Origin of the sequence: Prescottella agglutinans (assembly GCF_004011865.1) — a bacterium.
Taxonomy (GTDB): Bacteria; Actinomycetota; Actinomycetes; order Mycobacteriales; family Mycobacteriaceae; genus Prescottella; species Prescottella agglutinans.
The window spans coordinates 114,395-172,065 of sequence record NZ_RKLP01000009.1; the positions used below are offsets into that span (position 1 = coordinate 114,395).

36 protein-coding genes (2 of these 36 running past the window's edge) are annotated in these 57,671 nt (G+C 66.1%); 24 read left to right on the top strand and 12 right to left on the bottom strand.

What is annotated here, in order from left to right:
- The 4 genes from EGT67_RS17550 to EGT67_RS17565 all read right to left on the bottom strand — a co-directional run.
- A protein-coding gene (locus tag EGT67_RS17550; RefSeq protein WP_127917373.1) for an SRPBCC family protein crosses the window boundary here: on the bottom strand, positions 1–278 show its start. 415 nt of this gene lie to the left of the window's left edge; the window shows 278 of its 693 coding nt (coding positions 1–278); it begins with the start codon at positions 276–278; the stop codon falls past the left edge of the window.
- A gap of 154 nt (positions 279–432) precedes the next feature.
- Positions 433–1,458, bottom strand: a complete 1,026-nt coding sequence (locus EGT67_RS17555; RefSeq protein ID WP_127917374.1) for a hypothetical protein — start codon at positions 1,456–1,458, stop codon at positions 433–435.
- Between the two features lie 68 nt (positions 1,459–1,526).
- Positions 1,527–2,216 carry an SIMPL domain-containing protein gene (locus EGT67_RS17560; protein WP_127917375.1) on the bottom strand — a complete coding sequence of 230 codons (690 nt, stop codon included), beginning with the start codon at positions 2,214–2,216 and terminating at the stop codon, positions 1,527–1,529.
- Positions 2,217–2,250: 34 nt separating this feature from the next.
- Positions 2,251–3,015: an 8-oxoguanine DNA glycosylase OGG fold protein gene (locus EGT67_RS17565; RefSeq protein WP_127917376.1), complete on the bottom strand. Its 765-nt coding sequence runs from the start codon at positions 3,013–3,015 to the stop codon at positions 2,251–2,253.
- A 142-nt stretch (positions 3,016–3,157) separates the two neighbouring features.
- Between EGT67_RS17565 and EGT67_RS17570 the strand changes: the two genes are divergently transcribed.
- The 3 genes from EGT67_RS17570 (at position 3,158) to EGT67_RS17580 (ending at position 5,494) form a co-directional block, all read left to right on the top strand.
- Entirely contained in the window at positions 3,158–3,625 is a 468-nt protein-coding gene (locus tag EGT67_RS17570; protein ID WP_127917377.1) for an NfeD family protein, read from the top strand.
- Positions 3,622–4,491: a slipin family protein gene (locus EGT67_RS17575; protein ID WP_241566106.1), complete on the top strand. Its 870-nt coding sequence runs from the start codon at positions 3,622–3,624 to the stop codon at positions 4,489–4,491. Before EGT67_RS17570 ends, EGT67_RS17575 begins: the two co-directional genes overlap by 4 nt.
- Before the next feature lie 100 nt (positions 4,492–4,591).
- Positions 4,592–5,494, top strand: a complete 903-nt coding sequence (locus EGT67_RS17580) for a GIY-YIG nuclease family protein (RefSeq protein WP_127917379.1) — start codon at positions 4,592–4,594, stop codon at positions 5,492–5,494.
- 165 nt (positions 5,495–5,659) lie between these two features.
- On the opposite strand, the gene EGT67_RS17585 is transcribed toward EGT67_RS17580, so the two are convergent.
- Positions 5,660–6,241 carry a T3SS (YopN, CesT) and YbjN peptide-binding chaperone 1 gene (locus EGT67_RS17585; RefSeq protein ID WP_127917380.1) on the bottom strand — a complete coding sequence of 194 codons (582 nt, stop codon included), beginning with the start codon at positions 6,239–6,241 and terminating at the stop codon, positions 5,660–5,662.
- 175 nt (positions 6,242–6,416) lie between these two features.
- Between EGT67_RS17585 and EGT67_RS17590 the strand changes: the two genes are divergently transcribed.
- From EGT67_RS17590 to EGT67_RS17630, 9 genes are all read left to right on the top strand, one after another.
- Complete coding sequence (locus tag EGT67_RS17590; protein WP_127917381.1) at positions 6,417–7,514, top strand: DNA cytosine methyltransferase; 1,098 nt, start codon at positions 6,417–6,419, stop codon at positions 7,512–7,514.
- Between the two features lie 329 nt (positions 7,515–7,843).
- Positions 7,844–12,364 (top strand): DEAD/DEAH box helicase, encoded by a 4,521-nt coding sequence (locus EGT67_RS17595; RefSeq protein ID WP_164877595.1) that lies wholly within the window; start codon positions 7,844–7,846, stop codon positions 12,362–12,364.
- A gap of 2 nt (positions 12,365–12,366) precedes the next feature.
- The gene (locus EGT67_RS17600; RefSeq protein WP_164877596.1) at positions 12,367–14,178 is read left to right on the top strand and encodes a UvrD-helicase domain-containing protein; all 1,812 of its coding nucleotides are present in this window, start codon (positions 12,367–12,369) and stop codon (positions 14,176–14,178) included.
- A complete protein-coding gene (locus EGT67_RS17605; protein WP_241566094.1) occupies positions 14,175–17,399 on the top strand; it encodes a helicase-related protein in 3,225 nt (1,074 codons plus the stop codon). Before EGT67_RS17600 ends, EGT67_RS17605 begins: the two co-directional genes overlap by 4 nt.
- Positions 17,399–19,132 (top strand): DUF1998 domain-containing protein, encoded by a 1,734-nt coding sequence (gene drmB, locus EGT67_RS17610; protein WP_127917385.1) that lies wholly within the window; start codon positions 17,399–17,401, stop codon positions 19,130–19,132. Before EGT67_RS17605 ends, drmB begins: the two co-directional genes overlap by 1 nt.
- A gap of 126 nt (positions 19,133–19,258) precedes the next feature.
- Positions 19,259–22,057, top strand: a complete 2,799-nt coding sequence (locus EGT67_RS17615; protein ID WP_127917386.1) for a DEAD/DEAH box helicase — start codon at positions 19,259–19,261, stop codon at positions 22,055–22,057.
- 3 nt (positions 22,058–22,060) lie between these two features.
- Positions 22,061–26,785, top strand: coding sequence for an Eco57I restriction-modification methylase domain-containing protein (locus tag EGT67_RS17620; RefSeq protein WP_127917387.1), 4,725 nt, complete (start codon positions 22,061–22,063; stop codon positions 26,783–26,785).
- Positions 26,778–33,131, top strand: a complete 6,354-nt coding sequence (locus tag EGT67_RS17625) for a DEAD/DEAH box helicase (RefSeq protein ID WP_127917388.1) — start codon at positions 26,778–26,780, stop codon at positions 33,129–33,131. The genes EGT67_RS17620 and EGT67_RS17625 overlap by 8 nt, the downstream gene beginning before the upstream one ends.
- Positions 33,128–35,317: a UvrD-helicase domain-containing protein gene (locus EGT67_RS17630; RefSeq protein ID WP_241566095.1), complete on the top strand. Its 2,190-nt coding sequence runs from the start codon at positions 33,128–33,130 to the stop codon at positions 35,315–35,317. The genes EGT67_RS17625 and EGT67_RS17630 overlap by 4 nt, the downstream gene beginning before the upstream one ends.
- 106 nt (positions 35,318–35,423) lie before the next feature.
- Here EGT67_RS17630 and EGT67_RS17635 read toward each other — a convergent pair whose 3' ends face one another.
- The 6 genes from EGT67_RS17635 to EGT67_RS17660 all read right to left on the bottom strand — a co-directional run bounded on the left by EGT67_RS17635 (position 35,424) and on the right by EGT67_RS17660 (position 47,791).
- Positions 35,424–36,062 (bottom strand): DUF4145 domain-containing protein, encoded by a 639-nt coding sequence (locus tag EGT67_RS17635; protein ID WP_127917389.1) that lies wholly within the window; start codon positions 36,060–36,062, stop codon positions 35,424–35,426.
- A gap of 155 nt (positions 36,063–36,217) precedes the next feature.
- Entirely contained in the window at positions 36,218–37,114 is an 897-nt protein-coding gene (locus EGT67_RS17640; RefSeq protein ID WP_127917390.1) for a DUF6339 family protein, read from the bottom strand.
- Complete coding sequence (locus tag EGT67_RS17645) at positions 37,107–38,066, bottom strand: hypothetical protein (protein ID WP_127917391.1); 960 nt, start codon at positions 38,064–38,066, stop codon at positions 37,107–37,109. Before EGT67_RS17645 ends, EGT67_RS17640 begins: the two co-directional genes overlap by 8 nt.
- Positions 38,063–39,982 carry a hypothetical protein gene (locus EGT67_RS17650; RefSeq protein WP_127917392.1) on the bottom strand — a complete coding sequence of 640 codons (1,920 nt, stop codon included), beginning with the start codon at positions 39,980–39,982 and terminating at the stop codon, positions 38,063–38,065. The genes EGT67_RS17645 and EGT67_RS17650 overlap by 4 nt, the downstream gene beginning before the upstream one ends.
- Before the next feature lie 57 nt (positions 39,983–40,039).
- On the bottom strand, positions 40,040–41,665 hold the full coding sequence (locus EGT67_RS17655; protein WP_241566096.1) for a DUF726 domain-containing protein: 1,626 nt from the start codon (positions 41,663–41,665) through the stop codon (positions 40,040–40,042).
- Positions 41,666–41,809: 144 nt separating this feature from the next.
- Complete coding sequence (locus tag EGT67_RS17660) at positions 41,810–47,791, bottom strand: DUF3320 domain-containing protein (RefSeq protein ID WP_241566097.1); 5,982 nt, start codon at positions 47,789–47,791, stop codon at positions 41,810–41,812.
- Positions 47,792–48,166: 375 nt separating this feature from the next.
- Between EGT67_RS17660 and EGT67_RS25550 the strand changes: the two genes are divergently transcribed.
- From EGT67_RS25550 to EGT67_RS17690, 6 genes are all read left to right on the top strand, one after another.
- The gene (locus EGT67_RS25550) at positions 48,167–48,460 is read left to right on the top strand and encodes an SAV_915 family protein (RefSeq protein ID WP_338324866.1); all 294 of its coding nucleotides are present in this window, start codon (positions 48,167–48,169) and stop codon (positions 48,458–48,460) included.
- Complete coding sequence (locus tag EGT67_RS17670; RefSeq protein WP_127917394.1) at positions 48,457–48,738, top strand: hypothetical protein; 282 nt, start codon at positions 48,457–48,459, stop codon at positions 48,736–48,738. The genes EGT67_RS25550 and EGT67_RS17670 overlap by 4 nt, the downstream gene beginning before the upstream one ends.
- Positions 48,739–48,740: 2 nt before the next feature.
- The gene (locus EGT67_RS17675) at positions 48,741–49,907 is read left to right on the top strand and encodes a WXG100 family type VII secretion target (RefSeq protein ID WP_127917395.1); all 1,167 of its coding nucleotides are present in this window, start codon (positions 48,741–48,743) and stop codon (positions 49,905–49,907) included.
- A 445-nt stretch (positions 49,908–50,352) separates the two neighbouring features.
- On the top strand, positions 50,353–50,721 hold the full coding sequence (locus EGT67_RS25355; RefSeq protein WP_241566098.1) for a hypothetical protein: 369 nt from the start codon (positions 50,353–50,355) through the stop codon (positions 50,719–50,721).
- A 316-nt stretch (positions 50,722–51,037) separates the two neighbouring features.
- A complete protein-coding gene (gene pnuC / locus EGT67_RS17685; RefSeq protein WP_127917397.1) occupies positions 51,038–51,664 on the top strand; it encodes a nicotinamide riboside transporter PnuC in 627 nt (208 codons plus the stop codon).
- 5 nt (positions 51,665–51,669) lie between these two features.
- Positions 51,670–52,749: an AAA family ATPase gene (locus tag EGT67_RS17690; RefSeq protein WP_127917398.1), complete on the top strand. Its 1,080-nt coding sequence runs from the start codon at positions 51,670–51,672 to the stop codon at positions 52,747–52,749.
- 9 nt (positions 52,750–52,758) lie between these two features.
- Here EGT67_RS17690 and EGT67_RS17695 read toward each other — a convergent pair whose 3' ends face one another.
- Complete coding sequence (locus tag EGT67_RS17695; protein ID WP_127917399.1) at positions 52,759–54,138, bottom strand: FAD-binding oxidoreductase; 1,380 nt, start codon at positions 54,136–54,138, stop codon at positions 52,759–52,761.
- A gap of 93 nt (positions 54,139–54,231) precedes the next feature.
- Between EGT67_RS17695 and EGT67_RS17700 the strand changes: the two genes are divergently transcribed.
- The 6 genes from EGT67_RS17700 to EGT67_RS17725 all read left to right on the top strand — a co-directional run.
- The gene (locus EGT67_RS17700; RefSeq protein ID WP_241566099.1) at positions 54,232–54,855 is read left to right on the top strand and encodes a maleylpyruvate isomerase family mycothiol-dependent enzyme; all 624 of its coding nucleotides are present in this window, start codon (positions 54,232–54,234) and stop codon (positions 54,853–54,855) included.
- Between the two features lie 19 nt (positions 54,856–54,874).
- Positions 54,875–55,615 carry a DUF429 domain-containing protein gene (locus EGT67_RS17705; RefSeq protein ID WP_127917400.1) on the top strand — a complete coding sequence of 247 codons (741 nt, stop codon included), beginning with the start codon at positions 54,875–54,877 and terminating at the stop codon, positions 55,613–55,615.
- A 113-nt stretch (positions 55,616–55,728) separates the two neighbouring features.
- Positions 55,729–56,250, top strand: a complete 522-nt coding sequence (locus EGT67_RS17710) for a DUF3558 domain-containing protein (RefSeq protein WP_164877597.1) — start codon at positions 55,729–55,731, stop codon at positions 56,248–56,250.
- A gap of 150 nt (positions 56,251–56,400) precedes the next feature.
- Positions 56,401–56,643 carry a hypothetical protein gene (locus EGT67_RS25360; protein WP_241566100.1) on the top strand — a complete coding sequence of 81 codons (243 nt, stop codon included), beginning with the start codon at positions 56,401–56,403 and terminating at the stop codon, positions 56,641–56,643.
- 165 nt (positions 56,644–56,808) lie between these two features.
- A complete protein-coding gene (locus EGT67_RS17720; protein ID WP_127917403.1) occupies positions 56,809–57,333 on the top strand; it encodes a DUF3558 domain-containing protein in 525 nt (174 codons plus the stop codon).
- A 26-nt stretch (positions 57,334–57,359) separates the two neighbouring features.
- A protein-coding gene (locus tag EGT67_RS17725) for a hypothetical protein (RefSeq protein ID WP_127917404.1) crosses the window boundary here: on the top strand, positions 57,360–57,671 show its 5' portion. It continues 63 nt past the right edge of the window; only the first 312 of its 375 coding nucleotides appear in the window; the start codon lies at positions 57,360–57,362; its stop codon lies off the right edge, out of view.

Consider the following 57,671-nt stretch of genomic DNA (forward strand, 5'->3'; position numbering starts at 1 on the left):
GGCGCGTCGATGGTGACCGGCAGGTCGACGGTCACGGTCTTCAGCGCCGAGCCGGCCAGGCTCTTCTCGAGCTGGTAGGCGGCCCACGAGGTCTCCCATTCCGCATCCACACTGGAGGAGGAACTGGAGGAGGAAGACGACGAACTCGAAACGGATTCGGCCCCTGCAGTTCCCGTGCTCCCCATCAGGATCCCGGTGGCCAGCGCGCAGGCTGCGAGAACCTTGGGTGCCGAGCCCCCGGCCCACCGGCCATCGAGCTGCACAGGACGTTCGATCATTCGCGTTCCTCCCCGTCGAAATCGTTGGCGCCGATCGGCAACCGGGCGAATGATACGCCGCCGGTGGCTTCGATCGACCCCGTATGGGATCAGGTCCGGCCGAGCGGATCTGGGTTGCTCCCGAGACACCGAAGTGACCGCTGCCGCCCCTGGCTCAGCCGCGCACCGGGATCGGCGGCTCGCCAACGACGGCGTCGTTCGGGTGGAGTTGCCGCTGCAGCTCGGCGATCGTGTCCGACGTCAGGCTGCCGTCCTGTAGGTCGAGAGCGCAGGCCCAGTCGAAGTCGGATGTCGACCACGCCCGCCACGCGAGCGGGAAGTTCCGGACGCCGCGGAGCGGGAGATGCCACGGCTCCTGCGAGCGCGGACGCCGATACAGCGTCCCCAGGCCCTTCGCGAACATCGCCTCGAACGCGCCGGTGTCCTCATCCAGTGCGGCGAACTCGCTCGGTGTGAAGTTCACCGTGACCGCCGCCTGCATCGGGGCGCCGGCGACGTGGCTGCGGAACCATTCGTGGCTGGCGCGTTGCCGCTCATCCTCGCGGGCGCGCTGCTCCTTGCCGAGGTCGAGGGGTGTGCGGATCGGTCCCGTCCACGTGAACGGGTCGTCGTCCGAAACGTCGTCGTGGACGGTCACGTCGAGGAAGTGTGCGCCCTCCGCCCCGTCTGCGCTGCGGTGCGCGAGTACGGCTCCGGTCTCGGCGTCGATCACCAGCTGCGTCGCCGGCGCACGGTCGCGGTGTAGCGCCAGCTCCACTTCCCAGCAGCGTCGACCGGCGAACTCGATGTCGCGCACCGGTCCGGTCGGACGCCGTCGGAGGGTGATCCAGTTCTCGAGGGGCGGCGTGAGGAACAGCTCCTTGCCCGGCCCGATGAAGTCAAAGTTCGGAACCCCGGTCCCGACTGGCTCGTCGTGATCGGGAACGAATCGCCAGCCGGTCTCGCCGTCGGAGATGAACAGCGGTGCGCCGGTGGTGGTGTCCTCGATCCGTATCCTGCGGCCGTGACGGAGCACGTGCACGTCGTCAGCCCAGAGACCGATCCGGATAGGGGAGACGCCGTAGTGCGCGGTCCGAACCCGGACGGGTGCGGTCTCGACACGGAACGAACGCACCGTTCCCGAGACGGGAAGCTGCGGGCCGTCCGCCATCGTCGCCAGAACTTCGATCCACTTCGTCACCGCGGCCTCCTGCGATCGCCCGACCACGGACTGTGACGCCCGCCTTTGCGCCGATCGTGGATCGCCGGTCACTTCGCCTCGAACCGCGCCTCGACGTCGGCGCGGATACCGATCGGCTCAGGCTTCAGCTCGATCGCAGGCCGGTCGGCGTGGTTGTCCGGTGCCGGAGCAGAGGCCGCCATCATCCGCGCGGTCGGAGGCCCGAAGTCCGGGCGCTGCCCTGCGTTCAGCATGCCGGGATCGGCGATCGCCACGGCCTCGATCCGGCGGCAGCCCAGGCTGCGGGTGTAGCCCTCGGCCTTCGCGAGCGCGTCGCGGACCGCGAGGCCCCGGATCCGGTCCAGGGCCTCCGCGTGCGCCTTCCGGGTGAGCTTCCACTCCAGGTGCGCGACGTTGACGCCCTCGATCGCGGACACCTGATCGACGAAGGCCGCGACGGCGGCGAGGTCGCGGAACGTCACCGAACCGGACGCCGTCGACTGGTAGTTCCACGGCAGCTTCTTGCCCTGCGGATGGTACGGGCGGAAGCGGGAGTGCTGGACCTGATCGAGCGACCACCGGCGGAGCGGCGTCGACGAATCGCCGTCGAGCGTGCGGATCAGTTTCGTCAGCGCCGCTGCGGACTCGGTCGCGTGATCGGCGGCCTCGGCGCGGGTGGTGCCGTCGAACGCGATGTTCAGATGCACCACACAGCGATTGGGTGCGGACGTGCGCTCGGCGTGACCGGTGACGGTGATGGTGACGGGATTGCTCGGCATGAGGCCAGTGTCCCCGAGAACGCGGGCGGGTGGTTCAGAACAGCGTCGGCTCGGCGCGGGCGCCGCTGCGGGCCTCCTGCACGCGCGCGTTCCAGCGCTGCACCAGCCACATCTCGATCAGCTCCGGCTCGGTGCCCACCCGGGTCGCCCAGTCGCTGAGCAGTTGCAGGTAGCGGTCGTAGCGGCGGATCGTGAAGCCGCTGACCGACGGCTCCTCGAGCCAGCCCTCGTGGATCAGCGTCGAGACGCCGTGCTGGTCGATCAGCTGGGCGCGGATCCCCTCCCGCCGGACACCGGCCGCCCACATGAACAGCGCCATGAGCGGCACGCCGACGCCGGGCATGTCCGGCCATCCCGACCACGCGTCACCCGACGGATCGGGGATCCGCTTGTCCTTGGCGCACCGGTCCAGGACCTGCTTGATCCTGCCGAGCGGGTCCTGGTCCGCGTGCGGGTGGAAGACGTCGGGCAGGCGACGGGTCGCACGGCGGCTGCGGTGGGCGCTGCGCCAGGCCGCGCACAGGAACAGCAGACCGAGCGCGTCGTGGTCGGCGTCGACCAGTTCGCTGCCGAGTTGCAGGTCGTTGCGCTGCACGACGGCGATGCCGCGATCGACCACGTGGCCGTCGAGATCCCGACCGTGCAGGACGATCTCGTGCTTGTGTTCGCGCAGGTGGTGGTTCCACCAGTCGAGGTCGATGTGGGCGCTGTCGTCCAACACGTGCAGCGGGTAGGCCCGTGCCCGGCACCACTGCACGCAGGCCTCCGGAGGCGCGAACCCGTCGTCGAGCAGATGCATGCGGCGATGATCGCACCGATCACGGACAGCGGCGGTGCACGACACGGTGGCACCCCGGCGCGGCCGGGCATACCTTTGACGGTGAGGGCTCGATCGCGGGTGGCTACGCGAGCGACCGGGCCCTCGCCGCAGGTGAATGCAGATGACCGGGTTGGGCGCGTTGGCGCTGGTGATGGGCGTGCTGCTGATCGTGATCGAGGCGCACGTGCCGACCTTCGGTGCCCTGGGCGTGATCGGGACCCTGCTGGCCGGGACCGGGGCGTGGCTGCTGTTCACCGAAGGCGGGCTGGGGATGGAAGTCGCGCTGCCCGTCACCCTCGGCATCGGCGTCGCCGGATTGGGTGCCGCGGCGGTGGCCGGCCGGAAGGTTCTGTCGGCGCGTCGGACGCCGGTACAAACAGGGGTGCAGTCACTGGTCGGCTCCCCGGCCACCGTCCGGAGCTGGGACGGGACCCACGGGCAGGTCGAGGCCGACGGCGGAATTTGGCGCGCACAAATGGAATTCGGCTACACCGAGATCCCTCGGGTGGGGGAGTCGGTGGTCGTCGAGGGCGTGCGCGGGCTCACCCTGAGCGTGCGCCGTCGTGAACCGTGGGAGCTGCCATGTTGACCACCATCGTCCTTGCCGCCATCGTCGTCGCGCTGCTCGTCGTGATCGTGGCCTCGGCCGCGGTGCGGGTGCTGCGCGAGTACGAGCGGGGCGTGCTGTTCCGCCTCGGCCGCCTCGTCGAGTTGCGGGGCCCGGGGCTGGTGCTGCTGATCCCGGCCGTCGACCGGATGGTGCGGGTGAGCCTGCGCACCGTCACGTTGAACGTCCCGATGCAGGAGGTGATCACCCGGGACAACGTGCCGGTGAAGGTGACCGCCGTCGCGTACTTCCGGGTGGTGGACGCGGACCGGGCGATCGTCGGGGTGGAGGACTACTATGCGGCGACCTCGCAGATCGCGCAGACCACGCTGCGGTCGATTCTCGGCAAGGCGGAGTTGGATGCCCTGCTGGCCGAGCGGGAGCGGCTCAACGAGGACCTGCAGAAGGTGATCGACCAGCAGACCGAGCCGTGGGGGGTGAAGGTCACCACCGTGGAGATCAAGGACGTCGAGATCCCGCGGGACATGCAGCGGGCCATCGCGCGGCAGGCGGAGGCCGAGCGCGAACGCCGCGCCAAGATCATCAACGCGGAGGCCGAGTTCCAGGCGTCGGCGCGGCTCGCCGAGGCCGCCGACATCATCAGCCGCAACCCGACCACCCTGCAGCTGCGTTACCTGCAGACGCTGGGGGAGTTGGGCGGGGAGAACAACTCGACGGTGGTGTTCCCCGTACCGATCGACCTCATTCGGCCGTTCCTGGCCGGAGACAAGGTTCCGGCGCCGTCGACGAGCGCGGAGATGCCCGCGCTGCGGGGCCGGAGCGACATGGAGTCGCTCATCGCCGGCTGGACGTCGGTGCGGCCCGACGCCCAGCGGGCGAGCAAGTAGTTGATGTCCTTCTATCCAAGTACCGTGGCAATCCCGACGTGAAAGACGGTCCGGTTTGTCGCGTCGGGTGAACTTTGGAGCAGTCGAATCAGGGGGGAAAGTGGCAAACGAGGCAATCGCACCGGAGATCGCTGACTATTTGGGGCGTTACGTGTACGCGCTCGTCGATCCGCGCGGGGGAGTGCCGTTCTATGTGGGTAAGGGCACTCGGGACCGGGTGCTCCATCACGGCTGGGCTGCGCGGGCGTTGTCGGTTGACGAGGAAACAACCGCGGAGAAGGCGAAGCTTGCCAGGATCAACGAGATCGAGGCGGCAGGCCTCGAGGTCGATATCTGGATCCTTCGCCGCGGGATGTCGATAGCGGAGTACGGGCATGTCGAGGCGACCGTGATCGACCTTCTGCTCACATTTGCGATTGCCCCACTGTCGGAAGGCTCACGCCCGATATCTCTCAGTGGCGGAACGGCGCTCACCAACCGAGTACGTGGGGGGAAGAGTGACAGTGGTATCGCTCGTCTCAGTGACATTGTGGACGCGTTGGCGGCGCCCCAGCTCACTGCGCAGGACCCGCTGCTGCTCATCACACTGAATGGGTGGACCGAGGCCGAGGAAGAGTGCCCAGGCGGTGTCGTGCGCGACGGGCACGGATTTCACCCGGCGTGGAAGGACAAGAAGGTCCTCGAAAAGGAGATTGTTCGGCTGGGGAATTCAGTGCGTTGCTGGTGGACGCTGAACCCCGACAATGTGAAGTCGAAGGGAATCGAGCACCTGGTGGCCGTACATGAGGGCGTCACTCGCGGGCTCTTCCGCATTCTCGAAGGCTCGGCCGAGACTATTCCGACGGTGACGGCCAACGGTGCCCCGACGAGGCGCTCAGGCTTTCGCGTCGAACCCGTGACGTCGGGGAGTTTGTTCGATCGAGTCGTGGGTCCGCACGGTCATCGGGTTCCCCCGAAGAAGCGGGGCGATCAGAGCCAGTTCCGCTACTGGCCCTACAGCTGAGGGGCAGTACCATCCGGGTTGGGGTGCCTCGTCGCAATCGCCAGACGATCAACCCAACGGCGATAACGCCCGCCCTATGCGCGGGTGCTTGCATATAGTGCGGCAAAGCCTGGTCGCGGCGCGCGGTGAGCAGCGCCGAAGCTACTCACCACGCACCGCGAAGGGTCAGTTGTTCGGCTGTCCGACGGGGATGGTCTCCCCGAGGTCGCCGGCGTCGTGGCCGCCGCACGCACAGTCGTCACCGCAGCCGCCGCAGCCGCCGGCGTAGGAGTCGTCGTCGGCGTCGCAGTCGAGGACGCCACCGAACTTGGCGGCGAAGTCGTCGTCGAGGTCGTGGGTGAGCTCGTGGATCTCGTCGACCAGGTTGATCAGGTGCTGCGGCGCGAACGGGTCGGCGTCGACCAGCGTCGAGACCAGCAGGTGCCCGTCCTCGATGGTGAAGCGCAGGCGCGGCCACTCGGCGGTGAGCTCCGGCAGGTTCTGCGTGGCGGCGGCGCCGTCACCGAGCTCCGAGAGGATCGACGCCCACACGTGCAGCTGCGGACCGTCCTCGGCGACGGTGACGTAGAGCCCGAAGCCGTGGACCGGGATCGCGATGTCGCCGTCCTCGTCGACCTCCGGCGCGCTGCCCAGCAGCTCGGTCAGCGTGCGGAGGCTGAGGGCGTGCAGCTGGTCGCGGCTGTCCGTCGCGATCGCGAACGCGCCGTCGAGCTGCAGCGGCTGGTCGGTGGTGTCGTGCTCGGTCATTTGTTCCCCTGTCCGGCGCCGGCCGGATCTACGGTTCGGGCGCTGCTCTGTTGGCGTGCTTGCGTGCTAACCGTATCGCGGCGATGACTGCCCCATTGGAGGAGGCTTCGTGATGCAGGACGCATCAAGTCCTGCTGGCAAAGTGTGACGGATAGAGCCGATAAAATCCCCGTCCATGACCCCTGCTTTGCCGCGATCGGTTGACGCCGCGCGACCCGAGATCGTGGACCTCTTCGCGGGACCTGGTGGGCTTGACGTTGCTGCCCATTGGCTGGGGGTCCCAGCTACCGGGATCGAGTGGGATGCGAACGCCCGCGCGACGCGGGAGGCAGCGGGACTCCGGACGGTGTTCGGGGACGTGCGGGACTACGGGCCATCTGAGTTTCCCAACGCGACGATCCTCGCCGGCGGGCCGCCCTGCCAGACCTACACGGTCGCGGGCTCGGGAAGTGGGCGTCGTGCCCTCGAGCAGGTTCTCGCTTTCGTGAAGCGAATGGGCAACAGGGAAGATGTTCGGGCCGACGTTGCCCAACTCGAAGACGAGCGAACAGGGCTGGTGCTGGAGCCCCTGCGTTGGGCCTTGGAAGCCCACGAGTGCGAACGCCCTTACGAAGCGATAGTGCTCGAGCAGGTGCCGGCGGTTCTTCCAGTCTGGGAGGCCGTTGGTGAGGTGCTCGCTTCAATTGGCTACAAGGTCGACTTCGGCATCTTGCGCACTGAAGAGTTCGGGGTTCCTCAAACGCGGCGCCGGGCAGTTCTGATCGCGCGACGCGAAGAGCCTGCGCGCCTTCCCGGCGCAACTCACCGGCGGTACCGAAAGGACGTGCCACGGGAGGACGGGCACAGAGGTCTGCTGCCGTGGACGACACTCGGCGAGGCGCTTCAACGGCAGTCGTGGGAAACAGTCGATCGCCCCTCTAGGCCGGAGCCGTTCGTCGTGATCTCCAACTATGGTTCGGGCGGCGATCCGAAGGCGCGTGGCCGACGCTGGTCGCATCAGCCCGCAGCCACCGTCACCGGTAAGGTTTCGCGGAACCGCGTGGTTACCCCGGAGGACGTCGAACTCGAGCGGTTCACGCACCGCGAGGCCGGCCGTCTTCAGACCTTTCCGCTCGACTACCCGTGGTCGGGAAACGACCTGGCTCAACAGATTGGCAACGCGATTCCTCCTCGTCTGGGCGCGCACGTACTCGCGGCAGCTCTCGGTAACCCGCTTGATACCCACAAGATTGACAGGGCTGTTCGCGGTCAGTGGAGTTCGCCGGTCGACTAGTCGTCACCGCAGTGAAGGGTCGGTTGTTCGTCCCTGAATCAACCGTTTGTCAGCCAGTCCTTTTCCGCACAGTGAGATTTCGCTCCGACTTGTCGGTGGGTTGTGGCAATGTTTGAGGGCTCGGCGTCGATTGCCCGTTATGCCCGTAACGGTTTGCCCTCGATCGTCGACATTCCGCAGACGGCGCAGGTCGGGGGCGGCTGACGAGAACTGTGCGACCTAAGGGTGGGACGATGGCAACGAAATGGGCTGGAGCTGAAGGCGGGCTGGCGGATCACGTCCGCAGCCAGACCGAACAGTGTCTGGCTGCCTACAGGGTAAAGCCGAACTTGATCGAGCAAGATGCGGGCATCGAGCTCTCGAACGTCGAGGGTGGATACGGGCGCAAGCAGCTGTACGAGCTGGTTCAGAATGCTGCCGATGCGATGGTGCAGACCCGTGGTCGTATCGCGTTGGTTCTCGCGAACGGGAACCTGTACTGCGCGAATGAGGGTGCGCCACTGACGAGTTCGGGTATCGAGACGCTGATGGCGTCCCATATCTCGCGGAAGCGTGACGAGGAGATCGGCCGATTCGGGTTGGGCTTCAAGTCCGTACTCGGGATCTCGGACACACCGGAGATCATCAGTCGCGACGTCTCGATCCGGTTCGACCGAGGCGCCAGCGAAGAGATGGTACGCAGCATCAATCCGGGTGTTCCGCGGACTCCGGTGCTGCGGATCGGGTTTCCCTTCGATCCGAGCGCCGAGGCCGCATCGGATACGGTGCTGAGCGAGCTGATGGAGTGGGCGACCACCGTCGTTCGTCTGCCGTTGAAGGAAGGGATCGACTGGCTCGGGGCGAAACTGCTCGAGTTTCCTGCCGAGTTCCTCTTGTTCGCAGAACATGTCGACGGCCTGGACCTCCGGAACGACGACACTGAGACTGGTAAATCGTGGCGTGCGCAGCGCGACGGCTCCCGCGTCACCCTCGTGGCCGAGGGCGGCAAAGAGGTGTGGAACGTCTTCCGCGTCACCCATCAGCCCAGTCCCGAGGCCCGCAAAGATGCGGGTGAAATCTCGGGCCGGGGGCGGATCGACCTGGCGTGGGCGGTGCCCCAGAAGGGGCGTACTCGGGTTGGTTCCTTCTGGTCCTATTTTCCGACGAACTCGCGGACGAGTCTTGCCGGAATCGTCAACGCGCCGTTCAAGACCAACGAGGATCGGCACGACATCCTCGACGGGCTGTACAACCGTGAGGTCCTGACCAGCGTCCTCCCGGATCTGGTCAGCTCCAATCTCGCTGAGCTCGTCGACGACCAGGATCCCGGTTCGATCCTCGACATCCTGCCGAGCCGTGGACGCGAGCAGCGTTCGTGGGCTGACGATGCGGTCAACGAGCCGATCATGAGGGCTGTGGCCCAGGTCCCCTGTCTCCCGGACATGGACGGACGGCTGGCCCGGCCGAACAAGGTGAAGCTGCAGCCCGGTTTCCTCTCCGAGTTCAGCTCCTGGAAGCCGCGCTGGGCAGCGGTCGACGGTCGACCGTCGGATTGGGTTCACGGATCGGTCGATCGCACGGCGGAACGCCGCGCGAAGGCCGAGCGGCTCTTGGTATTCGCGGACTCGAAGCCCCGCGGTGTCGGGGAATGGCTCCACGACCTCGCCGCCAGCGCCGGCGTCGTCGGCTCGCAAGAGGCCGCGAAGCTCGCGGCACTGATCGACTCGGACGCAGCCGAGCACATGGTCGAAATGCGTAAGGCTGCCTTCGTTCTCGCAGCCGACGGGACCCTGAAGCTGCCACGACCCGGTCTCATCTTCCTCCCCGAAACGGGTGACGAGACCGGCCCCGAGTACGTCCACCCCGCTGTCGCGGCGGACGCGGAGGCAGTCGGGGCGTTGGTTCGCCTCGGGATCGGACGCCTTGACCAACTCGGACGTCTGCGTGCTCAGGTCGCACGGATGCGTCAGTCGACTGTCACCGGAGCGATGGTCGAGCAGCTGTGGAACCTCACCCGCGGACTGCCGGTGAACGATGCCGCCAAGGCGCTCACCGCGGGGTTCGGTCTCGCGGAGATTCCCGTGCGCACTCTCGCCCGACGCGTCGAGCAGCTCGGGCGCGTGCTGCTGCCGGGTGTGCTGGTTCCTGCCGACGGAAGCCGAGACGGCGCGCTCGCGATCGACACCGCGTTCCACGCGGCGGACATCGCACTGCTGCGCCAACTTGGCGCCTCCTCGGAACCTCCCGTCGGGGTGCCCGACAAGGAGGAACAGTGGTTCGCGGACTGGACTGAGGCCGCACGTTCGGCCTACGTCGAGTGGCAGTCAGGGCGCGGCGTGAAGGTCACCGCGTCGAAGATCCGGATCTCGGCCGGCACGACCGTGTGCGGCCTCGACGTTGCGGCGCAGCTAAGTGAGGATGGGCGTGCGGCGCTGACGACGTATGTGCTTCGGACGTCGACGACGCCGTGGAGGCTCGACTCCACCAGCAGTGCAGACGGTTCCGTCATGTCCTTCGCGAACCCCGCGGTGTGGTGGTTGAAGCGGCATGGTGTGCTCGAAACCGCCTACGGCCGTCGTTCGGTGACGGATGCTGTCGCCTCGATCCCTGGGATTCCCGACGACCTGATTCCGGTGGCGCGTGTCACCCCGGAACATGCCAGTGCGCTCGAGCTTGCGGAGGACATCGACGCGCGTCGGTGGGCCCGCATCCTCGTGAACCCGTGGCGGTTCCTCGACCAGGAGCATGTCAATCGGCTGTACGGCTATGCGGCGGAAGCGGGTGCACCCACCCCCGATGAGCTCGGGGTCACGCCGTCGTCCGGAGCGACCTTGGCGGCGCCGTCCGAGACTTACGTGACGTGCACTTCCGCCGACTACGACGCCTTGGTCGACAACGGCTACCCGGCGGTGTTGGTCGAGAACGATCGGCATGTCGTGATGCTCATCGAGCGCTGGGGCTTGATCGACGCGCGCGCCGTCATCAGCCGGAAGGTCCTCACGGCGGCATCGGGTGAGCCTGTCGCACTTGCGGACAAGTTCCCGGGTATCCGTGCCTTCGTCACCTCGCCGCAAGACGTAGATCTCGTTCCCTGTTCGGCGATTTCGGTCGAGCTCGGAACGGGGGACAGCGCTGGGGTCACCGTGACCGACCACGATCTTCTTCGGGACGGTGAGCGGTGCGTGTACTTCCGCGACGACATGTCGGACGAGGTGCTGCTCGAACGTCTGGCTCGCGAGCTCCGGCTCTCGCTGTCCGCGGCAGACCAGACGAAGGTTCATCAGATCGGGGTCCGAGGCGCCGCGAGCCAGCTCCGCCGGAAGGTTCAGGCGGAGAAGGACGAGAACCGCAAGTTCGTAATGTTGGCCGGCGTCGATGCGCTGGAGAAGGAGATTCCGGCCGGTGCCAAGGCGCTGGCGGAACGTCGTCGCGGAAAGAAGCTGACACCCGACGAGATCGCAGGCATGGCCCGCGCCTCCCGCGGTGCTAGCTTGCTCAGTCGCCTCGCCCCGGCGATCGAGGAAAAGGGCGTCGTTCTTCCGAAGCTGTCGGGTGGCGTTCAGGCCTCCACCGCGGTCAAGGAGCTGGGGCTGTCGCCGGACTACGCGGGTGCACGTGTCGCCGCGCCGGCCGCTCGGTTCCAGGTGATCGGTCCGGTCGCGCTGCCGCCGCTGCACGACTATCAGGAACGGGTCGTGACGAACGTTCTCGAGCTGCTGAAGTCGGGTGGCAAGAACCGTGGGATCGTCGCGTTGCCGACGGGTTCGGGCAAGACGCGGGTGGCGGTCGAATCGCTGATCCGTTTCGTGAAGGAGTCCGAGACCGAGCCGCTCATCATCTGGATCGCGCAGTCCGAGGAACTGTGCGAGCAGGCTGTCGACACCTGGTCGTACACGTGGTCGGCGCTGGCGCCTGCCGGTGCGCGTCTGACCATCAGTCGGCTCTGGGGAGCGAACGACGCCGCACCTGCAGAGGACGGTGCTCACCTCGTGGTGGCAACTGACGCCAAGCTGTTGTCGTTGGCGCGCAAGGGCAATCACGAGTGGCTGACCAACGCCGAAGTCGTCCTGGTCGACGAGGCACACACCTCGATCAGCAAGACGTACACCGAGCTGTTCAAGTGGCTCAAGCGGGGCGCCAAGGAACGTGACCGGGCTTTGCTCGGATTGTCGGCCAGCCCGTACCGCGGCCACAACGAGGAGCAGACCAAGGGCCTGATCAACCGCTACGACGCCAATCTGCTGACCGACGGTGTCTTCGACGGGGACCCCCACGAGGTCCTACAGGAGATGGGGATCCTGGCGCGGGTCAAGCACCTCGAGCTCGACGGCATGATGTTGACTCCAGAGAAGGCCCGTAAGACGTCGGAGGCAGAGTCGATGCACCTCGACGACTACCGCATCGACCTCAAGGCAGTCGCGGCAGACCATGACCGGAACAAGGGGATCCTTGATTCCCTGGAGAAGCTGCCGACGGACATGACGGCCCTCGTGTTCTCTGCTTCCGTCCAGCACGCCCAGGTCCTCGCTGCGGTGCTGGCGAACGGGGGCATCCCCGCAGCGTCGATCGACGGCTACACCCCCGCCCCGGAGCGGCGGAGGTTGATCCAGAAGTTCCGGACGGGTGAAATTCGGGTCTTGACGAACTACAACGTTCTGTCGCAGGGCTTCGACGCCCCTAAGGTTGGTGCCGTCTACGTTGCGCGACCGACGTTCAGCCCCAACCGATATCAGCAGATGATCGGCCGCGGGCTGCGCGGCCCCGCGAACGGTGGCTCCGAGGAAGTGCTCATCGTGAACGTGAAAGACAACATCGACGCGTTCGGCACCCAGTTGGCGTTCCATCACTTCGATGGGCTGTGGAGGCGATAACAATGGCAGAACCGTTGGAACTGAACGACGAGCAGCGCGCCGTCGTCGAGGCTCCCATCGACGAGCGCCTCGTGGTGATCGCCGGTGCCGGCCAGGGCAAGACCGAGGTGGTTGCGGCACGGATCGGGTTCCTCGTCGAGGAGGAGCAGCTGTCGGCGTCCACCGAGGTGCTGGTGCTGAGCTTCTCCCGCGCCGCGGTGTCCGCGGTGCGGACGCGCCTGGAGTTGCGTGAGGTCGCCGCCGCGAACGTGCGCACCTTCGACTCGTTCGCCGGCCAGATTCTGCTCGACGCGGACATCGAGCCGATGGGTTCCTACGAGGCGCGGATCCGGCAGGCCACCAAGGTGCTTGACGAATCCGACGAGGTGCCCTTCGAGGTCGAGGACCTTCGTCACATCGTGATGGACGAGGTGCAGGACCTCGTCGGCGACCGGGCGGATTTCGTGCTGGCACTCCTGCGTCGGCTGGAACCGGACGTCGGTATCACCGCGCTGGGCGATCCGCTCCAGGGCATTTACGATTTCCAGCTTGGCGACTCGAAGAGCAAGACTTCCTCGCAGCAGGTCTTCGAGGCTTTGCGGTCGGAGTTCGGCGCGACGACGGTCGGTCTCGGCGAGAACTACCGGGCGCGGGGTGCCGATCCCCAGAAGGTCGTCGAGTTGGGTAACCAGCTGCGCGGTATGTCGGATGCGAGCGAAGCCGCAGACGCACTGGACGAGTTCGAGTCGAGTTTGCTCGAGCTGGGGGAGATCGAGGAATGGGCCGAGATGCTGTCGGTCGACGGTGTGACGACCGCGGTCCTGTGCGCAACGAACGGTGAGGTGCTCAGGGTTTCGAAGTACCTCAACGAGAACGGTATTCGTCATGCGGTCCGGCGTCAGGCGCAGGACTTCGGTGCCGCGAAGTGGGTGGCGCAGGCTCTGGGCTCACTGGACGGCACGGTCGTTCGACGGTCCGAGGTCGAAGAAGCCCTCCAGCGGATCCTCGGCGAGGAGCGCGGTGACGACGCTTGGTACCTGCTCAAGGCGGCGGAGGGTGATGCGCGCCGTTTCGATGCGCTCAACCTTGCTCGGATCAGGTCTTTGGTGAAATCGGGCACCGTTCCACTAACTCTGACCGAGCCCGACTCGAGCAACGTCATCGTCTCCACGGTCCACAGGGCCAAAGGTCTCGAGTTCGACCGGGTCTTCCTCGTCGACCGTGCGTTCACATGGGAGGACGAGGATCCCTGGGCGGTCGTCCGGGCGCGGTACGTGGCGCTGAGCCGCGCCCGGGACACGATCTTCCGGTGCGAGCTGCCGAAGACCTATGCGTTGTACCAGGACATGCACTGGTTGCCCGGTCGCATCCTGGAGCGTGTCAACAAATGGAAGTCGACGAAGAAGCGCACGAAAGCCGTCGAGTTCAAGTGCGGAGACGTCGAGGTCGACGTACCGGTCACGATCGCGAGCGACGCGCACGTCGTGCAGGCGAACCTCTATGCCCCGGATCTCGTGGGCGCACCGCTTGAGGCGGTCCTCGATATAGAGCGCTCGACGCAAGACCTGCCCTCGTACGTTCTCAGCACGGAAGATGGACGGGCGGTCGGGCGGACGAGCGAGGCGTTCAACGAGTCGTTCGTCAAGGCGTTCAGCATGCGGGGCGGATCGTGGCCGGCGTCGTTGTCCGGCTTGTCGCTGGTCTCTGTCGAGACCGTTGCCGGCGATCCGCGACGCTCCCAGGAATTGGATGTCAGCTTTTCCGGACTGTGGCTCGCACCGCGAGTCATAGGTCTGGCACAACCTGATTGGTCGAACATGGAGGAGATTTCGTGAGTTCGCGGGACACATCCCTGGACGAGAAGTACCGGTTCAGGACGGAGATGGTCGAGGAGCTGGCGCGCGACGTCATAGGCCCTGGCGGTGGTGAGCACGAGATCATCTCGGAGGCACCGCTCGACCGGTACATAGTGGGCACGCTGTGGCCGATCGACGATCGGCCACAGGAGGCACCCGACCCGGACGGTGCCGACGCCGACGGTGAGGCGACAGAGGACAGCCCTGTCGCGCAGGCACTGATGCGGTACCCGTCGTCGGTCGGTTTGACCTTTTCGGTCCGGCTCGCCGATGCGACTGAGATCTCGATCGGGCTCAAGGGTGCGAGCTACACCAGAGTTGTGGTCGAAGGTGACGACGACGAAGCGAAGAAGACCCGAACGGATGACTGGCGGCGGATCCCGCTGGCGCTCGATCCGATTCCGGTGTCGGTCGCTGAGCCGGGGGTGTGGGGGCCGACGGAAGAGGTCGTCGACGGGCTCGAGCTGTACGTGTACGTCCGCCCTCCGCGTGATGGCGTCTCGACCGTCTCTGTTGCTTTGCGCAACACGAAGCCAGCGGTCAAAGGTGAGCTCCGGGATGACAAGTCATGGTTCCAGGTTGGAATCAGCGTTTCGACGGTGGTGCCGGCGATTGTCGACCGGAGTAACCACGTTAACGTCGGGCACGACGACGACCTCGACACGTCGGCTCTGCTCTATCGGAACAAACGGACCTTCGCGATTGGTCACGGATGCGCAGCCGAGTGGAACACTTCATCGGTTGGTGAGGCCGTGGACCACGTGGCGACGACGTTCCTTCCAACATACGAGGTGTATCGGGCCAGGCCGGGTCTCCTCGACGATTCCGTCAACTTGCGGATGTCGTTCTTGGCGAACGCTTCCGATGAAGAGGTCGTCGCCGGCCTGCGGGGCCTGGCGGGGCGCTACCGCGAGTGGATCAAGCAGCTCGAGAGCGCCCTGACGTCCGGGGACGCGGATGTCCAAGACAAGTTGCTGGAGACGGCTCAGGATCACGTGAAGGCTGCGCGGACCGCAGCAGATCGCATCGAGGCCGGCATCGACCTGCTGCGCGACGACCCGGTGAGCATGAGGGCGTTCCGACTCTCGAATCAGGCCATGCAGTTGCAGCGTGCCCGTCAGGACTGGGTCCGCAAGGGAGCCAAGGGAACGGTCGGTGACGGCGCCGAGGACCGGTGGTACCCGTTCCAGATCGCCTACATTCTGCTGAACCTGCCCGGTTTGGCCGACCGACATCACCCGGATCGAGGCATCGCGGATCTGTTGTGGTTCCCTACCGGCGGTGGAAAGACTGAAGCGTATTTGGGGTTGGTGGCGTTTTCGATCCTGCACCGCAGGCTGAAGGATCCTGAGGCTCGAGGTGTAGCCGTGATTATGCGCTACACCCTTCGATTGCTGACGATCCAGCAGTTCGAGCGCGCAACAATGCTGATGTGCTCCCTGGAGACGGTCCGCAGGACAAACCAAGATCTTGGTGATCGCCGCTTCTCGATCGGACTGTGGGTTGGAAGTGCGGGTACGCCGAACACTTGGGACGACGCTCGGAAATCGTTGCTCAAACTCAAGGACGGGCAAGAGCTGCAGGAAAAGAATCCAGTTCAGCTCACTCAGTGCCCATGGTGTGGGGCCTTGTTGGATCACCGCAACTACAAGGCCGTGCGACACCCGGAGCGCTACCTTCACATCCAGTGCGGAACAACTGGTTGCGATTTCGCGAACGGTCTCCCAGTGCATGTGGTCGACGACGACATCTACCGGGAGCGACCCGAGCTGATCCTGGGCACAGTTGACAAGTTTGCGAACATGGCGTGGAAGGAAGATGTCGGCAAGCTCTTCGCCCGCGACGGTATCGGCTATCCTCCGAATCTGATCATCCAGGATGAGCTGCACTTGATTTCGGGGCCGCTGGGGTCGATGGTCGGGCTGTACGAAACCGCTGTTGACGCGGCGTGCTCGGTGGATCCGCTCGGGGAGGTTGTAGACCGCGGCCGGCCGAAGGTGATTGCGTCAACTGCGACGATTCGGCGGGCCGAGAAGCAGATCCGCTCGGTGTTCGCGCGGACGGCTGCGCAGTTCCCGCCGCCGGGTATCAATCCTGACGAGTCGTTCTTCGCCGAACCCGCGCCACGCGATACGCACGGCACCCGGCAGTACGTCGGAATCATGTCGCCGGCAACGAGCCACGCGACCCTTCTCGTACGCGTATACGCAGCGCTACTGCAGGCAGCCAAGGACATCGAGGGTGGTGACGAAACCCGTGATCCGTACTGGACGCTTCTCGGCTACTTCAACAGCCTTCGCGTGCTCGGAAGCGCCTACCTTCAGGTGGAGGGTGACGTTCGTGAGCGTTTGCAGGTGGTGTCGAACCGTCAAGGCACGGTGGCGCGCGAGTTGAATTTGGTTAACGAGCTCACCAGCCGTGTGGCGTCTTCGGACATTCCAAACCGTCTGAAGCAATTGGAGACCTCTCTGGAAGCAGGCAGGCCGGACGATGTCGTGTTGGCAACCAACATGATCTCGGTGGGGGTCGACATCGACCGGCTTGGGTTGATGACCGTAATGGGGCAGCCTCAGTCGAGCTCCGAGTACATCCAGGCAACCAGCCGGGTCGGCCGCAAGTTTCCCGGGCTTGTAGTGACGATCTTCAATGCGGCGCGGTCGCGTGACCGTTCGCATTACGAGAGCTTCGTCCCGTACCACCAGGCTCTGTATCGGGCGGTGGAAGCGACGAGCGCGACTCCGTTCGCGGCCCGGGCCCGTGACCGTGGTCTGCACGGGGTGCTGGTGTCGCTCGCTCGGCTTCTCGTCCCAGGCCTCGCGCCGGATACTTCGGCGTACTTGGCGGCGCAGAACTGGGATGACCTCTGCATGATCGGCGATTTGGTTGCGAAGCGTGCTGAAGCGGTGCTCACGGATCCCATCAACGGGCGGGACGACGAAAGCGACCGAGAGTGTGACGCAACAGCGGCGCAGGTAGGTGACCTGCTGGAGGTTTGGTCACAGGCTGGTGAGGTGAAGCCGCACATGCGCTACCAGAACGTCCGGAATCTCGATGCGGCCCTGCTGGTCGACCCAGCCGCGGCCCTGACAGATGACCACATCGAATATTCCCAGAAGGAGGCTCCATGGCCGACGATGCGCAGTATGCGTGAAGTCGACGCCGAGAGCGGCCTGTTCGAGATTGCGATGAAGAGGAAGTAATGACGACCGGAGCGAAGGCCCGTAGGGGTCAACTTCTCAGCACTTACGGGATCGGCGGCCTGTTCCCGTCGGAGACGACCAGCTACATGATCGTTGGCTTGGACGAATGGAACGAGAATCGTGCTCGCCCGGTCAGCGAGCCACGGCTTGCGCGTTCGCTGCATGTGAGCGAGCTCAAGTCACCTCCTGCGGGCACGACACGTGACGTGCCCGTAATCCGGTTCCCTCTGACCCAGGTGTGTCCCAACCCGAAATGTCGCCGGATCGGCTCGTTGTTCGAGCTGTCCAAGGATTGGAACGTCGCCAAATGTGCACAGTGCAAGGAAAAGGCGGAGCTGACGCCGTTCCGACTCATCGTCGCGTGTGCGAAGGGCCACATCGACGAGTTCCCGTACAAGTGGTGGCTCCACAAGGGCACGCCGGTTGTCGAAGGAGTCGAACACGAGATGAAGCTGAAGTCGCTCGGCCGCACGTCGTCGTTGGCGGATCTTGTGCTGACGTGCAGTTGTGGAGTTCCTCCCAAGTCCTTGGACGGGACTTTTGGCCCGAAGGCGCTCGCTGATCACGGGGCCTGCAATGGCGCTCGTATCTGGCTGGGAGCTCAGGCCAGGGAGACCTGTTCGGAGACGCCTCGAGTGCTCCAGCGAGGTGCGTCGAACGTGTGGTTCCCCGCGGTGCGGTCGGCCATCTCTATTCCGCCGTACTCGGAGGCGCTGGCGAAGTTCGTCGACAAGCACTGGATCTCGTTGGCAGACCCGGATGCGGTGACGCCGAGGCTGATCGAGAACATCGCTAAGTCTTCCAACGGCAAGCACTCGGCCGAGGCAATCACAGCGGAGCTTGAGCGTCGCCGCGGCGAGGAGACGGACGCGGACTTGAGTGAGGCCGCACTGCGTCGCGACGAGTTCAGTGCGCTGTTGGCGGGCCGTGAGGAGAACGGCGTCGACTCGGATTTCGTGTGCCTGCCGATGCGCTTGGATTCGTCGCTGCCGAAGCTGGTCACCGAGGTGCGCAAGGTGACGCGCCTGCGTGAGGTACGGGCCTTGTATGGGTTCTCCCGGCTTAGTGGTGTGGCTGAACTTGGCGCCGAGGGCCTGTGCGACTTGTCTCATGCTCGGCAGCACTGGCTGCCTGCAGTCGAGGTGATCGGCGAAGGTGTATTCGTCGCGCTGGACCGGGGTGAACTCACGAACTGGTCCAAGATGCCGTTTGCGCAGCGGCGCCGCAAGCTGCTTCAGGCGGCCGCCGACCGACGGGCGGCCGAGTTCGGCCGGCCGGCGCCGCATGTCGATATCGTGCAGGTGGCCGTACACACTCTCGCGCATGTCCTCATCGATCAGCTGTCGCTGGATGCGGGTTACCCGGCCTCGTCGTTGCGCGAGCGCCTCTACGTCGACGACGACATGGCCGGCATTCTCGTGTACACGGCGAGCTCGGACTCGGCGGGCAGCCTCGGTGGCGTGGCGTCTCAGGCATCACCGGACGGCTTCGCTGGCGCGCTCCGTGAGGGGCTGAGGCGACTCTCATGGTGCTCGTCCGACCCGGTATGTATCGAATCGACGGCGTCCGGCACAGATGCGCTCAACCTGGCAGCCTGCCACGCCTGCGTGCTGGTGCCGGAAACGTCTTGCGAGCTGAACAACACCTTCCTCGACCGGGCACTTCTGTTCGGTACCCATGAGAGGGACGAGGAGTTCGAGGGCCTGTTCAGCACGTTCGTCGCTGCAGGCTGATCCGCATGGGCGGCGGGGCGGAGCAACTCTCGTCCCGCCGCCTCTCCACGGTGGGAGCCTGCGCTGCCGCGGCCCGTCCGGAGACTAATCTGACCCCCGATAGTTCAATGTTCGAAGGAGTCCTGAGTGGCAGACATCGCCGCTGGTGAGCGCGTTGTGGTCCGTGACGAGGAGTGGCTCGTGCGGTCGGTGCGGACCACCGAGCGTGACGGCACGCGCGTCGAGGTGACCGGAATCGGCGAGCTGGTCCGCGACCAGGACGCCGTCTTCTTCGACTCCCTCGACACGATCGACCGGCTCGACCCGCGTGACGGCAAGCTGGTGCTCGACGACTCGGCGGGCTTCCGGCGCTCCCGGCTGTGGCTCGAGTCTGTCCGTCGCAGCAGCCCGGTGCCCGCCGCCGAGACGCGCATCGCGGTCGGCCACCGTGGTCTCCTCGACCGGATGGACTACCAGCTCCGCCCCGCAGCACAGGCACTGCAGAATCTGCGTCCGCGGATCCTGATCGGCGACGCCGTCGGTCTCGGTAAGACGCTGGAGATCGGCATCCTGCTGTCGGAGCTGATTCGACGCGGGCGGGGCGAACGCATCCTGGTGGTCACCCCCCGCGCCGTCCTGGAGCAGTTCCAGCACGAGTTGTGGACGCGGTTCGCGATCCCACTCGTGCGGTTGGACTCGGGCGGCATCCAGAAGGTCAAGCAGACCTTGCCGAGTTCCCGAAACCCGTTCAGCTACTACAAGCGGGTGATCGTCTCGATCGACACCCTCAAGAACCCGGCGAAGTACAAGCACCACCTGAAGAACCACAAGTGGGATGCCGTCGTGATCGACGAGTGCCACAACCTGATCAATCGTGGAACCCAGAACAACGAACTCGCGAAACTGCTTGCCGCGCAGACCGATGCGCTGATTCTCGCCAGCGCCACCCCGCACAATGGCAAGCCCGAGTCGTTCGCCGAGCTCGTGAACCTGCTCGACCCCACCGCCATCGCCGACCGGACCGAATACACCGCCAAGGACATCGAACACCTGTACGTCCGTCGGCACCGGAACTCTCCCGACGTCAAGCTCGACGTCGCGCACAAGTGGAAGCAGCGGCGGACCCCGAAGGTGGTCGAGGTGGTGCCCAATGCCGCGGAGATCGCGGTGCTGCGGGAGCTCGAGGACACCTGGCTGCATCCCGACGGCGATTCGGTTGTGACGGGCCAGGGCCGTCAGCTGTTCCCGTGGACACTGTTCAAGGCTTTCCTGTCCTCGCCGAAGGCGCTGCGGGCGAGTGTCGAGCGCCGCCTCAAGACCCTGGACTCCACGACGTCCGCGGAGGCCCGGGCGCTGCTGCGGCTCGATGAGCTGGCCGAGGAGGCGGACGCGAAGACGCCCTCCAAGCTGGTGAAGTTGATCGACCACCTCGCCGAGGCGGGGGTCGGCAAGGGCTCACCGACCCGCGCGGTCGTCTTCTCCGAGCGAATCGACACCCTCACCTGGCTCGAGGCCGAGGTGGCCAAACGGCTCAAGCTGCCGGTCAAGGCGGTGCAGGTGCTCCACGCTGGACTGCCGGACGAGAAGGTGCAGGCCGTGGTGGAGAGCTTCGGGCAGGCCAGCTCCGACATCCGCATCCTGCTGGCCTCCGACATGGCCTCCGAAGGACTCAACCTGCACAAGGAATGTCACCAACTGGTCCACTATGACCTGCCGTGGTCGTTCATCCGGATCCAGCAGCGCAACGGCCGCATCGATCGGTACGGGCAGATGCACGAGCCGCAGATTGCGGCCCTGGCCCTCGCCAGCGACGCCGACGACGTCCCCAGCGATCTGCGGGTGGTCACCAAGTTGCTGCAGAAGGAGTACGAGGCCAACCAGGCTCTCGGCGACGCGGGTGTTCTTCTCGACGTGCACGACGCGGAGATCGAGGAGAAGACGGTCATGCAGGCCATCCGTGATGGCAAGGATCTCGATGAGGTGGTTCCGGAGGCGACTCCGGCGGCCCTGAAGAACCCGTTTGCCAACCTGATGGCCACGGGCGGCGGACACGAGGGAGACCCGACACCGGAGGAGGTGCCGCGGCGGTCGCTGTTCAAGGACGATGACAACTACCTCGCCGACGCGCTCAAGGACGTCGAGGCCGAGGCCGGCGGCCACGCGCTGGACGTGACCCGCGACGAAGACAAGGACATGATCGCCTTTAACCCGCCGGCCGATCTGGTGCCGCGGTTCCGGGACCTGCCGTCCGAGTACCTCGACGAGCAGAAGATCGCGGACCGGCTGCGGCTGTCCGGGAGCAACGAGTTCTCCGAAGACCGTCTCGACAGGGCGCGTAAGTCGACGGACAGCGCGTGGCCGGATGTGCACTTCCTCGCGCCCATTCATCCCGTGCTGGACTGGGCGGCGGACCGATCGATTTCGCGGTTCGGGCGCAACGAGATTCCCGTCCTGTCCGGCAATGTGAGCGAACCCGTGTTCCTAACCCAGGCGGTGTGGTCGAACTCGCTCGGTCAACCCGCGATCGCGCACTGGGGTGCAGTGCGGGGCCTTCCCGACCACCCCGAGGTCGGGGACTTCGACGAGACCCTCGATCAGGCCGGCATCCGGGAGGGTGCAGAGAACGCCGGGTTCGCGGACGTCGACCTCGACGCACTGCAGTACCGCGTGGGCGCCGCGGTAGGCGCCGCCACCGAACACATCCGGGATCGCCGCGACGACTTCGAGGCCGATCTCCTCCGCCGCATCGACGACTACCGCAGTGGGCTGAAGGGCTGGGAGCAGACAGCACTCGGCATCGTCACCGACAGCGGCCGCCGCACCGGATCAAGACTGGATATCGAGGCGACTGTCGACCGGTCGACCGCCCTCATCGATGCACTCGCCGCCAGCGGCGACCCCTTCGTTCGCGTCGTCGCCGTGATCGTGCCGAAAGCAGGTAGCTGAGCCATGTTCGACTCCATCTCCAACGTCAACGACTACCTGTCGGAGCACTGGCTCGCGGAGGTCTTCCCCGCCAAGCTCAAGGACCTCGGGAAGGACTGGAAGGAACGCGCCACCCAGGGCAAGGACACCCCGCTCAAGGGGCTCGTCTCGGTCAGTGGCAGCTACCTCCGCGCGCTCGGCCAACTGCCCGACCCGGCAAATCCGGACTACGCAGCGGTCGTCACCGAGATGCATCGGGACCTGTTGCGCGCAGCAGGGTTCGAGACGAGCGAGACGACCCTGGAGACCTTCCAGGGGGAGACTCCGATCGCCGTCCCGCTGATCGCGCGATTCACGGGCGCCGCCGACACCGACGCACTGCACATCCTGCAGGCCGTACCGGCCGCCGATGCCGACTCCCTGTTCTCCGACGACGCCGAGCTGCTGCACCCGCTGCGGTTGACGATCACCAGCGAGAAGACCGAGCTGCTCGCGTCGGTGTCCAAGGCGATCACCCAGCTTTTCGTGAGCGACCACGCACCGCGCTACCTCCTGCTCGTCGCCGGCGGCACCGTGCTGCTCACCGACGCCGCCCGCTGGTCGGAGGGCCGCTACCTCGCCTTCGATGTCGCGACGGCACTCGACCGCCGCGACGAGAAGGCTGCGGGCGAGCTCTCTCATCACGCCGGACTGTGGTCCGCGGACGTGCTGCTGCCCAACGACGACGGCAAGGCAGCCCTCGACGCGTTCACCGAGGACTCCGAGAAGCACGCAGTCGGCGTCAGCGAGGATCTCCGCGAGGGCCTGCGTATCTCGATCGAGAAGGTCGCCAACGAGGTACTTGAACAGCGCCGCGTTGCTGGCCTGCCGGTCGAGGGCATCCCGGAACTCCCGAAGGATCTGACGATCCAGTCGCTGCGGTTCCTGTACCGAATCCTGTTCCTGCTCTTCGCCGAAGCCCGCCCGGAGCTGGGCATTCTTCCTGTGGGCGCACCCGAGTACGGGTCCGGCTACGGCCTCGACCGACTGCGGGAGATCATCCAGGTACCCCTCACCGGACGCTCCGCGGACGGGCACCACCTGCACGAATCGCTGGACCTGCTGTTCCGTCTCGTCAACGACGGCCACGGCGCAGGCACCGAGGACGGCGACGGGCTGGTGTTCGAGGCGATGCGCTCGGACCTGTTCGACCCCAAACGCACCCCGCTGATCGACGAGACGCGGATCAGCAACCGGGTGCTGCAGGAGGTGCTCACCCTGCTGCTGCTGTCGAAGCCGTCGAAGAACAAGAACAAGCAGCGCGGCTACATCTCCTACGCACAGCTCGGCATCAACCAGCTCGGCGCCGTGTACGAGGGGTTGATGTCGTACTCCGGTCTGATCGCCGACGACGACATGGTCGAGGTCGCGAAGGACGGCAACGCCGACAAGGGCTCGTGGTTGGTGCCATCCACCAAGTCGGGCGACTACGCCGCCGAGGACATCGTGTGGCGTGAGGACCGGCTGACCGGACGTAAGGACATCGTCCGGCATGCCAAGGGCAGCTTCGTGTTTCGTCTCTCGGGCCGCGACCGCCAGCGCAGCGCCTCCTACTACACGCCCGAGGTCCTCACCAAGACCGTCGTCAAGCACGCGCTCGCGGAACTGATCACCGACGAGACGACTGCCGCCCAGATTCTGGAGTACCGGATCTGCGAGCCGGCGCTCGGCAGCGGCGCCTTCCTCAACGAGGCGATCAATCAGCTCGCCGCCGAGTACCTGGTCCGCAGGCAGAACGAGCTGGGGGAGCGGATCGAGCCGGAGCAGTACACCACCGAGTTGCAGAAGGTGAAGGCCTACCTGGCGCTGCACCGCGCCTACGGTGTCGACCTCAATGCCACGGCTGTGGAGCTCGCGGAGGTGTCATTGTGGCTCAACGTGATGCATCGTGGACTGCAGGCCCCGTGGTTCGGCCTGCACCTGCGCCGCGGCAACTCGTTGATCGGTGCCCGCCGCGCCACCTACGACTTCACCTCGCTCGGCAAGGCGAAGAAGAGCTGGCTCACGACCCCGCCCACCGAGCGGCCGCTGTCCGAGGGGTCGATCGGTGACGGCGAGATCCACCACTTCCTCCTGCCTGCCAGCGGCTGGGCAGCTGTCGCTGATGCGAAGCAGGCCAAGGAGTTGATGCCGGAAGCGGTTGAAGCGCTCAAGAAGTGGCGTAAAGAGGTGACGAAGAAGCCGGACAAGAAGCAGCTCGATCGGCTGAGGGCTCTGTCACGCCGTGTTGAGCGCCTGTGGGACTTGACGCTGCGCCGACTCATGATCAGCGAGCGTGAAGTGTCTCGCCAGATCGATGTGTGGGGTTCAGACCTTCCCGTCGTCGAAACCGCAGTTCCGCGTGAGCAGGTCGAGTCAGAGCTCCTGGACCCCGAGGGTCCCTACATGCGGCTACGGCTCGCGATGGACACCTGGTGCGCCATGTGGTTCTGGTCGCTGACCGGACCGGTCGAGAACTCTGACGACGATGACGACAACCACCCGGGCCCGCCGAATCTCGACGAGTGGATCAAGACCCTCGAAGGACTGCTGGGCTTCGACGGCGTCCGTAAGGGCGAGGCCGACCAGGCGATGTTCCACGAGACCGTCGACAGCTTCGATCAATTGTCGAAGATGGACGACCTCGAACGCGATTTCTATGGCATGAGCCCGGTGTGGAAGCTGGTGTCGAAGCATCAGTGGCTTGGCGCAGCACGAGGCATCGCGGATGAGCAAGGATTCTTCCACTGGGATCTCGACTTTGCGCAGATCTTCCAGCGTGGAGGGTTCGACCTGCAGGTGGGTAATCCACCGTGGGTGCGGCCCGACTGGAAGGATGACATTGCGCTCGCCGAGTACGATCCGTACTTCAGTCTGCAGGAGAAGATCCCGGAGAGGACATTCACCGTACGACGCAACCAGGTTCTCGACGTGGCGCTGGCTCGGCTGCAGTACCTTGACGAACTAACCTCGTGGGCGGGTGGTGTCGAACATTTTGGTTCTTCGGTTGATCACCCGGTGCTCGATGGTGTCCGAACGAACTTGTATATGAATTTCATGGAGTTGGTTTGGAGAAACTCCCAAACCGGCGGGGTGTCGGCGCTCCTTCATCCGGAGACCCACTTCACCGATCCGAAGGCTGGTGCTTTGCGAGCAGCAACCTATTCGAGGCTGCGACGCCATTGGCAGTTTGTGAACGAATTGATGCTATTTGCAGAGATCGGGCACCCGGTTACCTATGGCATTCATGTCTACGGGCGACTGCAGTCGAGTATCCAGTTTGTGCAGATCGCGTCGGTTTTGACGCCCTATACGGTCGATGCGTCCGTGGAGGAATCGGGCACTGGTGAAGTCCCGGGAATTCAGTATCCGTGGGGCGGTTGGGATCTTCGTCCGCACAAGTCGCGAGTCGCCGAAATTGATTCATCGACATTGTCGGATTGGGCATTACTCTTCGATCCTCCAGGCACACCTGGAAGTGAGGCAAGGTTGCTTAGGCCTCTGACCCGAGAGCATGTAGAGATACTAGGGGTTCTGGCGCAGCAGTCAGTGAGGCTCGCAGACCTTGGATATCGGTGGTCTAGCCTATGGAACGAAAAGGTGGCCAAACAAGATGGATATATTGAGTGGCGGACTGAGTGCCCGGACGACTGGCGTGAAGTGGTGTACCAAGGACCGCACTTCACCGTTGCGACGCCGTTCGCGAAGGAGCCCAACGAAAACTGCAAGAGCAAGGGCGATTACACCGCGTGGGATTTTGAGGAGCTCCCGGAAGCGCTGATTCCACGTACAAACTATCAGCGTGCCTGTGATCGTGAAGATTACAGTGCGGGGATCCCGCAGTGGGATGGCGTTCCAGCGGTGGACTACTGGCGTATCGCGTGGCGTCGGATGACTCAGCCGGGATTGGAGCGGTCACTGCACGCCGCGATTGTTCCACCGGGGGTAGCGCACGTTCATACTGTCCATACGTGTGCGGTGTCGACGCGCAGCGCGCTGACCCGTGCGTCATCTGGGCTATCGACTGGGGCCACAGATTCGCTGAATACAGTTTTGGTTGCAGGTCTATGGGCCTCGCTTCCGTTCGACTATCTGGTCAAAGTGAGCGGGAAGTCAGATGTGAACGCCGACTTGATTGACCGCTTCCCGGCCCCGATCGACCATCCTTCGGCGGCGGCGCTCTTGCTGCGTACCCTGCGGCTGAACTGCCTCACCCGCGACTATGCACCGCTGTGGGACGACCTATACCAAGAATCATTCGTGAATGACTCGTGGTCTTCGAACTTCGCGATTTACTCAGAGCTGGGTGTCGCTCAGCGGGAATGGACTATGGATGTCCCCCTGCGTTCTGACTTCGATCGTCGGGCTGCGTTGGTCGAGATTGATGCGCTCGCGGCGCTGATGCTCGGCCTTTCAGCAGATCATTTGGCTCTGATGTTCCGTTCCCAATTCCCGGTACTTCGTAAGTACGAGTACGGCATGTACTTCGACGCGCGCGGTCGGAAGATCACGAAGGACCACCAGGCTCAAGGAGTTAAGCAGCAGAAAGACGACTACAAGCTCCTACAGGCATACCTCGAAGGTGAGGAATGCGGCGACCTGCTCGACCGCTACACGCCGTTCCCGCCTGACGAGAACCACGACGAGCCGTGGTTCTACAAGCCCGACCGTGAGGCCGAGATGCGCACCGCCTATGCAGAGTTCGAGCGGAGGCTCGGTCTGAATGGGTGACATCGCGGCGCCTACCTTCCCGTCCCTGCTGGCCGAGGAAACGAAGGACTCGATCACCGAGTACCTGTCCACCACCTTCGCTCTCGCCGATCCGAACGCAGGATCGGCCCTCAGCGAGTTCCTGCGGCACCCGGAGACCGGGATTTTCCGCGGCCCCTACCTGAAGGTGCGCACGCCCTATCAGCAGGTGCCGGGGAAGTGGACCTCGCCACTGGAATGGATGCCGAAGGGGTTCCGTCCCTTTCGGCATCAGGCGACCGCGTTCGAGCGCCTCTCCACCCGAAGCGGTGCCGCGCAGCCGACGATCGTGACGACCGGAACCGGTTCGGGTAAGACGGAGTCGTTTCTCGTCCCGCTCCTCGACCATGCGCGCAGGGCGGCCGCGCGCGGCGAGGAGGGGATCAAGGCGATCATCCTGTACCCGATGAACGCGCTCGTCACCGACCAGGCGCGGCGTCTCGCGAACTACCTGCACGACGACCCGCAGCTGAGCGAGGTCACCGCCGGCGTCTACATCGGTGGCCAGGGTCGGCGCCGGACCCCCACGCGCAACCAGCTCGTCGACAACCGCGACGAGCTGCGCAAGAACCCGCCCGACATCCTGCTCACGAACTACAAGATGCTCGACCTGCTGCTCCTTCGGGCCGGCGACAACCCGTTGTGGGACAACGCGGCATCCACCCTGCAGTACCTGGTACTCGACGAGTTCCACACCTACGACGGTGCGCAGGGCACCGACGTCGCCATGCTCATCCGGCGGCTCGGCGCGCGCATCGGCGTCTCCGAGGCCGGGCGCCCGCTGGGCCGAGTCACCCCGGTCGCTACCTCCGCGACGCTCGGCGGAGGCAGCCGGTCGAGCGAACTGCGTGACTTCGCCGAGACCATTTTCGGAACCGAGTTCTCACCCGAATCCCTCGTCGCCGAGACGTCGTTGACCGCCGCCGATGTCGTCCCGCACGTCGACTTCGGCCTCGACATTCCGGCGGTCGATGTCATTCTCGAGGCGCCGACCCCCGACGCGGCGGTGGAGGGCTCCTGGGAGCCGCTGGCGCGCGCCGTTCTCGAGCCCGCGACCGAACCCGGCGTCCACGCCGCGGACATCGACTACGCCGACCCGGTCGAGATCGGTGACGCGCTGCGCACCCACTTCCTCACCCGAGCCGTCATCGACGCCCTCAGCGGTGAGCCCCTCACCCCCGCCGAGGCCGTCACCCGCATCACCCAGGCCGGTGTCCTGCCGTGGGGCGTCCACAACGCCAGCCGACCCGCGGAGGTACAGCAGGCCCTGCTGAAGTTCCTCGCACTCCTGTCCGTCGCCCGCGTCCGCGACGACCACGGCTCGCTCCGTCCCCTGCTCAACGTGCAGGTGCAGCTGTGGGTGCGGGAGTTGACCCGGATGCTGCGCCAGGTATCCCAGGATCCGGGTTTCGATTGGTGGCACGACGGCCCGCCCGCCGACGGCACCCACCTGCCCGCGGTGCACTGCCGGGTGTGCGGGCACTCGGGGTGGATGACCTCCACCACCGAGCTCGGGGATTCCTTCGCCCACGAGCCGCAGGCGATCTGGCGCGACAGTGCACGCCTCGCCGATCGGCGAAAGACCCGCACGCTGCTCCTGGCCGACGCCGCCGACCAGGGCGTTACGCTCATCGACGCGGACACCCTCGAGGTCGCCTCCACGCCGAACGAGAACACCATCGCGGTGCACTGCACTCCCGACGAGGAGCAGGCGGTCGAGCAGACGTGCCCGGCGTGCGGTGCGCGAAACGCGATCCGCTTCCTCGGATCCAGCGTCGCCACCCTACTCAGCGTCGGCCTCACTAGTGAGTTCGGTTCTCCGCTTCTCGCCGACGGCGAGAAGAAGACGCTCGTCTTCACCGACTCGGTGCAGGACGCGGCTCACCGAGCTGCGTTCATCGAGGGCCGTGCCTTCCAGTTCAACTTCCGTTCCGCGCTCCTCGCGGCCACAAGCGGCGAACGCACCACGCTCCAGGCCGCGGCGGAAAGGCTGTTCTCCGACACCCCGACAGCACAGCTGTACTCGATCACCCCACCCGACTTCGTGCGGCGCACCGGCGTCGAAGGCGCCTGGCTCGACCACGATTCCGAAGGATGGCTGCGCGATCTGCTGGACGTACGTATCGCATTCCAGGCGCACCTCGAAACCGGCCTGAACGCTCGCATGGGTCGCACGTTGGAACTTACCGGGGCGGTGGCCGTCGACATCGATATCGACCTCGACCACTTTGCTTCCCTGGCCCGCGACATCCACCAGAACCTGCCGCAACTCAGCCTCACCCTGAGCCGAGGCCCCGCCGAGCAGCTGAGCCTCGACGTGCCGGACGATCGAGCAAAGCAGCTCGCGATCGACATCGACGCGTATGCCGGCCCGCGCTACGACATCTGGATCCTCGGACTGGTGGAGCAGCTGCGAACGACGGGTGGCATTCACCACCGGTGGCTCGCGCGATACATCCGCGACGAGGGTAAGCGGTGGTCCATCTGGGGTGGCAGCGCCGAGGGCATGCCGAAGTTCCCCGCCGGGCGTCCCGCCCCCGGCTTCCTCACCACCGGCGCGGCCGGCGACACCGACTTCATCGCGCTGGGCCCGCGCGGCGAATCACGGCTCACCGACTGGACCCGCCGATGCCTCGGCGTCACCGCTTCTGAAGCGCGTGCCCTCCTCGCCGACGTCGTCGACGTCCTCGCGGGCGAAGACGGTCCCCTCGAACGGCGCGCCGGCGAAAAGGGATCCAAGGTCTACGGTCTCACGGCCGACCGCATCATCCTGGATCCCACCGGGATCGCACGCCTTCAGTGCCCGGTCTGCCACCACGTGCAACCCACGACCTCCAACCGGACGGCGCTCTGGGACGGCGCACCCTGCCCGCGGATGCGCTGCCCCGGAACCCTGGCGCCGGTCGAGATCGAACCGGCGAACTTCTACCGGACCATGTACCGGTCCGGCCGCATCCGGCGCATCGTAAGCGAGGAGCACACGGGCCTGCTCGACCGCGAGGAGCGTGAGGAAGTCGAGGCACGCTTCAAGATGGGCGGTTCGCCCGTCGACCCGAACATCCTCGCCTGCACGCCCACCCTCGAACTCGGTATCGACATCGGTGATTTGAGTACGGTCGCGCTCGCGTCGTTGCCGCGGTCCACCGCGAACTACCTCCAGCGGATCGGTCGCGCCGGACGATCCACCGGCAACGCGTTCGTCCTCGCCGCCGTCCCGAGCTCGCCGCGGGACCTCTACTACTTCGCGGAACCGACCCACCTGCTGGCCGGTGAGGTGCTGCCGCCCGGCGCCTACCTCAACGCCACCGAGCTGCTGCACCGCCAGTTCTTCGCCTTCGCGCTCGACCGCCTCGCCGCCGGCGGGCTCGGCACCCTCCCGGCGATGCCGTCGAAACTCGGCGGTGCACTCGGCGGGGGCATGGACGACGGCGCGTGGCTCCGATCCGTGGTCGACGCGGTCACCGCGGACGCGGACGCGCTGAGCACCGATTTCCTCGTGCTGTTCGGGAACAACCTTGTTTCCGAGGCGCAGCAGGCGGTGCGGGCATTCGCTGAGGCCGGCCTGCGGGACGAAGCCGCGCGGGTGGCGCTGGCCTGGCAGACCGAGACCGACGAGATCCGGAAGCGGCTCAACGAACTCGCCCAGACCGTCGCCGAACTCGACAGGCACGGCCACCTCGACGACCAACAGAAGGACGACCGCAAGCGCTGCATGGGGGAGTCGCGGGCGCTCGGTGACCAACTGCGCGAGCGCGGCCGCCAGGAGACCCTGACCGGGCTGAGCGGCGTCGGTCTGCTTCCCAATTACAACCTCCTCGACGACGCGACCACCCTGGACGTGCACCTGTGGTGGACTGCGAACGAGGGGAGCCAGTCGCCCGAACCGCAGGCCCTCGACCTCACGTACGAGCGCAGCAGCAGCACCGCGCTCACCGAACTCGCGCCGGGCGCGTACTTCTACGCCAACGGCAAACGCGTCCAGGTCGACGCCGTCGACGCCGGCCCGCTTTCCCAGCCGCTGTGGTCCCGGACCCGGCTCTGCCCGTCCTGCGGGTGGGGCACCACCAACGCGGATGCGCCGTTGACCGCCTGCCCCCGCTGTCACAGCGGCGCGGTCACCGACTCCGGTGCCGTCCACAAGGTGCTTCCGCTGCAGAAGGTCTCGGCGGTGCACCGGCTCGACGACGTACTCATCGACGACGACGCGGACGACCGCACCCGCACGTTCTTCACGAAGGTCACGGGCGTCGACATCGACCCCGCCGACATCGTCGACGCATGGAAGCTGAAGGCGACGGTGTTCGGGGCGGAGTACGCGCGCTCCGCGGTCATCCGCTCGCTCAACGTCGGGCTCGGCGACGCCCCGGGCAGCGAGGCGATCATCGCGGGGGAGACGGTGGCCGCCGCCGGGTTCACCACCTGCTCGCACTGCGGTGTCGTCGCCACACGGCCGACGGAGAAGGACCGTACCCGGCATCGGGGCTACTGCGCCACCCGCCGCGGCACCGCCGAGAAGTGGGAGCGCCTGCTGCTCTCCCACGAGCTGCGCACCCAGGCCGTCCGGTTGCTGCTGCCAGTGTCGCTGCTGCACTTCGAGACGACGATGACGTCGTTCAAGGGTGCGTTGCTGCTGGGGCTGCGCCGCGACTTCGGCGGCGACCCGCAGCATCTCGCCGTCGTCGCGTCCAGCATGAGCGACGGCTCCGGATCGGTGCGCCGGTTCCTGGTCCTTCACGACACCGTCCCCGGCGGTACCGGATACCTCGATCGGTTCGGTCAGCCCGACCGGTTGCGCGGCATCCTCACCCTCGCCCGCGACGTGCTCGCCACCTGCCCGTGCCGACTCGAGGGACGCGCGGCGTGCCACCGATGCCTCTACGGCGTCCTGTCCTCCCGCGAAATTCCCCACGCCTCCCGCGAGTCCGCGCTCAGGTTGCTGGACGAGTTCCTCGGTGGCTGGGAGGTGGAGACCATCCCGACGGTCAGCACCGTCGACATCGCGAAGGTGCAGCTGAGCGAGCTCGAGCTGCAGTTCCGGGAGGCGATCAAGGATCACATCGCGAGCCGGGACGGATGGTCCGTGGAGGCCGCCGTCGGGTCGAAGGGGGAGGAACTCGACCTTCGGCTCGCGAACCCCAACGGCGAGCCGCGCCGTTGGCGGATGCGTCCCTTGGTGGACCTCAAGGCCGGCTCGATCACCACACAGCCCGACTTCCTGTTCACGCGCAGTGATGCACAGGGATGCGATGTCGCGGTCTACCTCGACGGCCAGAAGTACCACGCCAGTGTCGAGCACAACATCACCGACGACGACGCCCGGAAGCGGGATGCGTTGCGCCGGGACGGTCGCCGCGTGTGGTCGATCGCCTGGGACGACGTCCAGTCGTTCGTGTCGAAGTCGCTCAAGGCGGCGGTGCCTGATCTGCTTCACCAGCAGATGCAGAACACCGCGAGCGCCGGTATCGACGACCCGCGCTTGAAGACATTGTGGGGCAATCCCATCGACTTCCTCATCGAGTATCTGGCCGATCCCGATGCCGACGTGTGGGGCGCCGGTGCGAACGGGACCGTGCTCGCCATCGTCAACCCGGGCAAGCACGGATCCGAGGCGCCGATCATGCTCGCGCCCGGCTCGCTCGTGGCCGGCCTGAACTCCTTCCTGGCCGGGCAGACGCCAGCGTCCGATCCCACCGGGTCGGTGATGGTGGTGCCACGTACCGGCCTGAGCGGTCTGCCGCTCGTGATCGTCGCCGACCCGAACGATCATGTGTCGACCCTCGGTGTGCTGTGCGTCCTCGACGACCGCCCATCCGAGGTCGGCGGCCCGTCACACGTCGCGCACTGGCGTGACTGGCTGCGGTGGTCGAATGTCCTGCAGTTCCTCACTCGCCCCCGATTCGGGCTCGACCTACCGATGCGCATGGTCGAGATATGGACACGGCGTTCGGACGACCCGTTCGCCGGCACGATGATCCCGTTGGCGGGCTCGCTGCCCGGCAAGGCGGAGGATGCAGCGATCGAGCTGACCCCCGAGTGGTCGCTCGTGCGCGACTACACCGACCCCGTTCTCGCGCAGCTCATCGCGATCATGGCGCGGGAGGGCGTCGACGCGCCCGAGGCGGGCGCCGAGGTCGGACCCGACGAGTCCGTCTGGCAGGTCGAGCTGGCGTGGCCGGACACGAAGGTCGCGGTCGTCGTCGACATCGATGCCGACCGTGACGAGTGGCTCGAGAAGCACGGGTGGACGGTGGCCTCCGCGGAGGGAGCGTTCGAGCCGGATACTCTTGCACGCGAGATCGAGGATGCGGTGAAGGGGAGTACGCAGTGAAGGCCGAAGTGCGGATGCACGACCTGTTCGACAGCTCGTACGACCGACTCGAGGGCAGCGTTAAGCAGCGCGTCGTGGACTTCATTATGAAGATCCAGCGGGACCCCGAGGCGCCCGGACTCGACTTCAAGATCCCGAAGCTGGCGCAGAACAACCGGGTGCGCACGGCACGCGTGACGGACCACTATCGCGCCGTGCTGGTCGCGGCGGGCGAGGACGACGGCACCAGCATCCTGTACCTCGTGGCGGTCAAGAAGCACGACGCCGCCTACGACTACGCGAGCAAGCTCACTCTCCAGGTCAACGCCAAGACCGGTGCCGCCGAACTCTTCGACGCCATCGCGCTCGAGGAGGCGGTCGACAAGGCCCGCAATGCGGAGGCCGCCGAGCCGACCGCGAAGCCGATCATGCCGGCGAAGGTCAGGCAGAAGGACCTAGAGCGGTTCGGTGTCGATCCCGAGATCGCCGAGCAGCTCAAGAAGATCGCCGACGACGACGATCTGATGGCGATCGTCGGCGCACTCCCGTCCTCTCAGGGCAATGCTGTCCTCGACCTCGCCTACGGCAAGAGTCCCGACGAGGTGTGGGCCGACCTGGTGATCGAGGATCCGGGCGAGGTCGACGTCGACGACATCGAGGCGGCGCTGCAGCGCCCGCTGTCGCGACTCAGCTTCACCACTTACGAGGGTGAGAACGAGGAAGAGCTCCGCGCCGTCCTCGAGGGTGACTTCGCGAAGTGGCGGGTGTGGCTGCATCCGTTGCAGCGCAAGCTCGCCCAACACTCAGGCTGGAACGGGCCGTTCCGCGTGACCGGTGGTGCGGGCACCGGAAAGACGGTGACCGCGATCCACCGGGCACGTCACCTGGCCCGCCGGCTCGACGCGGACTCGTCCACGCAGAAGGTGCTGTTCACGACCTTCACCAAGAACCTGTCCCGCGCGATCGAGTCTCAGCTGAAGCAGCTGGCGGGACCGAAGATCGTCGAGCGGGTCGACGTCGTCAACATCGACTCGTTGGCCCGGCGCGTGGTCACCGCGTCGGACGCGCGCCGCAAGGCCGTCAGTTCCGTCAAGTTCGTTGCGGCCGACGCCGACGAGGTGCGCGATCTCTGGTCGAGCGCCGCGTTGGTCGCGGTCGGCCAGTGGGACACGGCATTCCTCGCTGACGAGTGGTCGCAGGTGGTTCTCGGCAACGCGATCGTGGACGAGGCTGGCTACCTCCGTGTCACCCGCAGCGGCCGCAGCCAGCGCCTCACCCGGCCGCAGCGTGCGGATGTGTGGCAGGTGATCGAGCAGTTCGAACGCCTGATGCGGTCGCAGGGACTGATGACCTTCACCCAGCTCGCCTCACAGGCGGCCGCGATGCTGGTCGCCGACCCGTCGCTGCGTGATCAGCTCGGATACCGGCACGCGGTGATCGACGAGGCTCAGGATCTGCATCCTGCGCACTGGAAGCTGTTGCGCGCCCTCATCGCGCCCGGGACGGACGATCTCTTCATCGTCGGCGACGCGCACCAGCGGATCTACGGTCGCCCCACCCCGTTGTCCCGCTACGGGATCGAGACGCGCGGCCGCTCCCGGAGGCTCACTGTCAATTACCGGACCTCCAGGGAGATCCTGCAGTGGTGCCTGCAGGTCGTCGATCCCGACGTCGACGACCTCGACCTCTCGGCCGACACTCTCGCCGGCGCGCGATCCGTCTTCGGCGGCCCCGATCCCGAAGCGCGCGAGTTCAAGTCGATCGCCGACGAGGACAAGGGACTTGCCGAGCAGATCAGCACCTGGATCGGTGAGGGCATCGGCGCCTCGGACATCGCTGTCTTCGCGTTCGATCGGAAAGCGGTGAACGACATCGCCGATTCGCTCGGTGACAGTGGAATCGTCACCGTGGTCGTCACCGATCGGTCGGATGAGGACAAGCTCGGCGACGCCGTCCGCGTGATGACGATGCACCGCGCGAAAGGCCTCGAGTTCCGTGCCGTTGCGCTCGCTCGCGTCGGCGCCGAGTCCTTCCCTCCGTACTACGTGCAGAAGATGACTGGGCCCGAGCGGGAACAGGAAGAGCGCAAGATCCGCAACGTCCTGTACGTCGCGGGGTCGAGGGCTCGGGAACGGCTGGCGGTGGTGTGGACGAAGGAGCTGTCCGTGCTCGCCGCGGTGCCTCAGCAGGCCGTCGAACCAGCCTGATCGCTACTTAATTGACTGATGCGCGGGCCCGCCTGAGCACTCCCGATCGGGAGTGCCCAGGCCGCTGAACATCGCCGCCCCGGCCCTACACTTTGGCTTTGAACCGTCATGGCTGCGAGTTTCCCGCAGATGGCTGCTGCCTGGCCTTGAACTGGTCGAACCTCGCCCGTAGGACGTACAAGTGGTCGACAAGGGCTTCAGCGAAGTCAAGAGCATCCTCGGCGTCTTGCGCTGTCACATCCTTTCCGAAATGTGCTCCAGCGTTGCCTGTTATGCGGAGAAGGTTTGCCCATTCAGCCAGGACTCCGTCGATCTTGCCCTGTTCCTTCATTTCCGCGAGGTTAGCTGCCAAGGTCTTTTTCGTCGCGCCCTGATCTAGGCAAGTTCCCTCCAGCGTCCGGCGCACCATGACCACGGTTGCGCGGTAAGCCTTTGCATCGAAGCACCTTCGGGCTTCTGTGAACTCGGCTTGTATGTCTCGCGGAACGACGATGCTGAATCGACGCGGGGACGGGTAGTAAATCCCAGGAGGGTCGGCATCGTAGCCGGCCCCGAAGTCTTCACGCACCTGGACAATCGGTGCTGCACAGGTGTCATGGTCGCACTGCAGGAACACGAACTCGGCTGGTGGACCATCTTCTGGGATGTAATGCTCGATCCGCCCGTGGATGTCACTCTTGGTTGGTTCTCCACACACTGGGCAGAGGAAAGCTCTGGCTTGTCCGGGCTTGCCGTTCGTACTCATTGGTCAGTTCCTATTCAGAGGTGTTGAATGGGTTTGGCGGACACGCGCGAGTCGTAGTTGTGAGATCGGCCTAGGCGCGGGCGACCCGGCGGTTGTGGGTCGTGACGACTGTCGCTAGGTAAGCGTCAGTAAACTGATGCTCGTGACTGAGCAAGCTAGACAACGGATTTTTGCTTAGCTTCATCCTCATGACTAGCCGCCGCTCTGCGTCGGGCAGATCGTGTGTCTAGCCGTTCGGCCGCCGCGTGCGCATACTCCCACCCGCGCTCAGCAAGGACTCGCGCACCGGCTAATGACAAGAGAGATGTGTCTGCACATGGCGGGCCAACCGGTAGTTCGTGCCAGTCGACCGGCGACGTCGCGCCGCCGCGGACCCACGTCTGCAGGTTGCGAAAATCGTCGCGCTGGAAGTTCGTCCGCACCTCCGGTGGCGAGCCGGCTGTGACGAGGTTGAGCACGCGAGCAAGGTCGTTGACGTCGTCGGCCGATAGCGCCGTCTCTCCGTCCTCAGGCGAGATCACGTCGACGAGGGCAAGTGCGAGCGAACGACACCGGACCAGCGGGCGATGGAGATAGCTGTTCGGCAGGTCCTGGCGGATGAACGCGCGTACGACGGGGCCGTAGTCGGCGCCGTTACGGAACAACTCGGCGCCCCACCACAGTCGTGCGAACGCCTGCTTGTGAATCTCTCCGCGCCAACGGTTCTCGACGATTCCCTTGCGACCTTCCCAGCGCCACTCGACGTACCAGTGGAATCGAACCGCCAGCCACGCCCACACGTCGGGATCGGAGGCTTCCGCCCGCGTCAGGCGCAGGGCGTAGTGGAGTCGCGGCGCCAACCATCCGTCACTGGTCGACGGATCACGCCACGTGTCGAGACGCGCAGAGAACTCCTCCATGAGGCCTGCGAGGACATCGATTCCGATCGCCGCTCCGCCGCGCCGGGTGACGTTCTCGGAATCGCTGAGCCACGCGTTGTCCGCGATGAGCTGCGATCGGGTAGCAGGGTCGAGGCGGCGGACGTAGCGCCGCAAGGTTTCGTGGTCAGCCACGGCGGATCTCCTCGGTCACCATCGCCAGTGTGTTCGGTACACCCGCAAGGACGTCGATCGCGACGTCGATGTGGGTCCACAACTCCGCGGATTCGGCACGCTTGCCGTGTGAGTCGTGTAGGCGTTGGTACAGTTCGTCGACGGATGCGAAGTGGGGGATCGTATCGGCGACCGCCTCACACACCTGACGGAACAGCGGGTCGGAGGGCGGCGACGGCTCGTCGTCCTCGCTCGCGATCTCCACTGCCGCGGCACGGAACATCGTCGCCAGGGTGTACCTCGCGATCTGCGAACCGAGAAGCTCCCGGGTCCGCCGGCGCTCCAGTTTCGCCGTCTCCGACGACAGCAGATCCTGGAACCCCGGAATCGCACTGTTCAGCAGCAGCATTGGCCGCGTGCCGGACAGATCCAGCACCGCCGGAGCGTCGGGGCTCTGTCGTGCGACCAGCGGAGAGTCCGACGCACCGAAGTCGATCCACGATTGGGAGATGGGTGGCTGTCCCGGCTTGACGGGCGCGGCCCCCGGTTCGACGACGATCGTCCAAGGGATCGAGCGTCCCACGACCCGGGGAGTGCCGCCGTGGTCCGACGCGACCTCGGCGACGAGCGTCGCGGTGCCCGCCAGGTCGTCGCGGGAGATGTCGACGGTTCCGCGTAGCTCGTTCGGCCTTGCGCCGCTCGGGGCGAGCGGGAACGGTATCCGGACGCTGGTGGAACTGCACGACAGCAGGGCGTAGCCGCTCAGCTCGGCGTCGAGTCCGGTGGGGCGTTTCTCGTCGGTCCGTGCGGTGAGTGTGAAGGACAGCGTCGACCAGTCGCCCACGTCCGCGAGGCTCATCCGGAACGTTTCGGTGTCGACCGACGGCAGGGTGCCGGGCAGGTCGGACTCGACTTCGGTGATCTCGCACAACCATTCGCCGGCGAAGGTCGGCCACGGGTAGCGCACGCTCATGCCGTGCCGCCCTTCGACTGGGTGGTGGTCACGTTTCGAAGCTGGACGTCGACGGCGGCGTCGGCGGCGGGGATGGGCAGGTCTGCGGTCGACACCCCGGTCACCACTGCCTGAACGAATCGGCCCCGTTCCTGGTGCTCCAGGAGCACGGTGCCGTCCTCGACCTTGGCATCCTCCGAGTGGAGATCCTCCCACTCGACTTCCTGCCCGCGACCGTCCAAACCGACGAAGTACAGTGCGGGGCTCAGCGCCCAGCCGCCCGGCTGGTTACGGGCCTTGATGCGGAAGGTCAGGTGCCAGCGGCCGTCGAGGACCTTCCAGTCGGTGATATCCACCGCCGGTTTGCGGGTCGCGGTTCCGGTGGACGCGCCGGCCCCGGGCTCGCCGCGCAGGAAGCTGAGGTGTTTGAACACCGCCGTCGGCGGCTTGCTGTCCGCCGGTGGGGGAGCACCGAACAACTCGATCAGCTTCGCGGCGACGTCCTTCTCGATCGCCTGCAGGTTCGGTACCCACGGGGCGACGTAGTGTGCGCTCAGGCTCGACTGCGAGCTCTTGTTGCGACCGCCCCTCGGGATCCACTGGTCGTGGGCGGGCGGCTCTGCGAACCGCAGGAAGTCGTCCGCCCACCGGTCTTCGGCGGACGACGAATCCGGGCTGACCGCGCCACCGGCAAGCAGAAACGCGTGGTAGGTGTGGTTCTCGAACGTCCGGTCCAGTGTCTGGACGACCATCTCCGGCTGACGCAGCAGGCACACCTTGTTCTCGAGCGGGTCCTTCTGCTTGTCTGACTTGGTGACGACCAGTTTCGCGTTGTGTACGAACTTCGGGTGACCCGATCCTGACTTGCGCTTGGCGATCGCGATCGGGATGTCCCGCGCGACAACCGAATACGTCTTATCGAGCGTCTCGTCGAGGTCACCCTCGTCGAACCGTCGCAGCGCGCGCACGAGTTCCGTGTACGTGTCCTCGGGATCGACGACGGTGTCGAGCTCACGAACCCCGTCGTTGATCACCTCGATCCGCACCTGCAGTCGCCGTCGGGCGAGAAGCGGCCAGAAGCTCTCCTCGATTCCGGCCCGCAGGTCCTCGGCCATCTTGACCAGGCCGTCGACGGTGTGACCGCGCTCGGGCTCGTCGGGGTCGTAGAAGCCCACGATCATCGCCGAGGTACCTGGTCGGCTTCCGTCGCGGCGCAGGTGGAGCGTCTCGACGAGGTCCTCGGTCGCCCACGTCGAGGTGACGTTGCCCTTCGTCCCGGCGACGCCGAAATAGCCTCGCCCCTGGTACGACTGCTCGCCCAGCCGGTGCACCACGCCCTGATTGACACCGAACAACCGGTTGCGGGTCTGACCGTCGACCGCGTCGCTCTCTGCGACAACCGAATTGAACAGCACGGTCTGGATACGCGAGAACCGCCAGTAGACCGCCTTGCCGAGACCGAAGCTGCCACCGGAGGTCTCGTTCTTCCCGCTGAACAGGTCGAGCCGACACAACTTGATGAAGTTGCCGAAGTCCGCCGAGTCGATGTCGGAGAACTCCGGTCCGGTGAGCCCTCGGCATCCGTAGTCGGAGACCTTCAACAGCACGAGTGGGTCCGGGTGCGACAGGGCCTCGAGGCCGGTCTTGATGTGGCCGGCGGTGACGGCGCCGGTCGACTCGCTGCTCATCGCGCGCAGGTGCGGCTCGAGCTCCTCGGACCAGTTCAGGGCGCGCAGGAAGTCTGCGCGTGCCTGCCCGCTGAGCCGGATGAACGAGTAGACGAGGCTTGGGTTCTCCTCCGAGCGAGCATCGTTGGTGTTCTGCGTGCTCTCCCGGGCGAGGGAGGCCAGCCCGGCATTCACCGTCCACTGGTTGGCGTTGCCGTAATTGCCGTAGGTACTGCTCTGCTTGTCCCATTGCCAGGCCAACTCGGCCACGATGCTCCCTCGGGTCAACTCGTCTAAGTTCGGAATGTCGTCGTATGTGTCGGTCGACTAGACCAGCTTCACGTTGTCGAAATACTCCGAATGGCCGGCGACCTTCGCAGAGACATCCCGGTCCTTGACGTTCGGGTACTTGCAGTCGAATCCGCGCAGGCCGACGGCGACGCTTCCGGCCTGCGCCGCGGCGTACATGTACTTGAGGACTCCGTCGTTGGTCGAGTAGTAGTTGTTCACCGTTCCTGTCACCGCCTCGCTGAGTGGTCGCCAGTCGGCCTTCTTGCCCTCTGCGGCGCCGAGGAGGTGCATTGCCTCGATCTTCGGGGCATCCTTGCTCGTCCCCAGGGTCTCCGCTGCTGTGATCATCGCGCGGGCGCCGAGGCTGTGGCCGACGAGTATGTAGCGCGCAACCTTGGTACGGGCCAGGATCCCGGCGAGTGCGACGCCGGTGCGGTCCGCGCGGACCACCGCCGTGTGCCAGGGATTCTTGGCGAGGTCGCCGATCAACAGCGCGGGTGCGATCGGCGCGAGCTTCTTCGCGGCCATCTTGCCTGCCTTCGCTGCCGCGCCGCCCACGGCGGCCAGAGCCTGATTCGCGCCCACGTTCTTCACGGCCAGGGCCGCGAGATTGCCGAGCTCCTTGCTACCCCAGCGCAGCCGATAGATCGGTGAATCCGGGTACCGTTCCTCGACCATCTGCATGGCCGATTTCCAGTTCTGGTCCTTCTCCGTCGTGAACCCCCGCGCCACGATGACCGGTGTACCGGGCCCGTCCCGGAACTTCTCGATGGCGAACGATTTGTCCTCGCTGACATAGGCGTTGGTGATGTTGGCTCCCAGCGCGCCTCCCAGCGCGGCTCCGGCCGCGGCGACGACATAGGTACCGCCGACCATGCCGAGCCCGCCGGCAGCCACCGAGCCGCCACCGAGCAAGGCCAGCCCATAGCTGGTGGCGGCAGCGCCCGTGTAGCCGCCGACCAGGGTGCCGATAGCGCCGCCGACCGCCGGTGCGGCCATCAGACCACCCGTCCCGACCACGCCGGCGGCGAACACACCGGCCAGCGCGTACTTCGAACCACGACTCAGGTTGCTCTTGTCGAACACGCGGAGCTGCTCGTAATCGTCGACCGTGTCGATCTTGGCGGTAGCACGCTCGAAGCTGGGAAGCTCGTGGCGATGCTCAGCGCAGAACCTTGGGATTCGCACCGACCCGGAACCACGTGTCGCCATGTTGTCGCACTGCGGAGCCGCGCAAGTGAGCGTCGGCGCGCCGCACGTTGCACACAGGTAGGCAGGGACAGAAATCCGTCCGGTCTTCACCTTGCGGTGATCGGTGTGGGCGTAACACGCCGAGCACCAGCCAGTTCGAGTGTCGTCACCGATCCCGTCGATCAGCTTTGCGATCTCCGCCGCGACGTCCGCGTGCGCATCGGCCTGCTTGCGGTGACTTTCCTTCTTCTTCTCATCCTTGAAGCGGCGAAAGAGCTTCTCGTTCTTCGCGTACGCCCAGGCGTTGTGGATCAGCGCCGGGTTCGAAGTCATCGGGCTGTCGCCCTCGACCGTCGGTTCGACAGCCGTGATGGTCCCGGTGAGCCGCAGAAGAAGCCCCAGCGGCGAGCGCACCTCGCAGATCATACCGTCGTGTGATACCGGCGTGAAGCTCACGGCATCGCTTGTCACTGGGTCCCCCTGTCCGTTTCGTTGCAGATGCATCAGAATGCCCGGTGCGGGCGCACGTCACCTTCAATTTGCCCAGTTGTGCAGAGCTGCAACGATATTCGAGATCGTCTGCCTGGGGCTTGAAGGGCGGATATATGTCTCCGGCTACGCTCCAGCGCGAATCCACTCACCGTTCCGAATCAGTAGCCCGTTCTTCAGCGCGAGGTCGAGGCACGCTTCGAGGCGGTCTCGGCTCGGCCCGGTCAGCCGAGTCTGATTGAAGACAGCCATCGTCTCGCGCATCAGTGGTTCGACCTCGAGTTCGCGCCCCCGGCACACCGCGTTCATCGCGTTGACGATCTCCTCCGACGCGATGTCGCCCAGCGAGCGGGTGACGCTTTCGGGAGTGGTGCGGTATCCGCGCCACTCGGCCCGGTCGATCTCACGCGGCCACACGAAGCTCCCCAGCGGAGTGGCGTGCACCAGCTCGGCCGGCACGCACTCGATGACGAAACTCTTGCGGGCCGCCGGAACACGGTCGAATCCGAAGCGGCGTCCCACATCTCGCGCGAGGCGATCTAGTTCGATCGGGCCCTCGATCTCCACCGTCTCACGAACGGCCGCAGTGATCCGCGACCGTACGGACGGGGACGTCAGGCGGTCGAGATCCTCGCGGTCACCGATCGCGGTGGTCGGTGCGCACTGGTACTCGACTCCTCGGCCGTGCCAGTCCCGTCCCGTCGCTGTGGGGGCGTTCATACTTGCGACGTCGACGGCCGAGACCGGAACCGGCGTCGTGGTAGAAGCGATCAGCGCGGGGAATGCATCATCGTCAGTCTCGTCCGACTCGGCCGAGGCAGATCCCCAGGACAGTTCAACGTCCTCCGAGGTCTCCTCCTCGTCGTCTTCGATGATGCCTCGTGCCTCGAGCTCGGCGATTTCGGCGGCCCGCTTCGCGGCTGCCGCGTCCAGTTGAGCCTGGAAGCGCTCCTGCCTCTCGCGTGCAACGGCGACCGCCGCATCGACGCGCTCGAGCACCTTCTCGGGTGTGTCGATCCAGTCCGGAAGCCACACCCGCAGTGACGATCCCCAGTTCATGATCGCCTCGAGGAGTTGCGGGGTGGAGTCCCGGTCGGCAACCGTCGCGCGGTCGGCCCAACGTGGTCCGTCCAGCAGCAGGGCGACCTGCCAGCGCTCGCAACCCGGCTCGCGCACGACGATGTCGAGGACGAACTCGGAGAGGCCGTAGTTCGCCTCCACCTCGTAGCCGCGATTGCGGAGCGCGGCACACACGGAATCCTGGATGGCATCTGTGTCGTCAGTGGTCGCGGCCCGATCGGAGGCCGCACCGTCGGCGGCAAGCTCGAGATAGCCGCGCAGGTGCTTCAAGCCGACCGAGTTGGTGCGGTCCAGGTCGATATCGGCCGGATCGAACGACGTGATGATCACGACCTTCCGGCGGGCCCGGGTGATCGCGACGTTGAATCGCTTCTCCCCGCCGGACCGGCCCAGCGGCCCGAAATTCAACGGCAGCTTCGGGTCTCCCGGCTTCTTCGAGAACGCCGTGCTGAACAGGATCACGTCACGCTCGTCGCCCTGCACGTTCTCGAGGTTCTTGACGAAGATGCCTTCCTCCGCGTCCGGCCGAAGCTGTTCGCGAACCAGCGGGTCGTCGCATTCGTCGAGCAGATCCTGCACCAGCGTGCGCTGCTGGGTGTTGAACGTGACGACACCGATGCTCTGCCCGGCGAGGTGCGGAGTCGCCAACCGCGAGCGGATCTCGGCGACGATCGCCTCCGCCTCCACGCGGTTGGTGCGGAACTCGCGTTTCTTGTTCTCGCGGTTGAAGTGCCCCTCGACGCGCCGCCATTCGACGCCGGCAGTGACATCCCCGCCGGGGGAGGGCAGGCTCGCAAGACGGCCCTCGTAGTAGTGCCGGTTGGAGAAGTTGATCAGCGACTCGTCCTGGCTGCGGTAGTGCCACGACAGCCAGAGCCGCGGGACGCCCGAATCGACGCACTCGGTGAGGATGCTCTCCGCATCCTCGGGAGCGAGCAAGCCGTCCTCGTCCTCCTCATCGTCGTCAGAGGTGGAGGTCTGGCCGAACGATGTGGGAGGCATCTGTTGCGAATCGCCGACGATCACGGCCGATCGGCCGCGTCCGAGCGCACCGATCGCCTGGGCGACGGTGACCTGGGACGCCTCGTCGAAGACGACGAGGTCGAAGGTGGCGGAACCGGGTGGAATGAACTGCGCCAGCGAGCCGGGGCTGACGAACACACACGGCGCCGCGGCAAGGATGTGCTCCCCATAGCGGGCCATCAATTGACGGAACGTGGCGCCGCCGCGCTTACGGTCGAGCAGTCGGCGCAGTTCACCGACGTCGCCGCGCAGAGCGCCGGCCTGGAACGGGCGTCGTGCCAGCAGTGCTGCCGGCAGGGCACGGACCTGCTCAGCGCGCAGGACGTCCGCGGCCGCGATGAAGTCGTCCACCTCGCCGTCGCGCAATGCGGTGTCGAAATCGGCGAGACCGGTGGCACGGCGTCGCTCGTGGATCGATGCGTGTGCCACGCCGCGGATGAAGGCATTCGGCGCGTCCATCGCTGAGATGCGTCCGGTCAGCAGATCGTCGACGAACTCGGTGAGCCCGGCCTGACGCAGCGGATCGAGGAAGCCCGACAGGCGAGACCACGTCAGGAACCTGCGGGAAGCGCCGTTCCTGGCCTCGTCGACCCACGCGGCGCTGTCGCGTTCCCCGGCGTCGAGCCAATGCGCACCGTTGCGCCACCGGGTCGACGACTCGTCGTCGGCGCCGAGGCTGTCGTTCCAGCCCTCCCACGCTGCCGAGACTTCGTCGAGCAGGGCGATCTCGTCGGCAGTGGGGAAGCCGTTCGATTCGAGCAGCTGCCACACGGCCGGGTTGGAGTCGACGAACGCGACGGTCGCAGTGAGGTACTCGAGCACCGGCGCCAGCTCGGCGGCACTGTTCGGCGCCAACGGGTTCCAGGCCGCGGGCGCGAACGGGCCGATGAGGTGCCGGACCAGGTCACGGATGCGGGCCACATGCTCGCGGGCTCCCGGAATCGCGCGCAGCAACGGCAGCACGCGGTCCGGCGACAGATCCGCGCCCGGAACGGCGAACGGTTCGATGCTCCGCTGGAACTGCTCGGCCTTCTTCTTCTTGCCGAAGATGCCCTTGCCGGCGTTCTCCGCCTCGGCCACGAAGGCCGTGATGTCGCCGGCCTCGACGAACATCGGATTGAACGTCGACAACAGAGGTGCGCAGTACTCGTGGAGGCGTCGAATCTCCGCCTGGAGGGCGTCGCGTTCCTCGGCGAACTGTTGCCCGCGCACCCACGCGAGGATCTGCGCGTCCGGGACCGGCCGTCCGAGTTGCCGCGCCGCGGGCTCACGAACGACGGCGATGTCAGCGGGGTCGTCGAGACGTTCGAGTAGCGACCGCACTCGCGGATGTGCCCGGACGGCGTTCAGGGCTGCGGCCAGGCGGTCCGCGATGGAAACCAGGTGCGCTTCATCTGCGGTCTCGGACAGACGGCCGACGATCGACCACGGACTGCCCTCCTGGATCGGCAGAGACCGACCCAGCCGCGAGAACTGGGTGAGAGCCTCCTCCAGCACCTTGCGGGCAACCGGAGGTGACGCGACGAACGCGGTCGGGATGGGCGCCGTGACGCCGTCGCCGACGTTGAGCAGATCGTCGTACGACACCCACAGCGACTGGTCGAAGCCGTTGCGGCCGTGGATCTTCGCGGGGTAGTCCTCCAACGGGGCGTGGCGGGTCCGGAAGTCGGCGTGCTTCGCGGTCCAGCTGTGCTCGTTGTAGCGAACAGTATGGTCGATCGCGGTGCGGAGTTGCTCGCGGATCGCGTTGGGGCTCTGATTCTTCCCGTGCAGGTCGAGGGTGAACTCGCCCAGCCCCACGCGGCCCAGCCGCTTCTTCACGACGTCGAGTGCCGCCTGCTTCTCGGCGACGAACAGCACCGTCTTGCCGATGTCGAGGGCATGCGCGATCAGGTTCGTGATCGTCTGCGACTTGCCGGTGCCGGGCGGCCCCTCGAGGACGAACGTGCGGCCCTGCGCCGCGGCCACGACCGCATGCAACTGGGATCCGTCGGCCGGGATCGGGACGGCCACATCCGCTTCGTTCACGACGATGTCGCCGAGCTCGAGCCCGTCGGCGGCCTGCGGGTCGACGAACGACTGCCCGGCGTGATGGGTCAGGTGTCGGACGATGGGACTCTGCTCGAGGACATCCCAGTGCTCGCTGAGGTCCTTCCACATCCCGAAGGTGCCGAACTGGCAGATCGAGACCGTCGCGACCTCGTCGATACGCAGGTCGATCTTGTTGTCGACCAGTGCCGCTCGAATGCCCTGCAGGGCATGGTCGATGTCAAGACCGCTGTCGTCGAGCTTCGGAGTCTCGAGGGCGTCGATCGACACGTTGTGCTTGAGCCGAAGCCATTCGACCAGACAGTAGTTCGGGGTCGCGACTTCCGTTGCATCGACGACAATCTGGTACGGGCTGCGTCCGGTTCCGCCGACGATCTTCACCGGCAGCAGGAACAGCGGGGCTCTCGCCTCCGCTCCACTCGACGTGTGATGGATCAGTGCGCCCAGCGTCAGGTAGAGATTGGAGCTGCCGGTCTCCTCGAACAGGGTCCGTGCGGTGCGGGCCAGCTCTTTGAATCGTCGAACGTAGAGGTCGCGGGACACGGCCGCATACACCGTGTGATCGGCGGACAGGCCGTCGCGCAGCAGCTCTGCGTCGAGCTCGGCGGCGAGCCGTGCGCCCTGCAACTGGTGAATCGACGACAGCTCGTCGTGAGGGAGCATCGTGATCGACTTGCCGGCATGGATGATGTCGTCGAGCACCGGCAGCCCCGACTTCGGGATGTGCAGGTCGACCACCTGCGCCGAGCGCCGCAGATTCAGCAGACGGTTCCTGGTGCTGAGATCGAGCAGCGACCTCTTCCACTTGCGTACCCGGGCGGGAGCATTGTCGGCGGTGTCGAGGACGGTATCGGCATCGGTATCACGCGCCTTGAGATGATCCGGCAGTTCAAGCACGCTGTCGGCGAGCGGGATCGGCTCGTCCGAACGCTCGAACACAACTTCGTCGGAACTGGGAAGCGGTGTGAGGCCGTCCCGTCGGGCGCCACTGATACTCACGACGCCGCGCAGGTTCTCCGGCTGTGCGAAGTGGCGGCGGCCCGCGGCCACGGCGGCGGCAAAGTTTCCGTCGGGTGTGTCGCGGTAGTAGATGGCCTCGACCGGGACGGCAATGCCGGACTCGACGAGGTTCACGAGGGCGTTCTGCTCTGTCAGTGTGGCTCGGACGATCTTGGCGTTGTCGTCGCGAAGGAAGCCCGCGAACGCGTGGCCCTTCACGAGCCAGACGAGGGGATGAAGCCCGGCAGCTTCCATGCATGCCGCATAGGCGACTGCGAGGTCGATGCAGGTGCCGAACCGGTCCTCGAGGACCTGGGAGGTGGTCCGCACCTTTTGGCCGGTGCGTTCGAACGACGCGGGCGGCTCGATGTATCGGATGCGCCGCGACCGAAGCGACTCGTACACGGCCGCTGCGATCTGCGCGGCACGCTCGGGTCCACCCTGGTAGCCGTCGATCGCTGCGCTATCGGTGTTGCGGCCCAGGATCTCCGACGCCCCGTCGAGGACGGACAGGACGGCCCGCGTGTTGGGTTGGACGAAGGCTCCGAGGGCCTCGTAGTAGATCGGTGCGTTGTACCACTCGTTATGGGCAAGGACTCGGATGGGCGTGGCCAGTTCCGCTTTGTCCGCCCACAGTCGAGTGACGGTCACGGTGATCGAAGCAGGATGGCTCTCGTTCAGGCCCTTGAGATAGTCGACCGGCGGCATGAAAGCGGCGAAGTCGCTCCACGACACCTCGGCTTCCGCCTCCAGGACGCCGTCGTGGGTACGCGACCATGCCGGTGCGAGTTCACGACCGTTGCCGTGTAGTTGCACGGTGACGGTCACGTCGGTCATGGGCTGTCCGGACGTATTGGTCACCGAGAGTTCACTGATCAACGGGACCCCGTTGTGAGCCAACGCCAGGTTCACCGCCGGCTGCCCGAGTAGACGGACCTCGAGCCCGTCGGACTCCATGACAACACCTTGCTCCAGCGAACTCATTGGCCTCTCCCACGCCCTGCACGCCACCGGCGGTCGAAGCCGGTGTGCCGGCCGCAAATGCGGACCGTCCGGACGGAATCGTACGACCAGCGCCAACAGGCTCGGCGGCAGACCGGCAGTTTCGATGGTTGGTGAATCGAGTGCACCCCGAATCCACGTCACAGAACGTCAGGAATCGAGGAAGGCCTGGAGTGGTTCTGCCTCCGGCGAATCTCTCGCAGCGCTAGTACCCCGCCGAGGGTGAACCGCACGGCTCGGGCCTTCCGGCCCCATTCGTTTGGAGTAGCCTCTTCGAGGCCGAGTCCGATGGGGGCATCGTGACGGTTCGGCTTCAAGAGGGGGGAGAGTGTGGCTTCGAGACCAATTCCGGCGGAGTTTCCGCCGGTCGTTTATCTGCCTTGTGCGCAGAACGTTGCAGATCCTGAGCAGGCAGAGATCGAGTTGCGCCGGACTCGGGACGGTCGAATGGCGCTGCTCGCGTACTCGGCACTCGACCGACTCCATACGTGCTGTGGTGCCAACCAACCCTGGATCGTGGTGGGGACACCGTCGCTCGATCTCATCATGAGATCACAGCCGTTCGATTTGCTGCTCCTGGACGTTGTCATTCCCGAGGCTGAGCAGCGAGGGCTGTCCCGGTGACTCTCTTTGTCGACAGCGATGCCCTGGACCGAATCGCCAGCACGCTCGCCGCTGCGGGATCGGAAATCGACGGCGTCGCCACATCAGCGCCGTCGGGGGTCGATGCGGGTGATGCGACCGCGGCCCTCCTCGGGATTCTCGCGAAGTTGACCGAGAATGCGGCACAGTTGGTCGATGCTCTGACGGCTGCGAGTGTGGCTGTCGCACAAGCGAATGCCCGCTACCGTGAGCAAGACGTCGCGTCTGCGGACGCGATGATCGCTGCGTGGGCGGAGTAGCGATGTCGATCGATACGCGAGTCGATGGGAACCCCGAGAGCATTCGCGGCGCCGCGACGTGGCTACGCGCGACTCTCGCGCCTGCGGTGTCGGCAGGCGTTGACGATCTATACCGGGCTCGGACAACAGCGCAGGCCGGGTGGGAGGGCACTGCGGGCGAAGGCTTTGCCTCCCGCGCTGGGTCATCGGCCGCGAAGGCCGAGGAACTGTCAGAGGCCGTGACTCGGTACGCGCAGGAATTCGACAACGCCGCAGCCGAATTGCAGCGGACGCAGGACCGGATGCGCGAGATCCGGCAAGCCGCGTCTACTGCGGGTCTGCGGGTTTCGGGCGATGCGATCGAAGAGCCAGGACCTGCGCCGGCGAATCCCGGTTCGCCACCGACCGGTTCAGCCGCGACAACGGTCGCGATCGAGTCTTACAACCTAGCGGTCGCTGCAGTCGATCGGCACGCGGACCTCGTGAGGGCGTACGAAGCGGCCCAGCGGGACACAAGTGCCGCGCGTGAGCTCTGGGCTTTCACATTGCAGACACTGGCCAACGTCTGGTCGGACATCACTGGTAAATGGTTCTTCATCGTCGCTGATCTCGTGAACGGTGCCGCAGGTTACCTCGCTGACCGGCATGTCGTCGCCCTCGCGGAGCAATCGAAGTTCCTCGCCAAAGAGGCAGACAAGTTCCTCGAGCTCGCGCGTACAGCGCCTGCAGGATCGCCCGCCTCCGTCGTTTATCGAGATCTCGACCTGTCCAGAGTCTTGAGGGAAGGGGCCGACGAGGCGGCTGCATCGGCCATCAAGTCTGAGGCGAGTGCGGGACGGATCGGCCTCAGGGTGGGTGGGGCGCTGAGTGCCGCGGGTGTCGCGTACGACATCTATAACGGCAAGCCCGTCGAGCAAGCCGTCGTGTCGGGTGCGGGAGGATTCGGGGCATCACTCGCGGCCGGCGCGCTGGCCGGGGCGGCAATCGGATCGACCGTGCCGGGGCTCGGGACAGCGGTGGGAGCAGTCGTAGGTGTGGGCGCAGGGTTGTTCACGTCGGGCGCGATCGACTCCCTTTACCAAAATGGCGGTGACGTCAGTGACGCGATCGGTGCGGGGGTCGACGCCATCGGGGATGCCGGCGCGGCTGTCGGCGGACTGGCGAAGGGTGCGTGGAATGCGATCTTCTGATCAGATGCAACGACCGGTGGAGTGGCCGGACAACGGAATCTCTCTGCGAGAGAAGATGTCGGTCGGTCTACTCGCTGCGATCGGTTGTGTTGCAGTGTTCGTAGGCATCGTCGGCGGAATGGAGGGCCAACCCGGCGCACTTCGATACGGCCTCGCCTTCGGTTTCCTCGTCTTCCTTGTCGCGGCCTTCGGCGTGGTCAGACATTCGGGTGGCCGGGACGCGATTCGAGGCGTAACCATCGAGTCCGGTCGACGATCCGCTACCGAGATCAGACAGTCCCGACGCCTGTGGACAGTGCTGGTCGCGATGACGGTGTGTTGCACGGTTCTCACTGCAGGTCCCGCCATCGAGATCTACCTCAACGCGCCGACCTCAGGAGTGCCCGGGGCGACCGTCATCTTCAGTGTGCTCGGGATCTTGTTTGCGTCCTTCCTCGTCCTGGTTGTGTCGCGTTTGGTTCGACCAGGCGCGGTTCTGCTCACGCCCGACGGGATTCGGCACCGGGGCTGGAGCTTCGAGTCCTACCTGCCGTGGGAATCGGTGGCGGGCGCCAAGCCGGCCTACAACGGGTATCGGATGATCCTGCTGATCGGATTCGCGAACGCGCACTGGACCCGCCGATACACCACCCCGATCTGGCGGATCGACAAGCTGCCGCCGGTTCCGATGATCGAGCTCGACTGCCGCAAGTTCGCGATGGACGATGTGCTGCTGCTCCACTTCGTCAGCTTCTACGCGAACAATCCAGCGATGCGCGCCGAGTTGGGGACCGATGCTGCGCGAGTCCGTTTCGAGTCACGCGCCTTCACGTGACGCCGGATCGGAGAAGCACTGCGCCCGGATCCCGTTGAGCTCGCGGCGGCCTGGATCAGCGGGCTCAGCGAGGGTCAGGACGGTTCACGTCTCGGAATCCGGTCGTCGTGATCTGGCGGACGCGCCGCACCGTTGTCGTTTGTCGGCCCGGGCCTCCTCGAATCCGTAATCACTCTGCCAATCCGGGTGCCACAGGCGGTTTGGCGACCACTTCTTGTGTCGTCGGGGATGAGGTCCGAGCGTCTGGACAGATACCCCCAGTACGACTTAGCGCAAATATGCGCTAATGTCTTCGGTGTTGAGTCAAGGAGGGGCGATGATCGATTTCCTGAACTCGACGGCGTTCACTGCATTCGGTGCGCCGACGAGTTGGGCGGAGGTGCTGGGCTTCGTGACCGGGGCCTGGTGCGTGTGGTTGGTGGGCCGGCAGTCGGTGTGGAACTGGCCGATCGGGATCGCCAACAACCTGGTGTGGATCCTGCTGTTCGCTACCGCTGGACTTTTCGCGGACTCGGCGCTGCAGGTGGTCTACATCGCGCTCGCCGTGTGGGGGTGGCGCAACTGGGTGCAGGGGAGCGCGGGGGACACGTTGCCGGTCACCGGCACGACCGGGACCGAATGGGTGTGGCTCGCCGCCGCGGGCATCGCCGGAACCGGCGCGCTGACGCTGTTCCTCGACGCCGCGACGTCGTCGACGGTCCCGTTCTGGGACGCGGTCACCACGGTTCTGTCGCTGCTCGCGACGTGGGGGCAGGCGACCAAGCGGTGGGAGTCGTGGCTGCTGTGGATCGCCGCCGATCTGATCTATATCCCGCTGTACCTGCACAAGGGACTGACGCTGACCGCCCTGCTTTACGCCGGGTTCCTGCTGCTGTGCGTTCGCGGGCTGCTCGCGTGGCGGCGCAGTCGTGCAACCGAGCCCGTGCTGGCGGTGGCACAGTGACCGCGATGTACCGGCATGCCCTGGTGATCGGCAAGTTCTATCCGCCGCACCGCGGACACCACCACCTGGTGCGGTCGGCCGCGCGGATCGCGGATCGGGTGACGGTCGTGGTGATGGCGTCGGCGGCGGAGTCGATCCCTCTCGCCGACCGCGTGTCCTGGATGCAACAGACCCATGCAGGCGATACGACGGTGCGGGTCACCGGAATCGCCTGCGACGCACCGATGGACCTGGTATCGACCGCAGTGTGGGCGGCGCAGGTCGCCTGTATGCGCGCGGCCGTCCGGCAGGTCGACGCCACACCGATCGACGCCGTGGTGTCGAGCGAGAAGTACGGCGACGAACTAGCGCAGTGGTTCGGGGCCACCCATGTGTGCGTCGACCCCGACCGGGTCGCGCACCCCGTGTCGGGAACCGGGTGTCGCGCCGACCTCGCCGGCCAGTGGGACCAGCTCGACGAGGCCGCGCGGGCCGGGCTGACGACCCGCATCGTGGTGCTCGGTGCGGAGTCGACCGGGACCACGACGGTCAGTCGCGCACTGGCGCACCGCTACCGGGACCGCGGCGGCGTGTGGTCGCGGACCGGATGGGTGCCCGAATACGGGCGCCAGGCCACCCACGACAAGCTGGCCCGGCTGCGCGCGGTGCGCCCCGACGCCGCCGTGGAGGAGCTGACCTGGACCGGTGACGACTTCGCGCACATCGCCGCGGAGCAGGCGCGGATCGAGGAAGCCGGCGCCCGCACCGGCTCACCGGTGCTGATCTGCGACACCGACAGTTTCGCCACCACCGTCTGGGAGCGGCGCTACCTCGGTACCGGCAGCGGGCGGGCCTGGGAAAGCGTCGTCGACCGGCCGGCGCTCTACCTGCTCACCGATCACACCGGCGTGCCCTTCGTGCAGGACGGCATCCGCGACGGCGAGCACGTGCGGGCCGAGATGACGCGGTGGTTCGAGGACGCGCTGACCGCGACCGGGCGGTCGTGGGTGCTGCTCACCGGACCGCTGCCCGACCGGGTGGATCTCGCGGAGCGGGTGGCCGATCTTGCCCTGGCGCAACGGTCGTCGTTCGGGGCGCCGCTGTAGGGGCCGGGGTCAGGACAGGACGGCACCGGGATTGAGGATCCCCAGCGGATCGAGCGCGGTCTTGATCCGCCGGTTCAGCTCCATGACGTCCTCGCCGAGCTGGCCGGGCAGCCAGTCCCGCTTGAGTCGCCCGACGCCGTGCTCGCCGGAGATGGTGCCGCCCAGGGCGATCGCGAGGTCCATGACGCGGCTGAACGCGATGCGGGCGCGGTCGGTCATGTCGGGGTCGGTGGGGTCGAACACGATCAGTGGATGGGTGTTGCCGTCGCCGGCGTGGGCGACGGTGCAGATGAGGACGTCGCAGTCCTCGGCGATCGCCTCGACACCCGTGATGAGCGCGGGCAGCTGCTGCAGGGGCACCCCGACGTCCTCGAGCAGCAGGCTGCCCATCGCCTGCACGGCGGGGAACACGGATCGGCGTGCGGCGGTGAAGGCCTCGCCCTCGGCGGCGTCGTCGGTCGCGAACACCTCGGTGGCACCGTGCTTCTCGCACGCCGCGACGATGGTCTCGATCTCCTGCGCGCCGGCGGCACCGGGGGCGTCGGACTGGGCGAGGAGTAGCGCGCGGGCGTTGCGGTCCAGGCCCATGCGGACCGAGTCCTCGACGGCGTTGATGCTCGCGTGGTCCATGAACTCGAGCATCGCCGGACGCATCTCCCGCGTGATCGCGAGGACGGCGTCGGCCGCCGACTCGACCGACTCGAACGAGGCGACCACCGTCGACGCCGGCGGCTGCGCCGGAATGAGCCGCAGCGTCAACTCGGTGATGATGCCGAGTGTGCCCTCGCTGCCGACGAACAGCTTGGTCAGCGACAGCCCGGCGACGTCCTTGAGCAGCGGACCGCCGAGCCGGACGGCGGTGCCGTCGGCGAGCACCACCTGCATGCCGAGCACGTAGTCGGTGGTCACCCCGTATTTGACGCAGCACAGCCCGCCGGCGTTGGTGGCGGCGTTGCCGCCGATCGAGCAGATCTCGTACGACGACGGGTCCGGCGGATACCAGAGCCCGTGCTCGGCGGCGGCCTTCTTCACCTCGGCGTTGAGCAGCCCGGGCTGGGTGACGGCGACCCGCGTGACGGGGTCGACGGTGATCTCGCGCATCCTCTCGGTGCTCAGCACGATCCCGCCGTCGACGGCGCTCGACCCGCCGGACAGCCCGGAGCCCGCGCCGCGCGGCACCACCGCGATCCGATGCTCGGACGCCCACCGCACCGCCGCCTGCACGTCCTCGGTGCAGGTCGCGCGGACCACCGCGATCGGGGTGCCGGCGTTCGGGTCGGCGGCCCAGTCCTGGCGATACCCGGCGATCATGTCGGGGTCGGTGAGCACCGCGCCGTCGGGCAGTGCGCCGATGAGTTGATCGAGTACAGCCGGGTCCACTTTCGTCATGTGTCCATCATCCTCTGGATGCCCGATTTTCGGACGAAGGCGGACCCGGGCCGATAGCGTCGAGGCGACGGTACGTCGACGGAGGGGGTTGGAGTGTCGGACTTCGAGCAGGACCGGGATCTGCTGATTCGGTTGTGGCGGATGTGGGCGAAGCGGGCCGCGGAACTGTCGGACGACCAGTGGACGGCCGAGACCCGTCTGCCGGGCTGGACGGTGCGGGACGTGTACGTGCACGTCACCCCGGACGTGATGATCGCGATGCTCGCCGCGCCCGCCGCCGCCGGTGACGCCAAGGTCACCAGCGCCGCGCAGATGCTCCGGATCTTCAACGCCGACCCGGCCGCCATGGAACCGATGCACGCGCAGCTCGCCGAGATGGTCCGTCAGCTGGCCGCCGACGTCGATCGCGGAACCATCGTCGAGCGCTTCGACACGGAGCTGCCCGAGGCGTTCGAACGGCTCACCGGACTGAGTCGTGACAGCGTCATTCCGCACCCGATTCTGGAGTCGGTGTCGCTCGGCGCCTTCCTCGACATGGCGATCATGGAGGCGACGATCCACTGGCTCGACGTCATCGACGTGGTCGGTGGCCCCGAGCCGGAGCCGATGGCCCTCGAACGTGCGCGGGACGTCCTCGCCGCGGTGGCCGATCCGCTGGCGTTCGTCGAGGCGGCGTCGGGGCGGTCGGCCAGCCAGGTGTTGCCGGTGATGCGCTGAGGAGCGATAGCCTCGGGGCATGAGGACCGTCGGCATCGACCTTTCGGCCGAACCCGCGAAAACTGCTGTCGCCACTCTCGATTGGGGCGATGGTGCGGCTCGCGTCGTCGGGTTGCGGCTCGGAGCGACGGATGAGGACCTGGTCGAGGCGGTCCTCGGGGCCGACAAGTCTGGGATCGATGCCCCGTTCGGGTGGCCGGATGCTTTCGTCGACTTCGTTGTCGCGCATCGCTCCGGGGCGCCGCAGCGTGAACTCGAGCTGAGCAATCGTGCCGGACGGCTCCCGCTGGTCAGGCGTCGGACCGACCGCGTGGTGCACGACGTGACCGGGATCGTGCCGCTCAGTGTGTCGGCGGACCTGATCGCGCACGTCGCGCTGCGGTGCGCCGGGTTGTTGGCGCGGCTCGAGGTGGCAGGGGCGGATGTGGATCGCGTCGACGGCACCGTGGTCGAGGTGTATCCGGCGGCGGCGCTGCAGCAGTGGGGGCTGCCGTTCCGTGGCTACAAGGGTTCGGTGAACCGCCCGAACCTGCAGACCCTGGTTGCGGGGTTTGATGCGGGGATCGGCGGCCTGGAGTTCGGCGACTTCCGCGAATCGTGTGAGTCCTCGGACGACGCGTTCGACGCCGTCGTCGCGGCGGTGATCGCGCGAGCCGCGGCGTTCGGCCGGACGCGGATGCCGCAGCCGGTGGATGAAGACGTGACGCGGCGCGAGGGTTGGATTCACCTACCGGAGGCGGGGCTCGCGACCCTTGTGTGAGTCTCTGGTCTGCACTGCTGTGGCCGGAGAAAATGACGGAACGAAGGGAACCGAATCGGCCCGTCCTGCGTCTGTTTAGGGTGGAGCGGTCTGGAACGAGGGAGGAGTGCCGGATGCGGGTGGCTGCTGTTTTCGGTCTGTTCGGCGCTGGGCTGCTGTTGGTGGGGTGCGGGTCGGGGGACGTGACCGGTGAGGCCGCTCCGGAGAGCGTTTCGGCGGGGGAGCCGGTGTTCAGTCCGTGCGATGACATACCTGCCGAAGTGTTGCGCGAGGTGGGTGTGGATCCCGCGTCACCCGACCGCGATTTCGGCGGGGTCGAATACCCGGGGTGGAATCGGTGTCGCTGGCCAGGAACGGTCAATTCGGTCTCGGTGCTCGTGACGACGCTGTCGCTCGAAGAGATTCGTTCCAGCGACAACACCGCGGATTTGGCGGATCACGAGATCGACGGACGCGCCGTGTTGGTCTACCAGGATCCGGGTGACGTGCGGCGTGAGCGCTGCAATGTTGCGATGGGCACTGGGAACGGGGCGTCGATCGTGCGGGTGAGTGTCTATCACGTGGATGAGGGGCCAGTGCCATGCACTTTGGCGATGCAGACGGCGACTGCACTCAGCCCAGCGATCCCGAAGTAGAGGGGCGGCACGGTGGCGGATTCGGGTTGGGCGGTGCTGAAAAGTGCTGTTGCGGCGGGTGATCTAGTTCTCGAACGCGGATTGGCGGAGCGATGCGCGACCCGTTGTGACCAGTCTATCGGCGACCTCAGGGAGCTGAGGGATCGAGCGGTGGACCTCGCCGTGGTTGAGGGGTTCGGCGACAAGTTGCCATCCGGCGTCGCACTCGCAGCGAAGTTCGGACGCAAAGCCTCAGGCGGCGACTACTCATTGGACACGGCAATCGGCGACCACATCACGGTGGTCGAGCAGATGCGAGATGTGTTCCTCCAGATCGAGGCTCGCTACGCTGCAGCGGAGGAAGCGAACACCGCAGCGATGACGGTGGTTGAGTCGCGGATCAACTCAGACTGAGCGTGCCGCGGCGTGGTGGGTGGGCCCGAACGCACGTGGTGTGATCGAATACCGAGTCTTTCGCATGCTTGCCTCGCACAGCTCATGCGAAATCGAGGGAACAAGAATCGGCCCGTCTGCGTCTGTTTGGGGTGGAGCGGTCTGGAACGAGGGGAGGAGTGCCGGATGCGGGTGGGTGCCGTGATCGGTCTGATCGGTGCTGGGCTGCTGCTGGCCGGTTGTGGGTCGGGCGACGTGACGGGTGAGGCTTCTCCGGAGGGCGTCGCGGCGGGGGAGCCGGTGTTCAGTCCGTGCGATGCAATACCTGACGAAGCGCTGATTGAGCTTGGCCTCGACCCTGCGACGGAGTCCCCGGACATCATGGGGGTAGCGCAGCCGGGCTGGAAGATATGCAAGTGGCAAGGGTCGGGCCCAGCGCTCGGTGTCGCCGCGACGACGCACACGATGGACGATGTGCAGGAGAACAAGCGCAACATTGATTTCAATCCCGTCGAAATCGCCGGCAGACAGGGCTTTACCTACCGAGAGACGACAGACAGAGATCGTCGCAACTGCGATGTCGCGCTCGCGTCAGGCAACGGCGCTGTGATCATCTCAGTTGCGTATCTGGGCGTTGATCAGGTTCTCGAGGAGCCTTGCTCGGTGGTTGTTCGGCGAGCTGCACATATCGCTCAGTACATTCCCGATTAGCTTGCAACCATGACGGAAGGGGAACAGTGGAAAGTGCCAGTTGGAAACAGCTTGGCGACGCTGTTGGTGCAGGGGAGCTCTATCTCGAGCCGGGGACGGCTCGGCGATGCGCCGATCGTTGCGATGAGCTTGTCGCGCGGTTGAAAGACATTCACTACGAGTCGGCTTGGTTGGCGAAGGTCGACGGGTTTGGTGACCAACTCCCGTCGGGCCGCGCTTTGGCTGCGAAGTTCGAGCGCAAGGCTTCGGGCGGTGAGTACTCGTTGGACCACGCGATTGCGGATCACATAGCGGTCGTCGAGCAGATGCGCGACGCCTTCCTCCAAATCGAGGACCGC

What these genes read in the sequence shown, in the direction of transcription:
- EGT67_RS17560 (WP_127917375.1), bottom strand. Translation starts at nt 2,216, where the DNA reads ATGCCGAGCAATCCCGTCACCATCACCGTCACCGGTCACGCCGAGCGC.
- EGT67_RS17565 (WP_127917376.1), bottom strand. Translation starts at nt 3,015, where the DNA reads ATGCATCTGCTCGACGACGGGTTCGCGCCTCCGGAGGCCTGCGTGCAG.
- EGT67_RS17570 (WP_127917377.1), top strand. Translation starts at nt 3,158, where the DNA reads ATGACCGGGTTGGGCGCGTTGGCGCTGGTGATGGGCGTGCTGCTGATC.
- EGT67_RS17585 (WP_127917380.1), bottom strand. Translation starts at nt 6,241, where the DNA reads ATGACCGAGCACGACACCACCGACCAGCCGCTGCAGCTCGACGGCGCG.
- EGT67_RS17590 (WP_127917381.1), top strand. Translation starts at nt 6,417, where the DNA reads ATGACCCCTGCTTTGCCGCGATCGGTTGACGCCGCGCGACCCGAGATC.
- EGT67_RS17600 (WP_164877596.1), top strand. Translation starts at nt 12,367, where the DNA reads ATGGCAGAACCGTTGGAACTGAACGACGAGCAGCGCGCCGTCGTCGAG.
- drmB (WP_127917385.1), top strand. Translation starts at nt 17,399, where the DNA reads ATGACGACCGGAGCGAAGGCCCGTAGGGGTCAACTTCTCAGCACTTAC.
- EGT67_RS17620 (WP_127917387.1), top strand. Translation starts at nt 22,061, where the DNA reads ATGTTCGACTCCATCTCCAACGTCAACGACTACCTGTCGGAGCACTGG.
- EGT67_RS17625 (WP_127917388.1), top strand. Translation starts at nt 26,778, where the DNA reads ATGGGTGACATCGCGGCGCCTACCTTCCCGTCCCTGCTGGCCGAGGAA.
- EGT67_RS17635 (WP_127917389.1), bottom strand. Translation starts at nt 36,062, where the DNA reads ATGAGTACGAACGGCAAGCCCGGACAAGCCAGAGCTTTCCTCTGCCCA.
- EGT67_RS17645 (WP_127917391.1), bottom strand. Translation starts at nt 38,066, where the DNA reads ATGAGCGTGCGCTACCCGTGGCCGACCTTCGCCGGCGAATGGTTGTGC.
- EGT67_RS17660 (WP_241566097.1), bottom strand. Translation starts at nt 47,791, where the DNA reads ATGGAGTCCGACGGGCTCGAGGTCCGTCTACTCGGGCAGCCGGCGGTG.
- EGT67_RS17675 (WP_127917395.1), top strand. Translation starts at nt 48,741, where the DNA reads ATGTCGATCGATACGCGAGTCGATGGGAACCCCGAGAGCATTCGCGGC.
- pnuC (WP_127917397.1), top strand. Translation starts at nt 51,038, where the DNA reads ATGATCGATTTCCTGAACTCGACGGCGTTCACTGCATTCGGTGCGCCG.
- EGT67_RS17690 (WP_127917398.1), top strand. Translation starts at nt 51,670, where the DNA reads ATGTACCGGCATGCCCTGGTGATCGGCAAGTTCTATCCGCCGCACCGC.
- EGT67_RS17695 (WP_127917399.1), bottom strand. Translation starts at nt 54,138, where the DNA reads ATGACGAAAGTGGACCCGGCTGTACTCGATCAACTCATCGGCGCACTG.
- EGT67_RS17705 (WP_127917400.1), top strand. Translation starts at nt 54,875, where the DNA reads ATGAGGACCGTCGGCATCGACCTTTCGGCCGAACCCGCGAAAACTGCT.
- EGT67_RS17710 (WP_164877597.1), top strand. Translation starts at nt 55,729, where the DNA reads ATGCGGGTGGCTGCTGTTTTCGGTCTGTTCGGCGCTGGGCTGCTGTTG.
- EGT67_RS17720 (WP_127917403.1), top strand. Translation starts at nt 56,809, where the DNA reads ATGCGGGTGGGTGCCGTGATCGGTCTGATCGGTGCTGGGCTGCTGCTG.